A 56,859-nucleotide genomic window follows, 5' to 3' on the forward strand; every position below is an offset into this window, starting at 1 on the left:
AGGCCATTGGCGCTGCTGGAAGGCTTTGGTCCAAAGGAAACCAAGGCCTACCACTACCAACTGGATCACTTGGGTACGCCGCAGGAACTCACCGATGCCAACGGCGAAATCGTCTGGTCCGCGCACTATCGCGCCTACGGCGAAATCAGCCGTCTCGACATAGGAAAAGTCGACAACCCGCTGCGTTTCCAGGGCCAATATTTCGACCCAGAAAGCGGGCTGCACTACAACCGCCACCGCTACTACAATCCGGATGTCGGTCGTTACCTGACGCCGGATCCGGTAAAATTGGCGGGTGGGATTAATGCGTACCAATACGTACCCAATCCAACAGGATGGGTGGATCCGTTAGGGTTGAGCTCATGCCCTGGTGGAGACGGCTGCAAACAAGGCGCTACCCCTCAACGCTCTTCGCCAAGCGTCAACGTCGGAGAGCCCACTTTACCGCAACTGACGCGCGCTAAGCGTCAGGAAAGAATTGATGAGCTTGCTGAGGCGAACGCATATAGGCGCCTAGACGAATTGGAGAAGGCAACGCCAGGAGCACACTTTCTAGAGAAACACGGAGCACAGACTACACTCGCGTCTCAACTCGAACGTTTGAACACCGCAAGAAACCCGACGACAGGAACTATTGAGCGTTACACATCTGGGCCGAACGTAGGGGAGCCTAAATATCCGCCCGCCGCAACGCATTATCTCAGTCACAGGGATCAGTTAAACTCGATATATCGAGCCCAGCTTATTTTTAGAAGAAATGGACTCGCAGCATCGCTACAACCTATGGACATGGGCAAAACAGTTGGTGAGGGATATTCCAAAACCAATATGGAATATAGTCAGCAGCGTAAAGCAAGAGTGATATTAAATAATCAAGGCAAACCGAAAACCGCATACACGGAGAAATGACTAGAAAATGACAAACAAGCCGAGCATGTCAATAATCCGTGGACTACTTTTCACCTACGACATTGAAAATACGGATGACTTTGAGCGAGAAAAACTCATCGCTTCAAAGGACGTAAATAACGAAAAAGAACTCATCGAGCTATTTGATGAATTGACCAAGCCAGAATTTTTAGATTACAGCAGGGCCGAGCAAGAGTGGTTCATTACCTCGATCACACACTACCTAGCTATAAATGATGACTTTGATGAGGTTTTTAAAAATATGGCAACCTACTTCAGCGCGCCTGTAACTGATCAGAGAAAATTCATACAAATTCTTTTGACTTGTTTAGAGCGGTATCACAACACGACCAAGTCTAATAGTTGAACGCGAGCGCCCGAGCCCATTTACAGCAACCCCGCTCGCCAAGGCAAATGAGCCCCTGTGGCGAGCGAGCGAGCTTGCTCGCGCTGGGCCGCGCAGCGCAGCGCAGCGCAGAGCAAGCCTGCTCCGTATTCACCACCAATAGGTAGAACGCAAAGCGAATACAATGAAGCCACGCATTTTTACAAACAGGCACACAAAAAAATGAAAGTAATCTTGACCCCACTCACCTTAGAGGCCATGCGTTTATTAGACATAGACGAATGCCCAGAATCTTTACTCGAAAGCGTTACCCTCAACCATGAAGAGTACCAACAACTTCTTCAATCAGGCACGCTAGAAGCGATAAACATCACACTTGGAAAAATAATCGACGATTACGAAGACAAAGCCATTTACAACCTTGCGGATCTCACAAAAACCGTAGAGATTCTCAACGACCATTTGACGCACGAAAACTCATCTACTATGAGAAAAATAATGGATCTAAACACCCTTGCGATCAAAAACCGAACAGGCCTGTTTTTCTTCTTCTAGTTTTTTAGAAACGCTGCGTCAGTCCCCCTCACCCCCACGCCACCACCAACAACCCCACCCCCAACACCAGGCACAACGGCGAATAAAAATACGTATCCAACCGCGCAAACCGCGACCCACCGACCTTCTTGAAAAACCCCACCAACTCCGAATCCCCAATCGCCCTGGCAAACATCACCAGCGCAATCGCACTGATCCCCCACTGTAAGGCTCCGTGGGACACCGCCGAGAAATACAGCCCGGCCCGCAGACACACCATCAGTGCAATCCCCACTAACCCCATGGCAACCAGAAACGTAGCCAGCGCGGAGGGTTTGAACGCTGGTTTCGGCCCGCGAGCGAATTCGCCGGGCAATTGGGGAATGGCGGCCTGGAAGCCGAGTTTGCCTCCGGCGGCCCAGTACAAATGCACCATGCTGATGAAGGTGAAAATGCCGACAATCCATCGTGCGACAACAAAGCTCATGGCTGGCTCTCCCTTAAAAGGTGCGAAAGAGGATAGTCGCCTGGAGATTTTATGCAGGCATTTCGTCGGCGGCTGATGGTAAAGTGCCGCCCCATGAAAATCGCTCGTGCCGACCGCTCGCTCATTGCCTGGATGCTCTATTGCTGCGTCCTGTTCAATGTGTTCGCCTGCAGTATCGGTCATGGGCAGATGGTCGGGATGCAGCTCAATGGCATCGGTGGTCAGTTTTGTACGGTAGACCCGCGAACTCAGGCGCCCAAGCCGTCCAACTCCACTGAAGAGAACCTGCCAACGCTGTCCAAGGCGTTTGGTTGCCCGCTGTGCTCCACCGGTGGCATGGGCCCGGCGCTGAGTTCCAGCTTGAATGTGGCAGTACTGCCACAGCCCCATGCACCGCCGCCGGCCATTGTCCTGGCTGCCGACATTCCTGCCCGCTTCACCTGGCCTGCGGCTAATCCGCGCGCACCGCCTGCTTTCGCCTGATCCCTTCGCTTTCCAATCTGCACTGACCACCGTTTCCGCGAGGACGTACGGGCGGCTGTGCGTTGTTTTCAAGCCAAGTTTTTCAGGATTCAACCATGAAACATCTTCCCCTGTTGGCGGGCCTGTTCGGCTGCCTGCCTGTCTGCGCCTGGGCCCTTGAGTTGGCCCCGACCACCATTGATGGCGAACAAACCGCCGAGCCTGGCCTGGCCCTGGATCAATCCAGCGGCATGGCCTCGCGCTTGGGTTTGAGTGTGCGCGAAACTCCAGCATCGGTGGCTATCGCCAACCGCAATGACATCGAGCGCCATGGCGCCAAGACCTTCCGCGACGCTGCCAACACCTTGCCTGGCGTGAATGCCAGCGCCCCGCCAGGGTTTGGCGGGTTTGTCTCCTACCGTGGTTTTACCAGCAGCCAGATCACCCAGATGTTCAACGGGATCAATGTTGCCACCGGCCTGGCTCGGCCGGTGGATGCCTGGATCTATGACCGGGTGGAGTTGGTAGGCGGCCCCTCCTCCTTGATCAACGGCGCCGGCTCCGTGGGTGGTTCGCTCAACTACGTGACCAAGCTGGCCACCCGCGAGGAACAGGCCGCCGAAGGCCAGCTCACCTATGGCAGCTATGACACCGCCGGCATGGCGTTTGGCGTCAATCACGCCCTGACCGAACCCGGCGCCGAGGTGCAGCACTACGCGCGCCTGGATGTAAGCCGCAACACCAATCACAGCTACATTGACCGCGACCAGCGCGAGGCCTGGAGCCTGGCGTTTTCCCTGCTCAGCGACCTCACGCCCAACCTGTCTCACACCCTGGCGCTGGAATACCAGGATGAGCATGAAGACAGCCCTTACTGGGGTACGCCGGTGCTCAATCCCAAAGTGGGTGAGCTTAAGATCGACAAGCACAACCGCTTCAACAACTACAACGTTGCTGACGGCCGCTATGAACAGCGCACGATCTGGGCGCGCTCGATCATCGACTACCGCCTCAACGACAACACCACCCTGAAAAACACCCTCTATCACCTGGACAGCCAGCGTGATTATCGCAACCTGGAAACCTACCAATACAACGCCGATAACAGCGCGGTGAACCGCTCGACGGCCTATCAGGTACGCCACCAGGGCGAACAGAACGGCAACCAGTTGGAGCTGCGCCACGATGACAGTATTTTCGGTTTGTCGACCACTTGGTCCGGAGGCTTCGAATACAAGGTCAACAGCACCACCAACACCCCACTGAATGTGCCGGGCAACAGCAGCGTGGATCCGAACAACTACAACCCTGGACACTTCTACGACATCCCGCGAACCCGTGAAAAGTTCGGCAAGGACAAGACCAACGAGGTCACCACCAAGGCGCTGTTCGTGGAGAACCGCCTGGGGCTCACCGATAAACTTTCGCTGCTCACCGGCCTGCGTTACGACGCCATCGACCTGGACGTCACCAACCATCGCGCGATCACCGCCACCAATCCACGCCACTTCAAGCGCAGCTGGGAACCGGTGACCGGTCGCGTCGGCCTGACTTACCAGTTCATTCCGTCGGCCAACGTGTATGTGCAATACAGCACCGCCGCCGAGCAGCCGAACACCACCACGCAAGTGTTTGATGTTTCGACGGGCAAACAGTGGGAAGTGGGCAGCAAGTTCGATTACCTGGACGGCCGTGGCTCGGCCACCGTGGCCGCGTACAAGATCGAGCGCAAGGATTTTGCCGTGACCGACCCGCAGGACCCGACCAACAGCATTCCGGTCGGCGCGCAGTCATCCAAAGGCATCGAGTTGGCCAGTTCGTTGCGCATCACGCCAAGGCTGCTGGCGGAGGGTAACTTCGCCTGGGTCGACGCCGAGTACGACGACTTCAACGAGAAAATCGCCAGTGGCGCAGTGGTCTCTCGCAAAGGCAATACACCAACCAACGTGCCCAAGCGCGTGGGAAACCTGTGGCTGACCTATGATTTTGCCGAGGATTGGCAAGGGGGGGTGGATGCTCGTTATGTGGCCGAGGTATACGCCGATAACGCCAACACCCAGACGGTGCCGGCCTACACGCTGTTCGGCACGTTCCTGCGCTATAAAGTGGACTCGCACACCTCGGTGACGGGCCGGGTACGCAACTTGACGAATGAGGTGTATGCCGAGTTTGCGCATGTGTCGCCGGCGTATTACCTGGGCTCGCCGAGGACATTTGAGCTGGCGGTGCAAACCAAGTTCTAACACTTGAATGTAAGAGCCCGGTTTGCCGGGCTCTTACAATGTATGCGCATTCTTACTTCAGACTCGCCTCAACTTTCTGCGCCACCTCTTCAGTCAACCAGGCTTTCCAAACTTCTGGGTGTTCCTTTAAAAACGCCTGGGCCACGTCCCGTGGCGCCGTATGATTCTCACTCATGGTCGCCAAGGCTTTGTTCAGCGGCTCAATCGGAAACTCGACCTTCTCGAAGAATTGCGCAATCTGCGGATGCTCTTTCTGGAACGGCGTCGACACCCCGATACTCAACTTGGAGGCCAACGAGCGTGTTGGTTTTGGATCAGGATTATCCGCATCTGTCAGCGTCTTCCACGCCTCGGCATCAAACGGCGGCTCTTCCAGCTGGATCAACTTGTAGCGCCCCATCAACGGCGTTGGCGACCAGTAGTAGAACAGCACCGGCTTGCCCCGGCGGATCGATGAGGCAATCTCGGCATCCAGTGCCGCGCCCGAGCCACTGCGGAAATTCACATAGCTGTCGTCCAACCCATAGGCCTTGAGCTTCTGTTTATTGACCACTTCCGAGGTCCAGCCGATGGGACTGTTGAGAAAGCGCCCCTTGCCGGGGGATTCCGGGTCCTTGAACACGTCCTTGTAGCGCGCCAGGTCCTTCACGCTCTTGAGCTCCGGCGCCAGGGGCTTAATGCCTTTGGCGGGGTCGCCCTTGACCACGTATTCCGGCACCCACCAGCCTTCGGTCGCGCCTTTGACCGTGTCGCCCAACCCAACCACTTTGCCTTCGGCTTCGGCCTTGACCCACACCGGGCTGCGGCCCGCCCATTCTTCGCCAATCACCTGGATGTCATTCTTCGCCAGGGCGGTTTCCAGGGTGATGGTGGTGCCAGGCAAGGTGTCGGTGGGCAAGTCATAGCCCTTCTCGACGATCACTCGCAGCACTTCGGTAATCAGGCTGCCGCTTTCCCAGTTCAAATCGGCAAAGTGCACTGGCTTCTCGGCGGCCGAAACCGGCAGTGCGGTCATTGACAAACTCAAGGTCGCCACGGACGCCGCCAACAGTGTTCTCAATCCTTTCATGCCCTTGCACCTCGCGATATCGCAGCAGACAGCGGACGGCTTTGCTACATAAGCGCGAAGCCTCTGAATAGTTAAGTCAACTCAACTGTAGTAGAGGTTCCGGGAGATAACGTGTGTTCGAGGAATTTGATGCTTATTCGCTGGCCTTGAACGTGACCAGTTCACCCTTGCGCCATTTGGCGGCCTTGCCGGTCACGGCCTTCAGGGTCTTGGTCAGGCCTTCCTGCAGTTGCTCGTTGGCGGCAAACACCAGCATCACACTGTGGCCTTCCTTGAACACGATGCCCTGGCCTTCGGCCGAGGACACAAAGGCGTAGTCGCCCAGGCCATAAACCGTCAACTTGATGTCGCGGAATTTCAATTCGAACTTGCCACCTTCACGACTGGGCAATACCGCCGCACGAAAATGATCGCCGACTTTGAGCTCCAGGCGTGGCTTGTCATCCACCACCATCGCCGCCTCGGTGTCGATCTCGGCGATGTAGATGCCTTCCGGCGTCTGCTCGGTGATGTAAACAAAACGGGATTGAAACTGCTTGACCAACTTTGCGCGCAAATCACCCAGCACGAACAACGCATGCATATCCAGATTACTGACTGCCAAGGAAACGCCCCCACATCGAAAAGAGCGCCGTCCGCGAGAGCGGGCAGCACAAAAAAACGGCCATAACGGCTCGGTTACATCACTCATTCTGTGAAAAAAACTGAAGAAGATCCCACTGTCGCGCCATAAGACTAGTACAGACGTACGCGATGGACCTTGTGCAAGGTCATCAGGCATCACAGGAGATCACAGGTTCAACAGCCCGAGAATACGGGCCGACCAACTTCAGAAAATAACCTAATTAAAAATGCGGTTTTCCGACATGCAAACACAAATAAACACGCTGTCATGGAACCGGGCGCTGGCCGCCGACGACAATACTAAAACAGCAGCACCGATCAAAACCACCCAAAACGTTGCAATCAAGTCAACCGGATCGATCGAAAGGAGCAGGCCATGCAACGATCAACCTACAATGCAATGTCTTCGCACACCCGTTCATCATGCCAGGGCGAGGCTCAATACTACCGCTTGGGCGGCTTCGACGGGTACCCGGATTCGGTTCTTTACCAAGTCGTACCTGCCGGCAAAAACTTTTTCCATATCCGTGAAGTGCTCAGCGGCCGAATCAAAGGCTTTCGCAGCGGCCATGTCAAGGCGTGTGAACTGGCCGAGACACTTGAAGCCCAGTTGCAGGCACCTCACGGAGCGGTCGTTTCATCCGCCCGATAACTTAACTGCGCCGCCGACCTGCAACAACTGCCATACTGGCCCGTCCACCGAAGTATGCGCCCTGCGGGCCAGGCTTCACCAGTGCAGTTATCTCCAAGGGAAGGCTCTACGTGACGGAATTTGATATCGGCGAATTTTTCATCCATGGCGACGCAAGGGAAGTAGACGGTGAGTTTCAAGCAGTGATCATCATGCGGGCCAAGCCACCGCTGACCACTGTCACCACCCATCAAGTGGAAAAGGACCGCTGGTTCAAAACCGTCGACGCTGCTGCCCTCGCAGCCAAGGAATCCGCCAAGGCCCTGAAAGCTGCTGTGGATGCCGGAGCCTTGAATTCCTGACAATCCGATAGAACTCTGCTGCTCCGTAACCCTCCCATGTACAACGACCACCCTGCATGGAGAACGATATGGACGCGCCAATTCCTACCCTTGAAACCCTGTTCGAACAATTGGGCCTGGATTCAACCCCGGACGCCATCGACGCCTTTATCGTCGCGCATCCCTTGCCTGAAGATGTAAAGCTGATCGATGCGCCGTTCTGGTCTAAACAGCAAGCAGCCTTTCTGAAAGAAGAGCTGCGCGAGGACGCTGAATGGGCGATTCCCGTGGATGAGCTGAATCAACGCCTGCATCAATCGCAATAAACCCGTCTCAATGCAGGCTGTCCGACTGTTCCAGGCGCAACAGCGCCTGCCAGGCAGCCCTGCACTCCTCCGCTTCATCGCGACTGGCGAACGCCGTACCGCGTTGCTCACCGTTGAGCAACACCACCCAGCAGGCCCTCTGGCCCAGCGCACGCAGGGTTTGGGGTACGCCACTGCCAATCATCACGGCGACATCGACTTTGTTTTGCATGGAGCTTCTCCGCAGCATTAGTTAGCTGGCTAACAATGTTGGCCATGCTACGGTTTTCTTCCAGTTGGAAAAAGCTATCCCCGGAATAGCTCCATTGCATAAACAGCAATAATCCCTAGCGTCCGCCCTTCACCGCTTCGGGTTTATAGCCCAGGCGCAAGCCGCCCCAATGCCGGCCCTTGATCATGATCGGCACCGACAAGTCGTGCATCAGCTCTCCGGTGTCGCGGGTATAGGTTTGCAGCAAGACGGCCTGCTGGTGGCTGCCACATCGGATTCCGGTGCGGTCTTCGAATTTGCGTTTGGTGCGGTTCTGCACCGCATCCACCTGCGCATCGCCGGTCAGCGCGTGGGAAAACGCCTTGTTATGCGTCGGCACATAGCCCTGCGGCGTGCAGGCAATGGCAAAGACCAAGCCTTCATGGCGTGGCAGCAGCGCTTCTTGGATCGCCGGCAACACCTGGTCGGTGTAGCCGTCAAAGCGTGTGTGGTATTTGCTCGGGCGGGTGTTGGCGATCGGCGTGTAACTGCGGTCGAACAGGTCATCCAGGCTGATCCGGTTCTGCTGCACGTCGGCTTCGAATTGCGCAGCAATCCGGCTCGCCCCCTCGCGCGCCAGGTCGTAGATGCGCTGGTGATAGTCATCCAGCCCGACTTCCGCCAGGCGCTCGCTGATGGTTTCAGCCTGCCCTTCCATCTGCACGGCAGCGTCGGCCAACTGGCGGGTTTGCTGGTCGCTGACGGCCAGGTCGCTGCGCATCTGTTCCACGGCATGGAACAGGCTGTCGAGCTGGGTGCGGTTGGTGTCGGTGCCCTGGGCGATCTCATTGACCTGGCCTTCCACATCCGCCGCCAGGCTGGCGATGCTTTGCAGCTGCTCACCGGCGTGCTCCACCTGCTCGACGCCGGTATGCAGGTCCGCCGAGAGCTGGCGAATCTGCTCCACCACTTGGGCCGTGCGTTGCTGGATATCCGCGACCATCACCCCGACTTCATCGGTGGCCGTGGCCGTACGCCCCGCCAACCCGCGTACTTCATCCGCCACCACCGCAAACCCACGCCCATGCTCACCGGCCCGCGCCGCTTCAATGGCCGCGTTGAGTGCCAGCAGATTGGTCTGGCTGGCAATGGATTGGATCACCAGGGTCACCCGCTGGATTTCCTCGCTGCGCAGGCTCAAGGCTTCGATCAGTTCACGGCTGGCATTCGCACGCTGGCTGAGCTGGTGCATGCGGGTGATCGACTGGGCCAGCACTTCGCGGCCTTCGGTGCTGCGTTGATGGGCCTGGCTGGCGGCACCAAGCGCTTCGCGGCTAAGTTGGGAGGTGACCTTTTCAGTGCCGATCATCACCTCGGCACTGCTGACAATCTGCTTGGCCGCGCCCAGCTGCGACTGCACGCGCGCGGCCAGTTGCTTGACCGAATAGGCCACACCGGCGGCGGACAACGCGTTATGACTGGTGGTGTAGGACAGGTCGCGCGTCAATTCGCCGATGGCATCGACGGCATCGGAAGATGCGATAACAGGTGTGCGACTTTTCAATCGAGGCAGCCAGATCACCAGCAGAGCCAGTGGCAGGCAAAGGTAGAGCGGCAGGCTGGCGAGCGCCAACCCAAGCAGGACCAACACCAGGACGGTGCTCTGCAACAGTGGCGTCAGCCAGCCGGGCAGCCCGCGCGCCACCGTTTGCGGTGACACTGCTGCGCCCATCAGAGATCCGTCTCCAGCCATCTTCGTTACCCCACTGCTTGTCATTATTGTCGCTGCATTAAACGCCACTATCGGGCCATTATCCATGGGCCTTTAGTGGGGTAGCTTGCAACAGATCAATAGACAGGGTGTAACGGGTCTTTCCCTGGGAAACCGCAGGACGGTCCCCCAGCTTCACCGCATCAGGCTTGGCGCTGATGCTTGTCGATCTGCTCGTGGCGCTCTTGCGCTTCGATGCAGTACTTGGTGGTCGGGCTGATCAGCAGGCGCTTGAGGCCGATAGGCTCGCCGCTGTCATCGCACCAGCCGAAGGAATCTTCCTTGATGCGCTCCAGTGCACGCTCCAGCTGCGGCAGCATACGCTGGTCGCGGTCAATGGCGTTGACCAGCCAGGTGCGCTCTTCTTCAACGGAAGCAGCGTCAGCCGGGTCAGCCGGGGTGTCCAGGCTTTCAATGGCGATACGGTTCTGTTCAATGCGCTCGTGGTGTTCCACTTTCATGTCTTGCAGCAACTGCTCGAAAAAAGCGTGCTGTTCGGCATTCATGTAGTCATCCGCCGGCATGGCCAGCAACTTTTCCTTTGTCATTGATTTCTCTATAAAAAATACGTGCATTAAGGCGAATAAGGGAGCGTTCCGGCCGACCTCTGCAGGTCTCGGAAGGGCGCCATCCATTTCAAGCGCCACCCGGCACTCAATTTACGAGGGGCGGCAGTCTAAGGCCGACTTGAGGGCGCAGCAACTGAAAAGACAGGCAATTTTTCCGAGATAACCCCCAAAAGCACCAGGACGGGCTCGGCGAATGGTCATCGGAGTGCGTTTATAGCAAGAAATTCAGTGTTGTGGAGCTATATAGAAGACAAACGGTTGAAACTGATCGGCGATGAGCCCCTGTGGGAGCGGGCTTGCTCGCGAATGCGGTCTCCCAGTCAACACACCTGTGACTGATTCACCGCTTTCGCGAGCAAGCCCGCTCCCACATTTTTAGATTGAGTCAGCGTTTGAGCTTGCGCTTGTTACGATACTGGTCGATCACCACCGCCACCACAATGATCAAGCCTTTGATGATGTCCTGGATATACGCGTCCACTCCGACAAAAGTAAACCCGCTGGCCATCACCCCAAGGATCAGCGCGCCAATCACGGTGCCGGTGATACGCCCAACCCCGCCTGCCAGGCTGGTACCGCCGATCACTGCCGCCGCAATCGCATCCAGCTCATAAGACATGCCCATGCCGGCCTGGCCGGTGGCGGCACGTGCCGAGGCCACCACACCCGCCAGGCCAGCCAAGAGTCCGGCGATGCTGTACACGATGATCAAGTGGCGTTTGACGTTGATGCCCGACGTTCGCGCCGCCTGCATGTTGCCGCCAATCGCGTAGGTGTACTTGCCGTACTTGGTGTAGCGCAGGGCGATATGGAAGATCACCGCCACCACCAGGAAGATGATCACGGGCATCGCGCCATGGCCGATGGCCGTGTAGGAGTCCGAGAGCATGCTCACCGGCTGGCCTTCGGTGTAGTAACGCGCCAGGCCACGGGCCGAGACCATCATACCCAGGGTCGCAATGAACGGCGGGATGCCGGTGACGGCGATGATGCTGCCGTTGATCGCCCCCGCCAGCAGCCCCACGCCCAACCCCATCGCCACCGGGATCCATACGGGCAAGTCGGTCAGGCTCGGGAACACCGCACGGGAAAAATCGGAAGTCTGGGCCAAACTCGCGGCGATCATCGCCGACAGCGCCAGCACCGAGCCGGAGGACAGATCAATCCCCGTGGTGATGATCACCTGGGTCACGCCGATCGCCAGCAGGCCGATGATCGACACTTGCAGGATCATCAGCACCAGGCGCTGGGAGTTCATCAGGAAACTCTGGTCCCGCACGATCCAGCCAAACAGCTCGAAGACCAGGCCGATGCCGATCAGCACCAGGAAGATGCTCAGCTCGGTGGGCATGCGTCGACGACTTTTAGTCGGCACCGTCGCAGGTTTGTTGTCCGTTATTGCGTTCATAGCCAATCACCTTCTTATTCTGTACGTCAGTGGACTGCCGTCATCCCGGAGGCCAACTGCATGACTTTTTCCTGGGTCGCTTCGCTACGGTCCAGGGTGCCCATCAATTCGCCTTCGTGCATCACCATGACCCGGTCGCTCATGCCCAGCACTTCGGGCAATTCGGAGGAAATCATGATCACCGCCATGCCTTCGCTGGCGAGGAATGAAATCAATCGGTAGATCTCTGCCTTGGCGCCTACGTCGATGCCACGGGTGGGTTCATCGAGGATCAGCAGCCGCGGGTTGGTCATCAGCCAGCGCGCCAGCAAGGCCTTCTGCTGATTACCGCCGGACAAGGTGTCGATGCACTGCTCAAGGGACGGGGTTTTCACCCGCAGCTTCTTGCACATGTCTTCGCACAGTGCGCGCAGGGCTTTCTGTTGGATAAAGCCGTTGCCGGTGTAGTGCGGCAACACCGCCATTTCCATGTTTTCCAGGACCGACAGGCACGGGAAGAGGCCACTGAGCTTGCGATCCTCGGTCAACAGCGCGAAGCCTTTTTCGATGGCCATGTGCGGGTCGGTGATGCGCACCGCCTTGCCATCCAGGGTGATCTGGCCGCTGCTGCTGGGGGTGATGCCAAAAATGGTTTCTGCCACGTTGGTACGGCCCGAGCCCATCAGGCCGGCGATACCGAGGATTTCGCCGGCGTGCAGGTCGAACGACACGTCCTTGAACACGCCGTCCAGCGTCAGGTCGCGCACCGTCAGCAACAGGTCGCCGATGGGCGTCTCGCGCACCGGGAACAACTGGCTCAGTTCACGGCCGACCATCATCGAGATCAGGCTGTCGCTGTTCATGCTGTCGGCGCGCTGCAGGCCGATGTAGTGGCCGTCTCGGAACACCGCCACTTCATCGGCGATGGCAAACACTTCGTTCATTTTGTGGGTGATGTAGACGATGCCTTTGCCCTGGGACTTGAGGTCGGCAATGATCGAAAACAGGTGGGCCACTTCCTTCTCGGTAATGGCCGATGTCGGCTCATCCATGATCAGGATGTCGGAGTCGTAGGACACCGCCTTGGCAATCTCGACCATCTGCCGCTCGGCGATGCTCAGGTTGCCCACGTGTTCCTCGGGGTCCAGGTTGATGCGCAGGCGCGCCAGCAATTCGGCAGTGCAGCGGTGCATTTCGCGGTGGTTGACCATGTGCAGGCTGTTGAGCTGCTCGCGGCCGATCCAGATGTTCTCGGCGATGCTCATGTGCGGCATCAGGTTGAGTTCCTGGTGGATCATCGCGATCCCGGCCTTCTGGGCCGCCAGGGGTGTTTCAAACACGATCGGCTTGCCACGCAGGCGGATTTCCCCAGCGTCGGGCTGGTAGATGCCGGCGATGATTTTCATCAGCGTCGACTTGCCCGCACCGTTCTCGCCCATCAGCGCCAGCACCGAACCGGGGCGCACCCGCAGTTGCACATCCGCCAGGGCTACAACGCCGGGAAAGCCTTTGCTGATATTGGTGATTTCCAACAGGTAGGGTTCTTCCAACCCGACGGGCTGGATACCGGGAGGCTGCGAGACAGTCGCTTGAGCGAGCATAGGAACGTACTCCATCTGCAGGGCGGCCAAGACCGCCCTGCCGGCTTATTGTTGTTATTTGAAGTCTTTGACGTTTTCCGGCGTGATCAGCTGGAACGGAATGATCTGGTTCTGCTCGACAGGCTCTTTCTTGGCCATCTTGCGCGCCGCTTCCACTGAACCCACCGCTTGGCCATTGGCGTCCTGGAACGCCGACGCCGCCAAGTCACCCTTGGTGATCGCATTCAAACCATCCGGCGTACCATCCACACCGGCGATCAATACCGTGCCAGGCTTGGTGCCTGCCGACTTCAAGGCCATGGACGCGCCGATGGCCATTTCATCGTTATTGGCCAGTACCGCATTGAACTCACGGCCCTGGGTCAGCCAGTCGTTAACCAGGGTCATGCCCTTGTCACGCAGCCAGATACCGGTCTGTTCCTGCTCAATCTTGATGTCCGGGTACTTGGCCAGCACTTCCTTCACCCCCTTGGTGCGGTTGGTGGTGGAGTTGTTCGCCAGGTCACCCAGCAGAATCACGATCTTGCCCTTGCCACCGAGCTTTTCGGCGATGTACTGCATTTGCAGCTTGCCGGCCTCGACGTCGTCGGATGTCACTGCTACTACGTCCTTGGGCAGGTCCTTCTGGTCAGGACGACGGTTGACGAACACCAGCGGAATGCCGGCCTTGGTGGCGGCATTGATGATGTTCTTGGTCGACGCGGTATCCACCGGGTTGACGATGATCGCGTCGACTTTCTGACTGATAAAGTTCTCGACCTGGCTCAGTTGCTTGACCACGTCGGCACGGGCGTCTTCGAACTGCAATTGCACGCCATCGCCCTTGGGATAGGACTTGGCCTGCTTGTCCATGTCTTCGCGCAGGTAGGTCAGGAAGGTGTCATCGAAGGCGGACATGCTCACGCCTATCTTCAGATCAGCAGCCGAGGCAACACCGCTGGCGAGCAGCATGGACAAGGCCAGGGCGGTAAAACGGATCGGGGTCTTCATGAACGGTCTGTCTCCACTTTCTTGTTGGTTTTTTGGACGTTGCGTTTATCAGAGCTCGGCAGGCAGCCGGACGACGGGTGCACCGGGAATGCAGCACACCAGCGCGCCTTTGTTTTCGACGCACAGCACATTAAGGAAGGAGAAGTAGAACGGCCGGGCGCGGGGCAGACCGCGGGGCGCTTTGGCAGGGCGTAAAACTCGCAGTACAGCGTTGAAGATTTTCATCTGACGGTACCTGGTTGTTTTTGATCTTGTTTTTGTTGAGTCGCCCGGATCGAGTCCAAACGTACTTTATGCAACCTGGAAAAGACTTTATTGGAAAATAATTTCCATATCAACCTGTTTTAGAATTTTATTCTATTTTTGTTGAAACCACCTGCTGGCGCTCGGCGCTGAGGCGTGCGGCGTCCAATATACGGGTGGTTTCCAGGGCGTCGTAGGCGTCCACCGGCAAGGGTCCCTGCCCTTGTACCGCCAATTGCAACTGCCGATAGAACTGCGTCCAGCAGCCTTTCTCCGAGGGGACTCGCTCACGCTCCGCACCTTGCTCGAACCAGCCCCAACGTCGATGCTCTTCGGCGCCCCAGTGCTCACCTTCGGTTTTAGGCGATTTGCCAGCCATCAATGCTTCTTCCTGGCCGTCCAGGCCTTCGACGGTGTAACAGCCTGCGCTGCCACTGACGCGAAAACGCGGTGCCTGGCTGTTTTGCAAGGCGTTGCCCCACAGGTGAGAGATCACACCATTGGCATGGGTCAGTGAGACAAAGAAACCGTGATCCACCGTGGGGTGTTCGGCGGTGTAATGCAGCTGGGCAAACACCCGATCCACCGGGCCGAACAGTTGCAACGCCTGGTCGACCAAATGGCTGCCCAGGTCGCGCAGCCAGCCACCACCGCTGGCGTTGCCCACGGCGTGCGGGCTGTAGCGTTCCACGCGGGACTCAAAGCGGGTGATCTTGCCCAAGGCGCCAGCGTCGAGGAGCTTGCGCAGGGTCAGGTAGTCCGAATCCCAACGCCGGTTCTGATACACGCTAAGCAGCGTGCCCTGGCGCTCGGCGGCGGTGATCAGCGCCTGGGCCTGTTCGGCGTTGGCGGCGAAGGGTTTATCGCTGACCACGGTGACACCGTGTTCGATGGCCTCCAGCACCAAGGCCGGGCGGCCTTTGAGGGTGGTGGAGATGACTAGGGCGTCGACACCGGCCTCGACGATCTGGCCGATGGAGTCGAAGGCCTTTACACCGGGAAGGTCCGTGTTCAATTGCTGTCGTCGCTCCGACGAGCGTGTCACCACGCCAACAAACGTAGCGCCGGGCAGTGTTGCAATCAGCGGCGCATGAAAGAAGCGCCCTCCGTGGCCGTAGCCGACCAATCCAATTCGCATACATACACTCCTCAATTGAAGTGGAAACCCAATTCAACTGTGGGAGCGGGCTTGCTCGCGAAAGCGGTGTGTCAGATGAAGATTTTTTGTCTGACATGCCGCTTTCGCGAGCAAGCCCGCTCCCACACTGATTGCACTCCACCTGTGCGATGGTGATCAGCCGTAGAAGTGCGGACGATCCGGCAGGCTCACCTTCACAATCTGCTCACTGTTCTGCGCCTCGATGCATGCATCCGCCGCCACTGCCGCCGCAAAGCCATCCCACGCCGACGGCCCGCCGATTTGGCCGGCGCGCACGCTGTCGACGAACGCCTGCAACTCCACGTCATAGGCCCCGATAAACCGGTCCTTCCAATCCATCAGGATCGCGTTGGACAGCTTCGCTTCACTGCGCAGTTGCACCTGGGACGGCTCCGGCAGCTTGGCGATGCCGGTCTCCCCCACCACTTCGCACTGGATGTCATAGCCGTACTGGCAGTTCACGAACACTTCCACATCAATGCGCGTGCCCTTGGCGGTTTCCAGCAGCACGATCTGCGGGTCGCGCAGATGGGCCAGCGCCTTGCTGGATTTGCGCGGGAATACCACCTGCACCGACACGTAGTCGTCGTTGAGCAGCCAGCGCAACACATCCAGTTCGTGGATCAGGGTGTCGGTGATCGCCATGTCGGTCTTGTAGTTCTCGCCCACCGTCGGGTTGCGGTGCGCGCAGTGCAGCATCAGCGGCTCGCCGATCTGGCCGCTGTCGATCACGGCTTTGAGGGCGCGATAGCCTTCGTCGTACGGGCGCATGAAGCCGACTTGCACCAGGCGCTTGCCGAACGCCACCTCAGCATCGACGATCTTGCGGCAGCCTTCGGCGGTGACCGCCAGGGGCTTTTCGCAGAACACCGGTTTACCGGCGGCGATGGCGGCCAGCACGAACTCTTCGTGGCTCGGGCCCCAAGAGGTGACAAGTACCGCTTCAACTTCCGGGGAATTGATCAGCGCATGGCCGTCGGCGTACACCTCGGCACTGATATTCAAGTCAGCCACCACCTTGGCGGCCTGCTCCAGGTTGATGTCGGTCACCGCTACTACCTGGCTGTTGAGCAAGGTCTGGCTGCAACGACGGATATGGTCCCGGCCGATAGCGCCTGTACCGATGACACCGAGCTTCAAAGACATACAAACACTCCTCTTTTTATTAGTACTGCCGGGCCTTCGCCAGGTGTTCATTGAGTTTTTTTGCGGCGGCATTTGTGCGCTCGCTGGTGGAAACCTGCGCCACGCCCACCCGCCACCACGACAGGTAGCCGTGGATCATGGTCTTGGGCAGCACCTTGATATCGATCAACGTGGATACCGTTTGCGTACGCGCATCGGCCAGCGCGGCTTGCAGCTGTTCCACGCTGCTGACCTTGTAGGTCTTGCAGCCATAGGCCGCTGCGCTCATGGCGAAGTCCACCGGCACCAGGCCACCGTCGAGCTTGCCGCTCTCGGGGTTGCGGTAGCGGAACTCGGTGCCAAAGCTGTCCATGCCGTTGCCGATCTGCAGGTTGTTGATGCAGCCGAACGCCATGTTGTCCAGCAGCACCACGTTGATCTTGCGCCGCTCCTGGATCGAGGTAGCCAGCTCCGAGTGCAGCATCATGTAGGAGCCATCACCGACCAGGGCATAGACCTCTTTGCTCGGTTCGGCGAGTTTCACGCCCAGGGCGGCGTTGATCTCGTAGCCCATGCACGAATAGCCGTACTCGACGTGGTAGGTGTTCACGCCCTTGCTGCGCCAGGCGCGTTGCAAATCACCGGGCAGGCTGCCGGCGGCGGCGACGATGATGGCGTCGTCGGCCAGGGTTTCATTCAGCACGCCCAGCACGCGGCTTTGGGTCAGGCACGACCCGGTCAGCTCGATAAATTCACGCAGCACCGCGCGGTCCAGGAGGTCGTCGACCTCAGGCACAAAACCGTCGCCGGCATATTCGACCTGATGCACACGGTCCACTTCGGCGTCCAACTGCGCCTTGGCCTCGCTGATCTGCCCGCCCCAGCCGGAACGGTAATCGCCCAGGGCATCCGCCAGTGCTTCCAGGGCGACTTGGGCGTCGGCCAACACCTGCACGCCATCCAGCTTCAGGGCATCACACGGGCTGATGTTGAGGTTGAGAAACTTGACGTCGGCATGCTTGAACAGCGATTTGGACGAGGTGGTGAAGTCGGTATAGCGCGTGCCGATGCCAATGATCAGGTCAGCCTCGGGCGCCAGCAGGTTTGCCGCCAGGCAGCCGGTTTCACCAATCCCGCCGACATTCAGCGGATGGCTGGACACCACGGCGCTCTTGCCCGCCTGGGTTTCCGCGAAGGGAATCTCAAAGCGTTCGGCAAAGGCTTGCAGCGCGGCATTGGCGCCGGAGTACTTCACCCCGCCACCGCAGATGATCAGCGGCTTGCGCTTGCCGCGGAACGCCGCCAGTGCATCACTGATCATCGCAGCCGTGGCCGGGCGACGGTCGATGCGGTGCACGCGTTTCTGCAGGAAGTAATCCGGATAATCCCAGGCTTCGGCCTGCACGTCCTGGGGCAACGCCAGGGTCACCGCGCCGGTCTCGGCCGGGTCGGTGAGCACGCGCATGGCGTGGATGGCGGCGGTCATCAACTGCTCGGGGCGGTTGATGCGGTCCCAGTACTTGCTCACCGAGCGGAAGGCATCGTTGGTGCTGATGCTCAAGTCGTGGAACTGCTCGATCTGTTGCAGCACCGGGTCAGGCTGGCGGCTGGCGTACACATCACCGGGCAACAGCAACAACGGGATGCGGTTGGCCGTGGCGGTCGCGGCGGCGGTGAGCATATTGGCAGCACCAGGGCCTACTGAAGCCGTGCACGCGTAGATCTTGCGGCGCAGGTGCTGCTTGGCGAAACCGATGGCAGCGTGGGCCATGCCCTGCTCGTTGCGGCCCTGGTGCACCACCAGGTCGCCGGCATCCTGCTCCAGGGCCTGCCCCAGCCCCAGCACGTTGCCGTGGCCGAAAATCGTGAACACCCCGGCGACGAACTTGCTCTGCACGCCGTCGACTTCGATGTATTGGTTATCCAGGAACTTCACCAGGGCCTGGGCCATGGTCAATCGTGTGGTGGTCATCTCGCGCCCCTTATCGTTTCTGCAGGTGGGCGATGCTTGCCCCCAACGCCTGCTGGATATCCGCCAATGCATGCACGCTCTCGGCAAACGGTTCGAACGACAGGTAGCCGCTGTAGCCGGTGCTGAGCAAGGTGTCGATCTGCGCGGCGTTACCCAGGATGTCGCCCTCGCCCACCAGCACGCGGTGGCCGTCGCGAATCGAATTCAGCGGCGCCTCGCTATCGTCCACGCCGGAGATATGCACCAGCCCGGTCAGTTCCGGGAAGAACTCGTGTTCGCTGGCCAGGTGATGATGGAAGGTGTCGTGCACCAGGCGGAACACATCCAGGCCGCCGATGGATTTGATCGCCTCCACCGCCACGCGCTTGCGCCGCAGGGCACATTCCTCAAAACCCAGAGGCTCGATAAAGCCGAGAATCCCGTAGTCGCGCAGGATCGGCGCCAGCTCGCTCAAGGCCGTGCGCAAACCGGCGGCACGCTGGGCTTCATTGCGCGTATCGCCCGGTTCATTGAGCGGGCACATCACCAGGCCCTGGGCCCCGCATTCACGGGCGTAGGTCGCCAGTTTGATCGCCTGGGCCCGGCGTTCGTCGTTCCACACATCAAAGGGGTACAGCGCGTTGATCGACAGCACGGTGATGCCCTGCACCGCGCACAATTCACGCACGCGGCTGGCCGGGGTGCCGAACTCGATCTGCTTGTCGGCCAGGTCATTGCGGATCTCGATGGCATCGCACTTGAGCGTTGCAGCCAACTGGATGAAATCCGGCAGGGACAGATGCGGAGCAACCATGCGGTTAAGGGCGAAACGTAGAGGCGACTTCATTTATTGTTGTTCTCCGTCCAAACCGCTGATTAGAGGTCTAGCAGCCAGCTGTGCTGCGGGTCGTTGTGGAAATGCCAGGCACGCTTGGGGCCGGCCATCACGTTCAGGTAATAGGACTCGTAGCCATAGGGCACGCTGACCGGGTGGTAACCCTTGGGCACCACCACCAGGTCGCTGTTTTCCACGGCCATGGCCTGGTCGATGCTGCGGTCGTCGGTGTAGACGCGCTGGAACACGAAGCCCTGGGGCGGGTTGATCTGGTGGTAGTAGGTTTCTTCCAGGAAGCTCTGGTGCGGCAGGTCGTCGGTGTCGTGCTTGTGCGGCGGGTAGCTCGACGAATGCCCGGACGGCGTACGCACTTCCACCACTAGCAGCGAATGGGCCGGCTCGCTGTCGGGCAGGATGTCGCACACGTAGCGGGTGTTGGCGCCCTTGCCGCGAACGCTGCGCTTGCAGTTTTCGGGGCGGATCAGGCGAGGTTCGTAGCCCTCTGCGCCCGGTGCGGCGCACACGGCAATCTGTACGTCGCTCAACGCGGTGACCTGGGCATCGGTGCCCGGTGGCAGGTAGGCGGCGAACGGCGATTTGTCTTCAAACACCGATTGGCGATCCCCCAGATTCTGCCAGTTGAAGCCTTCGCCTTCGATGCTAACCCGGCCGCTGAGCAGCACCAGACACAGTTCTTTATCACCGGCGCTGACCGGCAGGGTTTCCCCCAGGCTCAGGCGGTAGGCGCAAAAGCCCACGTACTCCAGGCGTCCGGCTCCCAGGGCGACCATGGTCTGGCCGCGTTTACTGCTTTTGACCAACAAGCTCATCACTCAAGTCCTCTCGTTGAGAAGCGCACGCAGGGTGTCGTAGCCTTTTTTCGCATAGATATAGCTGGGTGCCACCGCCGGATCCTGCTCGGCTTCCACCACCAGCCAGCCCTCGTAATGCGCGGCCAGTAGCACATCAAGCAATTGCGCGAAGTCGATATCGCCATCGCCGGGCACGGTGAAGGTGCCGTTGACGATGCAGTCGGGAAAACTCCACATCTGGTTGCGCGCCAACTGCACCACAGGTTTGCGCACGTCCTTGAAATGCACATGGCAGATGCGGTCGATGTGTTTGCGCAGCACCTCGATAGGCTCACCGCCGCCCATGTAGCAGTGGCCCGAATCGAACAGAAGGCCGACTTCAGGACCGGTGCGGCGCATCAATTGGTCGATGTCTTCCGGGGATTCAACATAAGCGCCCATGTGGTGGTGGTACGCCAGGCGCACGCCCTGGGACAGGGTGAAGCGCGCCAGTTCAGTGAGCTTGTCGGCGTAGTCCTGCCAGGCCTGTTCGCTGTGAAAACGTGGGCGTTCGATCAGGCGGATGCGCGAGCCCTGGATCGAATCGGCCACCTCGCCGTAAACCAATACCTTGGCACCGTTTTGCTTGAGCAACTCGACATGCCCGGCGATGGCCTCGATTTCTTCGGCCACCGAGCGCCGGGCCAGGCGGCTGGAGTACCAGCCAGAAACCAGCGCCAGGTCATAAGGGCGCAACACATCGCCGACGCCCTTGGCGTCCTTGGGGAATTTGCCGTTGAGTTCAAAACCTTCGTAGCCGATTTCCTTGCCTTCGCTCAGGGCGGTGCTCAAGGGCGTTTCACCGCCCAGGGCCGGCAGGTCGTCGTTGCTCCAGGAGATCGGGTTGATGCCAATTCGGATTGCGGGCATGGCTGCACCTTTTATTGTTTTTCAAAGTTGCCGGAAAGCGGTTCAGCGACGCGCACTGCGCCAGGCGTTAATGAGTTGTTCGAAGGTGGCTTGCACCTGCTGGATCAAAGTCTCGTCATCGATCTCGCCCGCCATCCACGCGCGGCTCGGTTCCTGGAAGATCGTGCGGCCCACGGCAAAGCCACGGCAGGTGGTGCTCTGGCTGGCCTGCTGGAAGCCGTCGGCGAGAAATTCGGCCGACGCATTCAGGCCCAACAACACCACGCCACGGCAGTACGGGTCGCGTTCCTGGATCAGTTCGTCGAGCTTTTTCCAGTCTTCGGCCGTTTGCGCCTCGATCTTCCACCACGCCGGGTAGATACCCAGGTTGTACAGGCGTTTGAGGCTGCGGTAGAGCACGTCAGGGTAAGTGGACGGGTGATCCTTGGGCGGAATGACTTCCAGCAGCAGTTCATGGCCGCTGACAATTGACGCTTCGTACACCGCCTTGAGTTGCGCTTCCTGTTCCAGGCGCAGCATCGGCTCGTCGTCCGGGTGGAATTGCACCAGGCACTTGATGATCTGCTCTTGAGGCCAGGCGATCAGGTTGCTGCCCACTGAACGGCCATGTTCGAACGCCAGGGGGCGCGAGTTCTGCACTTCCACCGGGCGCGCGATCCACCAGCCACGGCCACTGGCGGCGTTGAGCGCGTCCTGGCCGAAGCGTTGGTCGGCGAGCAAGCCGACGTCGGCTGCCACCCCTTGTTCGGCGAGTTTTTTCTCGACGCGTTCGATGGCCTGGATAAACAGTTGCTTGGCATCACTGATGCGCGCCGGGTCCTGGCCGCCCTTTTGCGCCAGGTCCACCAGTTGCCAGCGGTGATCGAAGGCAAATACGAACAGCTGTTTCCAGGCCTTGCGCGGCACCGTCACGCGGTGCAGGCGTTGCAGGGTCACGTCCTGGTCCGGGCGGGTAATCGGCACGGGGCTGTTGAACAGGTATTCCAGCTCCGCCGGCGTCGGCATGGCCGGCGCGCAGGCGTGGCGGGAGACGACCAGGCCGCCGCAGGCATTGGCCAACTGGCTGCAACGCTCGTCACTCGCGTCGTTGATCCAGCCGCTGAGGAAACCCGACATGAACGCATCGCCGGCGCCCAATACGTTGAGCACTTCAACCCGCACGCCGGGGTAGATGGCGCCGTCTTCCAGACGCGCGGGAATAGCGCCGTGGATCACCGTACAACCCTGCGGGCCGAGCTTGACCACCAAGGTCGCCGGGGTCAGTTCACGCACTCTGCGCAACGCGGTGAGTAAATCTTCACTGCCGCCCGCGATGAGGAATTCTTCTTCGGTGCCGACGATCAAATCAAAACGCGGCAGGATGGTCTGCACGTGCTGGCTGACATTCTGGTCAGCGACAAACCGGGTTTCACCATCGGCCTTGCCCGCCAGGCCCCACAGCACCGGGCGGTAGTCGATATCCAGCACACGCTTGACGTTGTGCTTGGCCGCGTAGTCCAGGGCCTGGATGCTGGCCTTGTACACGCCGTCGGTGGAGAAATGCGTGCCGGTGATCAGTAACGCCTTGCTGGAGGCGATAAAGGCTTCGCTGATGTCTTCGGCGCGCAGGGCCATGTCGGCGCAGTTTTCGCGGTAGAACACCAGGGGGAAGGTTTCGCGGTCCTTGAGGCCGAGCAACACCAGGGCGGTGAGGCGTTCCGGGTCGACCTTGATGCCGCTGACGTCACAGCCTTCACGGGCCAGGGACTCCACCAGGAAGCGCCCCATATGGTCGTCACCGACCCGGCTCAACATCGCCGACTTGAGCCCCAGCCTGGCGGTGCCGAAGGCAATGTTGGCGGAAGAACCGCCGAGATACTTGGCGAAGCTGGACACGTCCTCAAGCCGCGCACCCACTTGCTGCGCATAGAGGTCGACGCCCAGGCGCCCGAGGCAAATCAGATCCAATTGACGCCCACTGGCAAAACGAGTCTGGCCCATGCTGGCTCCTGTTATTTTTATCAGCCTGCGTTGCACCGACGTGGCGACGGCAAACGCTCTTGGTGGGAGCAGACTAGAACGTCCGGCGACACCAATCAATATTTATTCCAGATATTTTTTCATTGGAATATTTTTTCCATTAAGCTTGTACAGGGGCCATCCCACGACAGTGCATCGTTTCAGCAGGCCACGCCGGCCGTGATGCCGGGGTATTTTTTTGCGCCTACCCTGTAGACTTGCGCCACCCATCAGCGCAACAGACAACAACGCCAGAAGGATTGCCCATGTCCCGCACCGATCCCGAGACCACCCTGGAAGACACTCTCGCCAGCCCTCCGATCAATGCCGAGCGCCTGTTGCAGCTGATCACCGACGAATACGAGAGCCTGCCACGCCAGCTCAAGCGCATCGCCAGCTACATGAGCCAGCAGAGCGACCGGATCATGGTCGACCGCATCAGCGACATCGCCCGCGAGTGCGAGGTGCACCCGTCGGCCATCGTGCGCTTCTCGCAACGCTTCGGGTTCAGTGGCTTCAGTGAGATGCAGGCGTTGTTCCGCGAGGCCTATACCCACAAGACCACGCCGGTGCAGAACTACCAGCAGCGCATCCGCAGCATGATCGCCAACAAGTCGCAGAAGGCCAGCGGCGGCGACCTGGCGCGTGAGTGCGTCAACGCGACTTTGTCCGGCATCGAGCGCCTGGGGTTGGAGTTGGATGATGTCGCGTTCGACAAAGCCGTGGACCTGGTGGTCAACGCCGACAATATCTACGTGGTCGGCGTGCGCCGCTCTTTTGCGGTGGCCGATTACCTGGTCTACAACCTGCAACACACCAACAAGCGCATCCACCTGATCTCAGGCCTGGGCGGCAGTTATCGCGAACAGATGCGCAGCGTGCGCGCCAACGACTTGGTGATTGCCATCAGCTTCACGCCCTACGGCAAAGAGACCCAGCACTGTTTGCGGATTGCCCAGCATCATCAGGCCAAGACGTTGATCATCACCGACAGCAACCTGTCGCCCCTGGCCAAGCGGGCGAACGCGGTGCTGTTGGTGAATGAAGGTTCGTCGTTTGCCTTCCGCTCGTTGAGCGCCACCCTGTGCCTGTGCCAAGCGTTGTTTATTGCGGTGGCGTACCGGTTGGAGTTGAAGGTGGATGAGATTCATGAGCAGGTCGGCTTCGACGACTGAGCATCAGCCGATAGGCCGCTGGGATCACAAACAGCGACAACAACGGTGCGGTAAGCATCCCGCCGATCATCGGCGCGGCGATGCGGCTCATCACCTCGCTGCCGGTGCCGCCGTCCAGCAGGATCGGCAACAAGCCCGCGATGATCACCGCCACCGTCATCGCCTTGGGCCGTACCCGTAGCACCGCGCCTTCGGTGATGGCGGCCAGCAGGTTCCCATCCTTGCGTTCGGCCCAGGCGTTTTTCAGATAGAGCAGCATGATCACGCCGAACTCCGCCGACACACCGGCCAGCGCGATAAACCCTACGCCCGTGGCCACTGACAGGTTGAAACCCAGCCCGTAAAGCAACCACACCCCGCCCGTCAGTGCGAACGGCAAAGTCGCCAGGATCAGCAATGCTTCGTCCGCCCGGCGAAAGGTCAGGTACAGCAGCACGAAGATGATCAGCAAGGTCGCCGGCACCACCAATTTCAGGCGTTGATTGGCCCGCTCCAGGAATTCGAACTGCCCCGAATAGCTGAGGCTCATGCCCGGTTGCAGTTGTACCTGCTGGTTGATCGCTGCGCGCAGGTCCTTCACCACCGACGCCAGGTCGCGATCACGCACGTCGATGTAGACCCAGCCGGAAGGCCGTGCGTTTTCGCTCTTGAGCATCGGTGGGCCGTCGCTCACCTTGACCTTGGCCACCGTGCCCAGGGTGATCTGGCTGCCGGACGGCGTGTAGATCGGCAAGTTTGCCAAGGCCGTCACCGAGTCGCGCCATTCCTTTGGATAGCGCAGGCTGATCGGGAAGCGCGCCAGGCCTTCCACGGTTTCGCCGATGGTTTCCCCGCCGATGGCACCGGACACAATCGACTGCACATCGGCGATGTTCAGTCCGTATTGCGCGGCCGCTGCCCGGTCGATATCCACGTCGATGTAGCGCCCACCGGTCAAGCGTTCGGCCAAGGCTGAACTGACGCCCGGTACGCCCTTGGCGACCTTTTCCACCGCCTGGGTCACTGCGTCGATCTGCATCAGGCTGGTACCGGCGACCTTCACGCCGACCGGGCTTTTAACGCCAGTGGCAAGCATGTCGATGCGGTTGCGAATCGGTGGAATCCAGATGTTGGTCAAGCCCGGCACCTGCACCACGCGGTCGAGTTCCTTCACCAGTTTGTCCGGGGTCATACCCGGGCGCCATTGGTCACGGGGTTTGAACTCGATGGTGGTCTCGAACATTTCCAACGGGGCCGGGTCGGTCGCGGTTTCGGCGCGACCGGCCTTGCCAAACACATGGGCGACTTCCGGCACGGTCTTGATCAGCCGGTCGGTGCGTTGCAGCAACTCACCCGCGGTTTGCGTCGACAGCCCCGGCAGTGCCGAGGGCATGTACAGCAAGTCCCCTTCGTCCAGCGGCGGCAAAAATTCCCCACCCAGTTTCGAGATCGGCCACAGCGCACTGGCGACCACCAGCAACGCCACCACCAGGGTCAGGCGCGGCCGACGCAGCACCGCCTCCAGCGCAGGCTGGTAGAGCTTGATCAGGCCGCGATTGAGTGGGTTACGCTGCTCATCCGGGATACGCCCGCGAATCCAGTAGCCCATCAGCACCGGGATCAAGGTCACCGACAAACCGGCGGCCGCCGCCATGGCGTAGGTCTTGGTGTAGGCCAGCGGGCCGAACAGCCGACCTTCCTGGGCCTGCAAGGTGAACACCGGAATGAAGGACAACGTGATGATCAACAGGCAGAAAAACAGCGCCGGGCCGACCTCCACCGCCGCGTCGGTCATGACCTTCCAGTGGTCTTCGCCCTTGAGTTCACGACCCGGATTGGCGTGGTGCCAGGCTTCGATTTTCTTGTGGGCGTTTTCGATCATCACCACCGCCGCGTCGACCATCGCGCCGATGGCAATCGCGATGCCGCCCAGGGACATGATGTTGGCGTTGATGCCCTGGAAACGCATGACGATAAACGCAATCAACACCCCCACCGGCAGCGAGATGATCGCCACCAGGGACGAACGCAGGTGCCACAGGAATATCCCGCAGACCAGCGCCACCACCACGAACTCTTCCAGCAGCTTGTGGCTGAGGTTTTCCACGGCGCGGTCGATGAGTTTGCTGCGGTCGTAAGTGGTGACGATCTCCACGCCGGGCGGCAGGCTGCTCTTCAGTTGCTCAAGCTTGGTCTTGACGGCGGCGATGGCCTCCCGCGCGTTCTTGCCACTGCGCAGGATCACCACCCCGCCCACGGCTTCGCCCTCACCGTCCAGCTCGCTCACGCCCCGGCGCAGGTCCGGGCCCAGCTGAATGCTTGCCACGTCGCCAAGCGTCACGGGCACATTATTCGCGTCCAGGCGCAAAGGAATCCCGCGAAAATCCTGCAGCGACTTGAGGTAGCCGGACGCGCGCACCATGTACTCGGATTCGCCCATGTTCAGCACCGAGCCGCCAGTTTCCTGGTTGGCTTTGCCGATGGCCTCCACCACCTGTGCCTGGGTGATGCCGCGATTGGCCAGGGCTAGCGGATCGAGCTGCACCTGATACTGCTTGACCTGGCCTCCGATGGTCGCGACTTCGGCCACATTGGGCAGGGTCTTGAGTTCGAACTTGAGGAACCAGTCCTGCAAGGCGCGCAACTGCGCCAGGTCATGCTGGCCGCTGCGGTCAACCAATGCGTACTGGTAGATCCAGCCAACGCCAGTGGCGTCCGGCCCCAACGCCGGTTTAGCCGATGCGGGCAAGCGCGCCTGCAACTGGCTGAGGTATTCCAGCACCCGCGAGCGCGCCCAATACAAGTCGGTGCCTTCGTCGAACAGCACATAGACGTAGCTGTCGCCGAAAAAGGAAAACCCCCGCACGGTCTTGGCGCCCGGCACCGAAAGCATGGTGGTGGTCATCGGGTAGGTGACCTGGTTTTCCACAATCTGCGGCGCCTGGCCGGGATACGGCGTGCGGATGATCACCTGCACATCGGAGAGGTCCGGCAATGCGTCGACCGGCGTGTTTTGCACCGCCCAGACGCCCCAGGCCGTGACAAACAACGTTGCGAGCAATACCAGAAAACGGTTGGCGACTGACCAACGAATCAATAAGGCGATCATGGTTGGATAATCCCGCGCAAACTGGCTTCAGAATCCAGCAGGAATTGACCGGACGCGACCACCTGCTGGCCTTCCTGCAAACCGCTGCGGATCACCGTCATCTCCTGGCTTTGCGCGCCGACCTCGACGTCCACCGGACGGTAATGCCCGCCCTCCTCGGCCAGCATCACCAGCGTACGTTTACCGGTACGGATCAACGCTTCACTGGGCACTTGCAGTACGGATTGCGGGGAGGATTGCGCCAGACGCACTTGGGCCGTCATGCCGGGGCGCAAGGTGCCGTCTGTATTGGGCAGTTCAACGCGAACCTGCACGGTACGGCTGTCGCCGGCAATCGCCGGCAGAATGGCACTGACGGTGCCCTTGACGACTTGCCCCGGCAGCCCGACAAAGCGGCTCTCCACCGCCTGCCCCACAGCCAGGGCCGCACCTTGAGATTGCGGCACGGCGACCTGCAACCACAGGCGATCCAGGCCATTGATGCGCGCCAGGGTCTGCCCCGCCGCCATCGTCATGCCTTCGCGCACGTCCAGGGTTTGCACGACACCACCGATGGGGCTGGCAACGGTCAATACCGATTGCGCACGGCCGCTGCGCTCCATTTGCGCGATCAACCCGGCGGGCATGCCGCTAAGGCGCAAACGCTGACGCGCTGCCGCCAACAAGCTCGCATCCGCGCTGCGGCGCAAGGCCAGAAATTCTTCCTGAGCCGCCGCCCATTCGGGTATCAACAGGTCAGCCAGAGGCGCACCGGCCTTGAGTAAATCCCCTGGCGCGCGGTCATACACGCGCTCGACAAAACCACTGGCCCGCGCCTGTACCACGGCGACGTCGCGCTCATTGAAGGCGAGGATGCCGGAGAGGTCCAGTGTGGACGCCAACACGCCACGGGTGACCGTTGCCAGGCGCACACCGAGGTTCTGCGCCACACGGGGGTCGATCTGCACGGCGGCGCTGTCTGCGGCGCCTTCGGCGTAACGCGGCACCAATTGCATGTCCATGAAAGGCGATTTGCCGGGCTTGTCGAATTTCTGCTGTGGGTACATCGGGTCATACCAGTACAGCGCCGGTTTGTTGTCGGCCATGGCCGCGACCGGAGCCGGTGCCTGCGCCAGCCAGTAACCAGCGCCCAGGCCGCCGCCCAACAACGCCACTGCGAGGAGTCGATTAATCATGGGAAGCTTCTCCGTAGGCGAAATACAGCTGCGCGCCAACCAAGGCACGTTGCTCAAGGGCATCGATCTGTTTGAAACGGGCTTCGACCAGCTCACGGCGGGCACTGACCAGGTTGAGCAAGTCACCCTTGCCAGCGCGATAACCGGCCAGGCTCAGTGCGACCTTCTCTTCGGCCAGGGGCACCAGGCTGTCCTGACTGCGCTGCACGGCGCGGTCCAGGCGTTGGTATTGCGCCAGGTCATCATCCAGTTGCTGGGTGTGTTCGCGGGTGACCGCTTCGCGCTCGGCGTCCAGTTGATCCAGTTCGGCTTGCTTGGCGGCGATCCCGGGGTTTTGCCGGCGACCGGGGAAGATCGGCAGGTCGAAACTCAATTGCAGGCTGACCATATCGCCGTATTCACGGCCACGGTGCTGGTAGTCCACTTCCCAACTCCAGTCCGACGTCTTTTGCGCCTTAGCTTCGCGCAACCGCGCTTCGGCTTCGCGGGTGCGCGGTGCAAAGGCTTGTAGCTCGGGGTGTTGATGCAGGTTATAACGCCCGTCGATGGGCCAGTTGGGCAACTGGCCGCTGGGCGCTTCATTGGCGGCCGGGCCGATCCAGCGCTTGAGCGCCGCTCGGGCCTGGGCGCGTTGCTGGGTCAGCTCGTCTTCACGCCCGGCCAGTTCGGCGGCTTCCTGTCGCGGTATCACCGCATCCGAAGGCTGACCGCGACCACCGGCCAGCTGCGCACGCACGCTGTCCTGCAGCAGGCGGTTCTGCTGGTAGAAATCCTTGAACAAGGCCTCTTTGCGTTCCACCGCATAGGCACGGATCCAGGCCTGAGCCGTGGCCTGGCGCACGTTCAGGCGTTCGATCCGACCTTCGGCCGCGGTGCGTTCCACCGTGGCATCGGCCAGTTCGATACGCGCCTTGCGCTTGTCGCGGCTGGGCACCTGCTGTTGGATACCGATCATTTGTTCGGTCATGTCATCGCCATACAACGTGCCGCGATTGGGCCCGCCGATGGGGAAGTTCTGCAGGCCAACCACCAGCTTCGGGTCGGGCAATTCACCCGCCGGGATCGCCGCCTGGGTCGCGGCCTGCAATTTGGCCGACTCAGCAGCGAGCGACGGTGCATTGTTCTGCGCCAGGCGCAGGGCGTCGTCCAGGGTCAGCGCGCTCGCCCACGCCGGCCACGCCAGCACGCCCACCACCAGAGCGCGCATGTAGAGGGGATTCATGTTGAAGATTCCTGTTCCGTTGCGCTGCGCGCCGCATTACGCGGCCCACAGCAAAGCCATCCCGATCAGGGGATGCGTCTTGAGGTGCAACAGGAATCAGGAACGGGGTGGGCGCCAGACGCCGGACGGCGTACGGTCGGGGATGAAATCCGAAGAGGCGCTGACGAGCAGCGGATGGGCCAGGGTCAACGGCGCCTTGAGCACCGGCAGGGACAGTTGCAACAGGCCGCCGGTCTTGCATTCCTGGCCGGGTTTGCAGGCCTTGCCATGATCAACACCGTCCTGACAGCAGTCCGGGTTCATGTCGGTCATCACTTGCATATCCGACATCTTCATCGGGCAAGGTTCGGTGCTCGAAGGCACACCCGCCATCCCGGTCAGGGGAAGCGTGAGGCTCAACAGCAGGACCAGGACTAAACGCAAAAGGCGGCTCATGGGGCGCGAGTCTAGCCAAGCGCGGGTTAAGCCGCTATTAACAATTGCGTGAGAACCCGGCCGTGATAGCGGATCTGGGCCAGGGTCAACGCGGTGTAGCCGATGATCACCGCCGGCGGCAAGCTCACGCCGTGACAGAACTTGCCTAGAGGCTGCAGCGTCAACCCGGCTTCGGCGGCATGGTTGCAGAAATCGCCCTCTTCGACACCGGCCGGCAACCACAACACAAAATGCAACCCTGCCTGCTGGCCACTGACCGCGCAGCGCCCGCCCAGGTATTCCAGCAACGCATCGCGACGGGCTTGGTATGCCTGGCGCGAGGCACGCAAGTGACGCACGAAGGCGCCACTGCGCAAGAACTCGACCAACCCCAATTGATCAGTGGCCCCCACCGAATGCCCGGTGAGTTGCAAGGTGCGCAACAGCCCGCGACGCAACACCTTGGGCACCACCATGAAGCCCACGCGCAAACCGGGGAACAGGTTCTTGTTGAAGCTGCCGCAGTAGATCACGCGGTCGGCCGAATCCAGTGACTTGAGCGCGGCGAGTGGCGCGGCGTTGTAGTTGTACTCGCTGTCGTAATCGTCTTCGACCACCCAGGCGTCGGCGCGGGCTGCCCAGTCCAGCAGCGCCAGGCGACGGGACACCGACAGCGTCATGCCCAGGGGCGCCTGGTGCGCCGGGGTGACGTAGGCCAAACGGGCTGTCTCGGGAAGTTGCGCAGTATCGAGGCCCTCGGCCGTGACGGGGATGCCCTGCACATTGGCGCCTGCCAGCGTGAATAGGCGCCGTGCCGGCAGGTAGCCGGGATCCTCGACACAGGCCCTATCGCCAGCCTTGAGCACGCTGCGCGCGATCAGGTCCAGGGCGTGGCGGATGCCGGTGGTGACAATCACCTCATCGGCTTCGCAATGCAGACCGCGATAGCTGCGCAGGTAGTCGGCAATCTGTGCGCGCAACTCGGGCAGGCCGGCCGGATGGGACGCTTCCAGCACGCCCGGCCCGACTGACAACAGCCCACGGGTGATACAGCGGGCCCAGCTCTTCAGATCGAACAGGCTGGCATCCGGGCGCCGTGCGACAAAGGGTACATGACTCTGCACACCACTGTCCGGCAGATCAGACTCCACAGGCCGACGGGGTATGTCCTTGGCCAACGGCGCTGCGATGAACTGCTCGGGGATCACCGCGCACACCCGCGTGCCGGACCCGGCGACCCGCTGCACGTAGCCTTCGCTGTGCAGGCGGTCGAACACGGCTTCCAGCGTGCCACGGGAGACCCGCCAGCGTTCGGCCAGGCTCCGCGTGGAGGGCAAACGGCTGCCCGCCGGCAGTTGGCGGTTCAGGATCGCACCGCGCAAGGCTTCGTAGGCGCCCTGCTGCTTGCCCGCCTCCAGCGTGTCGGGGCGCGGCAAATCGAGGGCGGATGCGGTTTTTCCTTGGCTCATAGTGGTCCTATCAAACAAGGAACAAGTGGTCCTAATGATTAAACCACAATGCGACTAGAGTCCGGGCTCTACTCTTTGCATCGAGACGTCCCATGACTCAACGCGCCCTCTCCACCGGGTTCTGGCTGGTGCTGCTGACCGTGCTCATCGCCTTGCCACGCATCACCTTGGACATGCACCTGCCGGCCCTGCCCGCCATGGCCGATTACTTCCAGACCAGCGACAGCCAGTTGCAACTGACCCTGACGCTGTACGCCCTCGGCTCGGCGATTTCGCTGCTGGTCAGTGGTCCGCTCACCGACCGCTTTGGTCGTCGTCCGGTGTTGCTGGCCGGGTTGTTTCTGTATGTCCTCGCCACGGCAGCTTGTGCCCTGGCTGACAACATCGCCGTGCTGATCATCGCCCGACTGTGCATAGCCGTGAACGTGCTGGGCAGTGGGATTCTGGCGCTGGCAACCGTCGCACTGCCAGGGGAATGGCTGGCGATCGTGCTGCCGATGGTACTGATCATGGTGTCGGTGGGGATGGTGATTCCGGCCTGTCAGCTGTCGGTGCTGCAGCCCTATGGTGCAATCGCGGGAACGGCATCCGGGTTGTTCTTTTTCACCCAGATGTTCCTGACGGCTGTGAGCAGTTGGGCGACCGGACTGTTGTCCGATGGCACGTCGGCACCGTTGGTGATGATGACGGCACTGGCAAGTGTGTTGCTGGTGGCAAGCTGGCTGGCCTTGCAGCAAAAAGCCGCGCCTGTTGCTCAGGCGCGGCTTGGGTAACGCAACAATCAGTGCATGAAGATCGCGATCAGGATGATCACCGGAATAGGCACACCGAGGAACCAAAGCAGTAATGAGCGCATGATGTTCTCCTTGAATTAACGTACGAAGTGTTCGGTTTCGACATACACCACGGCATCGCGACGACGACCGCCAAAGGTGGCTGCGAAGCTGGCGAAGAAGGCGCCGATCAACAGGGCCACAAAGGTCCACAGTGAGGTGTAGGCAGCGACCTTGGCGGCGGTATCAGCGGCCTGCTTGGCTTTGAGCTTGGCGTCTTCCACCGCTTTGCGGGCATCGCCGTAGACTTTGTCGATACGCGCTTCGGCATCTGCCTGGCTGAGGTTGGTGCGCTGGCTGATCAACTGGGCCAGGTAGGCACGGTCTTCAGGGGCCAGTTGGCCGTCATTGCTCAGGGTGCGGGTGAAGATGCGGGCAACCACACCGTGGGCGGCGTCATCACTGACGGCGACTGGGCGGTCGTCGCGGAACAGGCTGTCGACGTAGTAGTCGAAGTCGCCACCGTTGACGCCCTTGGCAGCACTGCCGGCGGCTTGGGTGATGCCGCTGGCCGCACCGGCTGCAACGCTGGCACCGGCTTTCACGCCGCCGCTGACGACACTGCTGACCGAACCGACCACCAGTACCGCAGTGATCAATGTAGCGACAGCCCAGGCCAGGAAACCATGGGCGGTATCGCGGAAGTACACCTCATCGCCGTGCATATTCGCCCACTTCACCCGCAACCGGCCGGCGATGTAACCGCCCAGCCCGGACGCGACAATCTGGGTGAATGCCAGCCAGACAATCGTGGAAATGCCAAGCCCCTTGGCACTGATACCGCTGTCAGCCCACGGCGACACCGCCGAAAAGCCCAGGCCGAAGCCCAGCAATACCAGGATCAGTGACAATGCGGCCGCAGCGGCCGCCCCGGCAAAAATCGCCCCCCAGGATACCCCGGAGAGCGTGCTCGACTCTTGCAGCGTGGATGAGGATGTGATCATTGTTGTTGTGCTCCAAGGCAGAAAAATAGTGTTACAAGTCTCAAAAGGGACAGTGCAGGCACCATGCCAGTCCGCACTAAAATTAAATACGTTATAAATCAGCAGCTTAAGTAAATTGAACTTACTTGAACCATGCAACTTGCAAGAAAGGGCCATTACGAGCGGGCGTTATGCATTCCGTTGCCGCCGGTCATGAAACATGTGTCAGTTTTGCCAACATGAAGTTTTATTTAGGAAGCGTTCAGCCATTTCTTGGCAAAATGCCCGTACTTCTAGTGTGAATCGCTCACCAGGTAATCCTATGACCCGTATTTTGACCATCGAGGATGACGCCGTAACCGCCCGCGAGATCGTCGCCGAGCTGAGTAGCCATGGACTGGATGTAGATTGGGTAGACAACGGCCGCGAAGGCCTGGTCCGCGCCGTGAGTGGCGATTACGACCTGATCACCCTCGACCGCATGCTGCCGGAGCTCGATGGGTTGGCCATCGTCACCACGCTGCGCACGATTGGTGTGTCGACGCCGATCCTGATGATCAGCGCCCTCTCCGACGTAGATGAGCGTGTACGCGGCCTGCGTGCCGGCGGTGATGATTACCTCACCAAGCCGTTCGCCTCGGATGAAATGGCCGCCCGCGTCGAAGTGCTGCTGCGGCGCAAAAGCACGGTCCAGGAATTCGAAACCGCCCTGCGCGTGGCCGACCTGGAGCTGAACCTGATCAGCCGCGAAGCCAGCCGCGCCGAACAGCCCCTGAGCCTGCTGCCCACTGAATACAAGTTGCTGGAGTTCCTGATGCGCAACACCGGGCAGATCCTGTCGCGGATGATGATCTTCGAGGAAGTCTGGGGCTATCACTTCGACCCCGGCACCAACCTGATCGACGTGCACATCGGCCGTCTGCGCAAGAAGATCGACCCACCGGGCCTCACGCCGCTGATCCGCACGGTACGAGGTTCCGGTTATGTCATTGCTGAACCCCTCTAAGGGCTGGCGCTCTTCCAGCAGCCGTTTGCTGGCGCTGTACAGTTCGTTGTTCGTGGCGTGGAGCTGCATCCTCATGGGGGTGCTGTATTACGAGGTGTCGGGTTACCTGGGCGACCTGTCGCGCCATTCCCTGATGCAGCGCCAGCACTTGTTCCAGCGCTTTGACGGTGAGGAGCTGGTGGAAGCCCTGACCACCAGCATGACCTTCGACATGAAGGGCGTGGACGCCTACGGCTTGTTCGACGAGCAATTCCGCCCGTTGAGCGGGCCGATCCGCGCGGTGCCGCCCGACCTGCCGCTGGACGGCAAGATCCACGCCCTGGCCAATTGCGTCGACTCCGACGACCCCAAGTTGCCCAAGGACAGCTGCGACGCCGTCGCCACCCACACCGAAGACGGCCGCTGGCTGGTGCTGGTGCGCGCCAACGGTTCGCTGTTTGGCGTGACCCGGATCATCTGGCATGCCCTGCTGTGGGCGCTTTCGTTGACGATTATCCCCGGCGTTGCCGGCTGGCATTTATTGCGCCGTCGCCCGTTGCGACGCATTCGCGGAATCCAGGCCAGCGCCGAAGCCATCGTCGCCGGCGACCTGACCCACCGCCTGCCGCTGTCGAACCGACGCGACGAACTGGACATGCTCGCGGCCATCGTCAACGCCATGCTGGATCGCATCGAGAAGTTGATGAATGAGGTCAAGGGCGTGTGCGACAACATCGCCCACGACCTGCGCACCCCGCTGACGCGCCTGCGTGCGCAGCTGTACCGGATCAAGCAGGAGGCCGAGGCGGAATCGGACTACGCGGTGAAACTGGATGACGCGATTGCCGAAACCGACACCCTGATGGCGCGCTTTCGCGGGCTGTTGCGTATCTCCGAGCTGGAAGACCACCAGCGTCGCTCCGGCTTTTTGGTCATGGACCCGTTGCCGCTGTTGCGCGAGCTGCACGACTTCTACCTGCCCCTGGCTGAAGAAGGCGAACTGCAATTGCGCCTCGAAACCCCGGAATCCCTGCCGTGGATCACCGGCGACCGCGCCCTGCTGTTCGAGGCCCTGGCCAACCTGTTGAGTAACTCGATCAAGTTCTCCCCGCCGGGCGGCGAAGTGATCTTGCGCGGGGTCAATGATGCCGGCAGCACGCGCATTGAAGTGCACGACTCCGGCCCCGGCATCCCCGCGGCGGAACGTGACGCAGTGTTCCAGCGTTTCTATCGTGTGGATGAAAGCGACCAGCAAGGCGGGTTCGGGTTGGGTTTGTCGATTGTGGCGGCGATCATCAACTTGCATGGGTTCAAGTTGGAAGTGGGTACCAGCGAGCAAGGCGGTGCCAGATTAGTCCTGGAATGCCGCCAGCAGCTTATGCCCAAAGCCTGAGGTTCACACCGATCAAAAAAGTGGGAGCGGGCTTGCTCGCGAATGCGGTCGGTCAGTCACCGAAACATCGGCTGACCCACTGCATTCGCGAGCAAGCCCGCTCCCACATTCAATTGCAGTGCGTGGCGATCAGGCCGGGAAGTTAGCCCGCAACGCCTCCAACCCACCGCTGTAGACGCCGGCAAACAACTCCTCCACCGCCGCATCCGAAGTCCCCGCCGCCGGTGTGAACACACCCGACCAGGTCACTTTCGCCGACGACTCGGTCAAGGCTTCAACCTGCAACGTCGCCAGGTACGCACTCACCGGAAACGGTGACTGCTCAATGGTGTAGCTGTAGGTACGCCCGACGTTGTCAAAACTCTGCAACCGCTCCACCACCACACCACCGTCGGCGGTTTGCAGGTGACGCACGCGGCCGCCGTCGCTTGGCTCGCTTTTGACAATGAACGGCAGCCAGTCCGGCAGGCTGTTGAAGCCGCCGACCAATTGCCAGACCTGATCGGCCGAAACCGGGATTTCAATCACAGAAGACGCTGTTGCCACGTTAATTACTCCAGAAAATGAAAAACAATTCAGATGGCCATGCTGTCGACCACACCACCGTCGACCCGCAACGCGGCACCGGTGGTGGCAGATGACAGGGGTGAAGCAATGTACGCCACCAGGTTGGCGACTTCATCCACATTTGCCGCGCGCTGGATGATCGAGGTCGGCCGTGCGTTACGCACAAACACATCCGCCTCGTCCCGCGCACTGCGCCCGGATTGTGCGGTAGCGTCCTTGAGCATCTGCTCCAGGCCGTCGGTAAAGGTCGGCCCAGGCAACACCGCGTTTACCGTCACGCCGGTGCCCGCCAAGCGCTTGGCCAAACCATGGGACACCGCCAGGTTGGCGCTCTTGGTCACGCCGTAGTTGATCATGTCCGCCGGGGTCGCCACGCCGGACTCCGACGACAGGAAAATCACCCGCCCCCAGCCCTGCTCGACCATGCCCGGTGTGTAATGCCGCGCCAGGCGTACGCCGGAGATCACATTGACCTCATAAAAGCGTGTCCATTCGCTGTCCGGGGCCTCAAAGAAATCCACATCGTTGAAGATGCCCAGGTTGTTGACCAGGATGTCGGCACGCGGTTCGGCAGCGAAGAGTTTTTCTGCGCCTTCGGCCGTCCCGAGGTCCGCCACCAAACCACGCAGGTCCGCGCCGGGAACGGCCTGGCGGATACTCGCCAAGGCGTCATCCACCTTGCCCGCGTCGCGCCCGATCACCACCACCGTGGCGCCGGACTGCGCCAGCGCCTGGCTGATGCCCAGGCCAATACCGGCGGTGCTGCCGCTGACAATCGCTACTTTGCCGCTTACATCAATTTTCATGGTTGAAACTCCTGAAGTTAAAGCGGCAGTGGTGCACGATCCGAGATCAATCGGGCGTCGCGCAAGGCCTGCCAGAAGGCTGCCGGGATCTTTTCTGACAACGCTGCAACGTCTTCGGCAATCCTGCCTGGACGGCTGGCACCCGGAATTACCGCCGCCACGGCCGGATGGGCTAGCGAGAATTGCAGCGCGGCGGCTTTCACACTCACGCCGAATGCCTGGGCAATCGCCTTGACCTGCTCGACCTTGCTGATGATCGCCGGGCTGGCTTTCTGGTATTCGAAGTGCGCGCCACCGGCAAGGATGCCGGAGCTGTAGGGCCCACCGACGACGATTTCGACGTTCTGCGCCAAAGCCGAGTCCATCAGGCGTTGCAGGGCGCGATCGTGGTCCAGCAGAGTGTAGCGGCCGGCCAGCAAAAAGCCGTCGGGTTGCGCTTCGGTCAGGTCCAGGGTCAATTCGCACGGCTCGACGCGGTTCACACCCAGGCCCCAGGCCTTGATCACGCCCTCTTCGCGCAGGCGGGTCAGCACTTTGAAAGCGCCGGTGCGGGCCTGGTTGAAGTACTCCAGCCACTGGTCGCCGTAGAAGTCCTGGGCGATGTCGTGGATCCATACGATGTCCAGGCGATCGGTGTTCAGGCGGGTCAGGCTGTCTTCGATGGAGCGCAAGGTGGCGTCGGCGCTGTAGTCGTTGAGCATCTTGTTCGGGCGGCCGTGTTCGAACACGCCGCTTTTTTCGCCGAGGTCACGGGCGCTGTCTTCGACTTCGTCGAGGATCACCCGGCCAACCTTGGTGCTGAGCACGAAATCATCGCGGTTGTACTGCGACAGGGCCTGGCCCAGACGAATTTCCGAGAGGCCCGAGCCGTAGAACGGCGCGGTGTCGAAGTAACGCACGCCGGCGTTCCAGGCGGCCTCCACGGTGGCCAGAGCCTCGTCTTCAGGAATGGCGCGGAACATGTTGCCCAGCGGTGCGGTGCCAAAGCCGAGCTGGCCTGGGAGTTTGTCTTTCAAGCTCATGGTGGATCCTCAATGGGTTCAGGGGTCGCTGTGACCGTTGAGCAGATCCTAGATTGCAGAGATCGGACCGTCCAAGACATACTGCGACCAACTTGAGTCCTAGTAGGTCTAACATGATCGATCTCCGCCAACTGCGCTACTTCGAAGTGGTCGCCGAAGAAGAACACGTCGGCCGTGCTGCCGAACGCCTGCACATCTCCCAGTCGCCGCTGAGCCGACAGATAGCCCAGCTGGAAGAGCGCCTGGGCCTGACCCTGTTCGAACGCAGCCAGCAACGTATCCGCCTGACCCGTGACGGCCAGACCTTCCTGGCTGAAACCAAAGCGCTGCTGACCCATGCCAATCGCCTGGAGTCCCTGGGCAAGCGCCTGGGCCGTGGCGAAGAAGGTGGGCTGTGCATCGGCTACATCGAAAACGCCATGCATGCCGGTGTGTTGCCCAATGCCCTGCGCATCCTGCGCGACGATCGCCCCACCGTGCATATCAAGCTGTACAACCTGCCCTCTCTCGAACAACTGGAAGGCCTGCGTCAGCGCAGCCTGGATATCGCGCTGGTGAACGAGCCGCCGGCCGACGATGATCCCGACCTGATCGCGCTTCAAGTGCTGGATGACCCGATGCTGCTGGCCTTGCCGGAACACCACCCATTGGCACGCCAAAGCGAGCTGCTGCCCGAACACCTGGCCGATCAGGAATGGATCGGCGTGCAGCGCAAACCCGGCGCGCATCCAACTGACGACTTTATCGCCGCCTGCATCCGCGCCGGTTTCACCCCGCAGATCCCCATGGAAGCCGGTGAACCGTTTACCGCCTTGGGCCTGGTTGCTTCAGGCCTGGGCGTGGCGATGGTGCAAAAGGGCCTGAGCCGCAATGCCCCGCCCGGCGTGGTGTTGCGGGAGTTGCCGTGGCTTAGCTACACCACGCCGCTGTGGGCGGCGTGGCATCGGATCAACCTGCGGCCTCTGGTGGAAACCTTCAGGAAAGTACTGACCGAACCCGTCGGTTGATCAACCCATCAGCTCCTTTAACCGATACCACAACATCCCCAACGCCAACAGCGGCGAGCGCAACGCCTTGCCACCCGGAAACGTCATGTGTGGCACTTGGCTGAAAATATCCAGGCCCGTGCTGTGGCCGGCGTGGATACCTTCGGCCAGCAGCCTGGCGCACCAGTGGGTGACGTTCAGCCCATGCCCGGAATAGCCCTGGGCATAAAACACATTCGGGTACTGCCTCAACCGGCCCACCTGCGGAAAGCGGTTGGCGGTAATGCCGATCTTGCCGCCCCACTGAAACTCAATGGCGGTATGGGCGAGTTGCGGAAACACCTTGAGCATTTTCGGTTGCATATAGGCGGCGATGTCCACCGGATCACGGCCGGAGTAATGGCAGGCGCCGCCAAACAGCAGGCGGCGGTCAGCGGACAATCGATAGTAATCCAGGCCGACTTTCTGGTCGCACAGCGCGAGGTTCTGTGGAATTAACTGGCTGGCCATCGCCTCAGATAAAGGCTCGGTGGCGATGATATAACTGCCCGCCGGGAGCACCTTGCCGCTCAAGCGCGGCTCCAGTTCCTCCAGATGGGCATTGCACGCCAGCACCAGGTGGTCGGCACGCACGCTGCCGCCAGCGCAGCGCACCTGCACCCTGTCGCCGTGGATCAGTTCGAGGACTTCGGTATGTTCGAAAATCCGCACCCCAAGGGATTCGGCCAACTGCGCCTCACCCAGCACCAGATTCAACGGGTGCAGGTGCCCGGAGCCCATGTCCACCAGGCCGCCGGCATACACCGACGAGCCCACCACTTGCGGCATATCCTGCGGCCCCACCAGGCGGGTTTGGTGGGTATAGCCCAGCGCCGCCAGGTGAGCCTGCTCGCCCTTGAACGCTGCAAATTGCGCCGAGGTATTGGCCAACTCGCAAAAGCCCCAGCGCAAGTCGCAGTCGATGTTGTGCTCGCGAATACGCTCGCCCACCAAGGCCACCGAGTCGATGCCGGCACGCTCCAGGTAACGCACGCCCTCCTCGCCCACGTACTTGGCGAAACCCGATACGTCATGGCCGATACCGCGAATCAACTGGCCGCCATTGCGCCCGCTGGCGCCCCAGCCGATGCGCCGGGCTTCCAGCAGGATCACCGAGAGCCCACGCTGGGCCAGCTCGATGGCGGTATTCACACCGGTGAAGCCGCCGCCGATCACACACACATCGGCGGTCAGGTCGGCGCCCAATGCGGGGCGCTCCGCCAGGGCGTTGGCCGTGGCCCGGTAGTAAGACCGGGCGTGGTCAGTCGACGGCATCATTTGTTGGTCTTCACTTTGCTCCAGGCGCGGGTCATCAGGCGCATGGTCGCCGGGGTCGGCGTGGTGGAAATGTAAAGTTTGTCGAGCACCTCCTGAGACGGGTACACCTCAGGGTTGTTCACCAGTTCCGGGTCCATGAACGCCTTGGCCGCCGGGTTAGCATTGGCATACCCCACTGAGGCGCTGACCTTGGCGATCACTTCAGGGTCGAGCAGGTAATTGATGAACGCGTGGGCTTCTTTCGGATTGCTCGCGTCGGCGGGAATCGCCAGCAGGTCGAACCACAGGTTGGAGCCTTCCTTGGGAATCGAATAGGCGATGTTCACCCCATTCTTGGCTTCCTTGGCGCGGTTGGCGGCCTGGAACACGTCGCCGGAATAACCGAAGGCCACGCAGATATCACCGTTGGCCAAATCCGAGATGTACTTGGAAGAATGGAAGTAGGTGATGTACGGCCGCAACGTCAGCAACTTGGCCTCGGCCTGCTTATAGTCCTCGGGGTTCTCGCTGCGCGGGTCCTTGCCCATGTAGTTGAGGATCGCCGGGAATAGCTCGTCCGCCGAGTCGAGGAAGGCCACGCCGCATTGGTTGAGTTTCTTGATGTTCTCGGGCTCGAACAGCACCGCCCACGAATCGATATGGTCGATGCCCAGCACCTGCTTGACCTTGTCGACGTTATAGCCGATGCCATTGGTGCCCCACAGGTACGGCACCGAGTGCGCGTTGCCCGGGTCATTTTTTTCCAGCAGCTTGAGCAGCTTGGGGTCAAGGTTCTTGAAGTTGGGCAGTTGCGCGCGGTCGAGCTTGAGGAACGCACCAGCCTTCACCTGGCGTGCCAGGAAGTGGTTGGACGGCACCACCACGTCATAGCCGGTGCGCCCGGCGAGCAACTTGCCCTCCAGGGTTTCGTTGGAGTCGAACACGTCGTAGATCGGCTTGATCCCGGTCTTGGCCTGGAAGTCGGCCAGGGTGGTCTCGCCGATATAGTCGGTCCAGTTGTAGACGCTGACCGTCGGCGCCGCCTGGCTGGCACTGCTGAACGCGGCCACCAGGGCCAGCGGGAGAAGCTGTTTCACAAGACGCATATCGACACCCCTTTTTTGGTTTTTTTAGACGCTCAACAGCAGGAACTCACGCTCCCAGGAACTGATCACCCGCTTGAAATTCTCGTGCTCGGCGCGCTTGACCGCGACGTAGCCACGCACGAATTTGTCGCCCAGGTACCGCTTGACCGTGTCGCAATCCTCCATACGTGCCAGCGCATCTTCGAGGGTGAACGGCAGGCGCAGGTTGCGGCGCTCATAGGCACGCCCTTCCACTGGCGCGCTGGGTTCGATCTGCTCGATCATCCCGAGGTAGCCACACAGCAGACTAGCCGCAATCGCCAGGTAGGGATTGGCGTCGGCGCCGGGCAAACGGTTCTCCACGCGCATGGCGTCGGGGCTGGAGGTGGGCACGCGCAGGCCAACGGTGCGGTTCTCTTCGCCCCACTCGACGTTGACCGGTGCCGAAGTGTCCGGCAGGAAGCGACGGAACGAGTTCACGTTGGGCGCAAACATCGGCAGCAGCTTGGGGATGTATTTCTGCAAGCCGCCGATGTGGTGCAGGAACAGCGGACTCTTGTTGCCGTCAGCGTCGACGAACACCGGCTTGCCGGTGGCGATGTCGACCACGCTCTGATGCAGGTGCATGGCGCTGCCCGGCTCGTCGGCCACCGGCTTGGCCATGAACGTGGCGGCGACGTTGTGCTTGAGCGCTGCCTCGCGCAGGGTGCGCTTGAACACAGTGATCTGGTCAGCGAGGTCGAGGGCATCGCCGTGGCGGAAGTTGATTTCCATCTGCGCCGGGCCGTCTTCGTGGATCAACGTGTCGAGGTCCAGCCCCTGGGCTTCGCACCAGTCGTAGACGTCTTCGAAGAGTGGGTCGAATTCGTTGGCCGCATCAATGGAAAACGACTGGCGACCGGTTTCGGCGCGGCCCGAGCGGCCTACTGGGGTTTTCAGCGGCAGGTCCGGGTCTTCGCAGCGCTGGGTCAGGTAGAACTCCATTTCCGGCGCGACGATCGGCTGCCAGCCCTGGTCGGTGTACAACTGCAGGACCTTCTTCAGCACGTTGCGCGGCGACAGTTCGATGGGGTTGCCCTGCTTGTCGAAGGTGTCGTGGATCACAATCGCGGTGGGTTCGATGGCCCAAGGCACCACATAGGTGGCGTTGGACACTGGGCGGCAGACCATGTCGATATCGGCCGGGTCGAGCAGGTCGTAGTAGATGTCGTCGTCGACAAAGTCCCCGGTTACCGTTTGCAGCAGCACACTTTCCGGCAGGCGCATGCCTCGCTCATGCAGGAACTTGTTGGTGGGTGCAATCTTGCCGCGTGCGATGCCAGTCAAATCACTGATCACGCATTCGACTTCGGTAATCTTGTGTTCTTTCAGCCAGGCGGACAGCTGATCGAAGGGGGCGTTCATAAGGACCTCGGCATGGGTTGGGTGCATGCGCCGGCTTGTACTCCTGGCGCATTGAGGTCTATCTTGATGCCGCCGCCCCTGCGGCATCTATCCACTTTGCACGAACCACAACGCACCAATAGAGTGCGCCCAGGTTACCCATGACACAGGCAACAGCTTTGCGCGTACAGGCCTTCACCACCGGTGATGTGGCCGCTCAATGCAATGCGACACCCGGTTGGGTGCAGCAGTACCAGCAGATGTCCCCAGGGCATTTCGCCGGGCGAATCCGCTACCTGGATTTGCAGGGTGTGGAGGTGTACGAAGAGTGCATGAACACCCGCGTAGAGCAGCATTTCAACGCACCGCCAGGCTCATTGGCGTTCTGTTTCGACGGCAGCGATAACGCGCTGTACATGCTCAATGGAGAAAGCCACAACACCTGGATCACCCCGGAAAACTACCGTGAAGTGGCGGTGGTGTTCGGGCCGCAATTCGTGCAGCGCCATGGGCTGGATGTGGCCAAGCTGGAAGGCCTGTTCATGGCGCCGCTGACCTGCCAACAGAATGGGCTGTTCAGTCGCTGGCTGAGTGGCACGCTGACACGGCTGTCTACAGAAATCGACCCCGTCGCCCTCACCCAGCAACTGCTCGATGACTGCCTGTTTATCCTCGACAACGCCTGCGTGGGTCTGGATCGCAGCTCATTGCAGCGACGCAGCGAAGAACGCCGGCTGATGGCACGCATCGGCGAATGGGCGGCGGATGCGCCGGATGAATCCGTGAACCTGCTGGAACTGGCACAGATTGCCGGTGTGCCGTTGCGCCAGTTGCAGCAGGGGTTCAAAACCTACACCGGCATGAGCCCGGCGCAGTGGTTGCGGTTGCGCCGGTTGAACGGCGCACGGCGGGAGTTGTTGAGTGGCGCCAACACCACCGTGGCCGAGGTCGCGATGAACTGGTCGTTCTGGCATTTGGGGCGGTTTTCCAGCAGTTATCGAGCGCTGTTCAAAGAGCTTCCCAGCGAAACCCTGAAACACCACCCGAATCACCGTTCACTCGCTGTAGCGTCAGTGTGCAGTTATTCAAACCGTGCACGTTTAGGCAACTGAAACATAGGGTGGCCTTGCCTCAAGGCATCGTAATTCAATATGCCCTGCTCAAGGCTTTCCAACAGCACTCTTGGGTTTTCCGTTTGCGCCAAATCCTGATTGATCCCGCGCAGGCGTATTCGAAGTGGCTCATCCGCAAAAGCGACTCGCTTGAGAAATACCCACAGTCGGTTCCGCAAACCTTCATACCCCACTCGGTAATCGAGGGTCATGGACATTCTGGCAAAGCGCGACAGGTAGCCTGGGATGCGAGGATCGGCCCCTCGCTCCTGCGCCGCCACTTTTTGCCATAGCGCCGTTCTGGCGACCGCATCAGGCTCAAGCAAGCCCCTGACCCAGTCATCGGGTTGGTTCAGCGGCGCAGCGCTGGTGTCGATCCATAGTTCGAAACCGGTTTCCTGGCGAAACGCGAATAGACGCTGGAGGGTGTTCAGATCGTCAAAGGGATTTGCGCTCAGGTCCAGCCCCCACCTCAAATCAAGCGTCCGAGGAATAGAGGTAAACCGATTACCCGCCAGCCCCAGAAACTCCAGCGATCTACGGTTAACCAATGCTCGGGGAATATCCACTAGCCCTGTTCGATCAAGCCTGAGGCTGCGTAATTTAGGCAGCGTATCAATCGATGGCGCCGTCCCCAAGGGGTTACCGCTCAGGTCAAGTGACTCCAGCGTTGTCAGTTTGCCGAGCAGCGCATTATTATCCGGCACCATCTGCAGCGCCCCGTCGGTCAACTTCAGATCTCTCAAACGGCTCATTTTTGCTACATCGGCCGGGATCAAGGCATCGGGAATGCCTTGAAGCTCGAGCGTGTCAAGACGTGGAAAACAGCCTAAATAAAGGTGAAGCTCCAATCTATGTATTGCCGCGGGTTTACTCAGCTCGACCACTGAGTTGAACTCGACGAATCTTTCAACGAAAGGTGCGTTGGGTAATCTGCCAGGGTTCAGACGTGGAAAACCGCCCTCAGGTGTAGCGTCAAACATAAACTTGAAGCCAACCATCCGACCATCCCGATAGACCTTGAGAGAGTCCGGACCACGCCATGTGTATAGCTGACGGAGCTTCTCGTTCATGTCATTTCGGGATACGCGCTCGCGGTCCATCCACGCTTGCTTGTCTTGCTCATCAATTTCGGCCTCAGAATCATCCAGGCTTGCGTAATAATCATCCTCAAGAACGTCCTCCCGCAGCCAATCTTGAAGACACACTTCCAGGTCCGCCTCAGAATCCTTGATACGCTGCAATTCGGCTTGCGCGTCACCAGGCCAATCGAAACAGCCCATAAACTCACTGACCTGTTGATCCGTGAAACCCGGAATGTAACTGTCAACCAGCATTCTATCGGTCTGCAGGACCTCCCTTGGCACGCCCCCTGCGCCGCCGCGCAACCCGCCCTCTTCAGGCTCAAAAAACGGAGTTCGCAATTGCTGGCGACGCAGTACCGTTTCCAAATCGCGCCTACCCAGGATATTGCGCCGTAGCATGAACTTGAAGTGTTCGAGGCTATCGGCCCGCACACCCATTTGGGTTAACTCTGCGTTCGACAGGTTGTGTAAAATCGCGTCGGCAAAATCGTCTGTGGTATAGCCTGGTTGCAGCACTGAATCAGGGCATTTGTAGAGATTTCCCTCCTGAATGATCGTGTGTTGTTCTGCAAGGGACGGCGCGCCGATCCGATCCAGCACTGCCCCATTGGCCGCCCCTTCGCGGACCGTAATCGACAGCCTAGAACTCCAGCCCTGCATACGCTGGGCGCTGTGCAGCAGCAGCGTGTCGCTGTCTGCATTGCGTACTGTATTCAGATAGACCCCTTCATAAGCACGCGCCAGGCGTAACTCCTGCTCACTGGCTGCCACTTGCGGTTCCAGGCGCTGTAGCAACGCCTTGATCTGGCCCAGGGTCAGCGTGCTGTCAGGGCTCAATTGCTGTGAGGCTAAGAGTTGATCGAGTATCGATGAAGCCAGCGATGGGTATTCATGCCCGAGGGCTTTCTGCAGATCACTCTGCGGGCTTGTGACGTTTTGGTAATAGCGCTCAAACATGGATACGCGCTGTTCACGAACGATCGCCTGGGCCTTGAGGCGCAGCAGTCGGGCCCTTACGTAAATAGAGGGGTAAGGGGCTTCTGGCCTCAGGAGTTCACCCAGTAAACGCCGGGTGTCCTGCTCGCTCAGACGACGCGCCAAAGACTGGAAAAACGGGCTTTTTGTTTCAATGGTCAACACATCGCCCCTGGCCACGGTTGTCCCCGTTTCCCAGATGATGCGATCCCCCTCCTTCAGTCTCAAGCCGACGTCGGCCGGCCACGCTTTATCCGTCGTCAACCAGCGTAATCTGTGCATATCACCCAGTGGCAGCTCACTGCTACCGAGTTGCACGATATAGGCTTCCACTCGTTGGGTGATATTGAAACGCAGCAATGTATCGGCCAGCAGCCCCTGGGGTCGGGCACCCGTGGTGAGTTGCAGGCGCAATTGTTCATCGGTCACGCCGCTGACCTGACGGATTAGCTCAAGCCTTTCGTCCAAAAGGCCTTCCACTGCTCGCCCAAAGCCACGCATCAATTGTGGACGGGTCCACTGCGAGATCGGCACCCCTTCCGCCCCGGGTGGGATGAACACATCATGGGGCTCGGGTTGAGGCGTTGACGACTGACCACCTGGTTTTTCCTGAGCTTCAGGCTCTGCCGGCGTCTTGTCAGATACTGCGGGCTCCCGCGGCGGCTCGCTCACAGAGTCTGCCAGCCCCGTACCGCCCTTGATCAGCAGCGGCAGTGCATTGAGCAAGCCAAAGACTGTGCGTGTTACGCCTTCGTTAACCTGATCGCGACCTTCGGCATCCAGGATTTCAGACACACCTTGCGCGGCTTGGATCAGCCCGGCCAAGCCCAATAACCCTTCACCACCAGGGAAGAAAATTGCCAGAGCGCCCCAGCGGTTGAGCCAGCCGACGACAGGGTTGACCACCGCTGCCAAGTTTTCGCGATTGACATCGGCATCATCGCGTATCGCTTCCTGGGCAGTGGTCAGGCTTGTCTGCTTGAACACCTTGACCAGTTCGGCAAACGGATCGACTGAGTTGGGGACGATGTCCAGCGTGATGTAATCGTCGGGGTTCCAATAACCGTCATTGTTGAAAAAACCGGAGTCTCGGGTCAGGTGATGTTGACGCGGGTACTCGGCCATGGCCTCCAGTGCCGTCAGTACACCGGCATGAAAAGTGCCGTCAATGCGGTCGTCCTTGGCGAAGTGCTCCGCCAGAGCGGTTCTTTTTTCTCGCACCTTGCCCTGCTCTACAATCCATGCGCGCAACGCCTTGATATCTGCGAACTGATGGAGCGGCGACGAATTGCCGGGCACATACAGCAACACCATCGCGCTGACACGGTGACGTAATACCCAAATATCACACGCCGTGTAGCGGTAGATCATCAGCCGGGACACCTCGACATGCGCCGCCGGGTGCGTACGTTGCTCCAATTGGGTTTTGTCGATGGCAGAAAACTCAACCTCGTTATCTCCCAGCCCTGCCGCCGACAATGCCAACTGCAAGCCCCCCAGGGTCAAACTGGACTCAAGCCGTTGCAGAAAGGCAACCATGACAAAAGCCGTCTTCATCGAGGTGCGCAAAGGGTACGGTGCGCTCCCCATCATCACGGCGTCCGATGGCAACGTACGATCCAGGTAGTCCTGATACAGCTCTTTGTATTCGAGGAGCCACACCCATTTCTTGTAGTCCGCCGCAGTGATCGCAAGCTGCGTCGAAGGCCCGTAAGTCTGCGGATCGCTGCGACGGTAAATGCCCTCGTAGTCCCTGTGATTACCACTGCCCACGTAGGCGAACTCATCGACATTCTTGACGATTTTTATCTCTGGCCCCACCGCTGGCGGTGTGTAAAAGCCAAAGGCGGTTTCTCCAAAACGATCATCAGCCACGGCTTGATAATCGCTGAGCAAGGCCTGTACCAGTGACTGTCGGAAGCGAATCTGGCCCTGATGCACACCGTTGATGAGTGGGTGGCCGTGGTAGTCGTAGTCCAGAGTCACCAATTGAGTGGTGACGGGGTCAACGTCGTCCCCCCATTTTTGGCGTATCAATGTTGCGCCATGCTCAGCCGGGGTCAGTACCAGGCTGTCTTGCAGCGCACGGTTCAGTGGCGCCAGCGCATTGTCTTGTGAGGCGGAGAGAGTCATGTCATCAGTTCCATCTGCAATTTAAGGCTGCGACTTTAGCGCCGCCTGACTGAGCGGCAGATCAGCAAAGCGCACTCTAAAGCGCTCCTGAAGACGATACATTCTGTAGTTCGCACCTCGTACGTGACGCCTCGCCCTGCACTCGGCCTTGTAATAAACAGCCGATATGCCTAGCTTATGCGCCCTCCCGCCCTGCGCTTTAAGGCCCTGCCCCCATGGTTTTGCGTTTTCGTCCCGTTGTCACCTCTCGTTTCGCCCTCGGCCTGCTGCTCAGCGGCGGCATTGGTAACAGCCTCGCGGCTGAAATCGAACTGCCGGCGGTGAACGTCCAGGGCCAGGATGAATCCGGCTACCGCAGTGAAACCGCCTCGGTGGGCGGCTTCGATAACGCGCCGCTGCTCGACACTCCCGCTTCGACCACGGTGATCAACGCCGCACTGATCAAGGACCAGCAGGCGCGCCTGCTCAGTGAAGTACTGCGCAACGATGCATCCGTGGGCGACAGCTACGCGCCCATCGGCTACTACGAGAATTTTGTGGTACGCGGCTTCTCGCTGAACGCGGCGAGCAGCTACAAGATCAACGGGCGCACCATCACGGGCGAGCAGAACGTCGCCCTGGAAAACAAACAACAGGTGGAAGTGCTCAAGGGCCTGGCGGGCCTGCAAAGCGGGATTTCCGAGCCCAGTGGTGTGATCAACTACGTGACCAAGCGCGCGGAGGATGTGCGCTCGGTAACCGTCTCCACTGACGACCGTGGCAGCGGCTACATTGCCACCGACGTCGGCGGCTGGTTTGGCAGCGAGCAGCAATTCGGCCTACGCGCCAACGTGGCCCATGAAGACCTCAACTCCTATGTGGAGCACGCCAACGGCCAGCGTGACTTTGTGTCCCTGGCGTTCGACTGGAACATCAGCCCTGACGCGGTGTTGCAACTAGATGCCGAGTACCAGAACAAACAGCAGCGCTCGGTGCCGGGCTACCAGTTGTTGGGCGGCACCGAAGTGCCCCACGGCGCCTCGCCAAAAAAACTGCTGGGGCACCAGAGCGGTTCGAAGCAAGTGGGCATTGACTCACTGAACCTCAACGGCAAGTTCGAGTACCGCTTCAGCGATCAGTGGAAAGGCAGTGTCAGCGCGGCGCGCAGCAAGGTAGTGATCGATGACTACAGTTCGTTTGCCTATGGTTGCTTCTACGTGACCGATTGCGGCACCGCCTTTTTCAGCCCTACCGGCGACTACGACATCTACGACTACCGCAGCCCCGACGACACCCGCCGTGACGACGAAGTGCAGGCGGCCATGACCGGGCTGTTCGACACCGGCAGCCTCGGCCATGAACTGACCTTTGGCACCAGCGCGTTCCGCCGGGTGGTCGACAAGCGCAAATCGGTCAACGAATACATCGGCAGCAGCAACATCAATGTTGACGCCCCGACCTTCACCCCCACCGACGTGCCGCTCAACGACAAGCACAAGCGCCTCGACAGCCGCCAGTACGGCCTGTTCGTCACCGACCGCATCCGCTTCAACGAGCAATGGCAAACCATCCTCGGGGGCCGTGAAGTGCGTCTGGATGAAAAAGCCTTCGACGAAAACGGCAATCAACAACGCCACACCCAGCGATACGAGTTTCTGCCCCAGGCATCGTTGATCTACAAACCGGTGGAAAACGTGTCGTTGTACACCAGCTACAGCAAAGGCCTGTCCCTGGGCGGTGAGGCACCTTGGACGACCCGCAACGACGGCGAAACCCTGGCCCCCACCACCTCACGTCAAATCGAAGCCGGCGTTAAATACGACTGGCGCCGCATGAGCTTTACCGCCGCTGTATTCCAGACCCGCCAGGCCTACCAGTACGCCAAGCCGGACGGCACTGGCCAATTCGACTATGTGCAACAGGGCGAGCAAAAAAACACCGGACTGGAACTGTCGGCCAACGGCTGGGCCACCGAGCGCCTGCAGATTGCAACCAGCGTGGCGGCGATTCGCGCGCGGGTGAGCGGCAGCGGTACTGCCGACTATGAGGGCCACCAAGCGATCAACGTGCCCAAGCTGCGCGCCAGTGTGTATGCCGATTACGCGTTGCCTTGGGTGAACGGCCTGGCGGTGCTGGGCGGCGTGCAATACAGCGCCAAGAAGTACGCCAACCGTAGCGGCAATGTGGAGGTGGGGGATTACGCAGTGGTGAACGTAGGCAGCCGCTACACCACCAAGGTGAGCGGCTATGAAACGGTGTTCCGCCTGAGCGTCGACAACCTGTTCGACAAGCGCTACTGGCGCGACGCGGGCGAGTACATGGGCGATGACTATCTGTTCCAGGGCGCGCCGTTGACGGCGCGCCTGAGTGCTTCGGTCAACTTCTGACGCTTACTTCGGCATCTTGCGGAAACCCACGGCCAGGCGATTCCAGCTGTTGATGGTGGCGATGGCCACGCTCAGGTCGATCTGCTCCTGAGGGCTGAACTCGGCGGCCAGGGCGTTGAAGTCTTCGTCCGGGGCGTGGGTGTGACTGATCAGGGTCAAGCTTTCGGCCCAGGCCAGTGCGGCGCGTTCACGCGGGGTAAAGAACGGCGTTTCGCGCCAGGCGGAGACGGTGTACAAGCGGCGCTCGGTTTCGCCGCCTTTACGGGCGTCGGCGGTGTGCATGTCGAGGCAGAAGGCGCAGCCGTTGATCTGCGAGACGCGCAGGCGGACCAGCTCCAGCAGGGGCAGCTCGATGGACAGTTTGCCGACGGCGGCTTCCAGGGCGAGCATGGCTTTCATGGCGTCTGGGGAGGCGGTGTAGAAATCGGTACGGGTTTGCATGAGGGTGCTCCAAGGCAGTGGGGATTGGTGGCTAGGTTAGTCATCGGGCCTTGGGGGAGGAATATCCAATTTTGGGGAAGAATGGGTGACCAATTTTTCTGGGGGCTTTGACTGAGTACATATCCGTTGCTGCGCTGATGGCTGATATGGGTTCCGCCCTTACGGCCAGTCCTTTCAAGGTATTTAGGTAGAACTGGCGATAAGTACCCTGTGGCGAGCGGACTTGTCGAATCGTCGCACCGCCCGCGTTGGGTTGCGAAGCGACTCTAGAAGGAGGAATGCGGTGAGTCAGGCACTCTTCGGCCGCTGGTTCTGGGGCTGCTTCGCCGCCCAACGCGGGAAAAGCCCGCTCGCCACAGTTGCAGTGTTCGCCCTTAATGGGAGGGTATCAGCCAGATATCGCTGGGTTTTCAAAGACCTTCAAAGGGCTGGCCGTAAGGGCGGATACAATACCCGCCATCACCGCAGCAACGGATATGTACTCAGTCAAAACCCCGAGCCATATGCTCCCCAATCCTCCCCCTCAACCACCGCTCCGCCGGATCATTGTCATGCACCCCGCTCCACACCATCGACAACTCCGCGGCATCAATCGCAAACGGCGGATCCTCCGCCCGTAACGACGTCCCCTCGGTCAACGCACACGCCGCATAATCCGGCACCGTCGCAATAATCTGCGTGCCCGCCAACAACGCCCGTAACCCACTGAACTGCGGCACCGCCAACACCACCCGCCGCGCCCGGCCGATCCTCGCCAAATCCAGATCGATATTGCCGCTCAAATCCCCCGAAAACGACACCATCGCATGAGGCCGTTCACAGTAGTCATCCAGGGTCAGCGGCTCAGTCCCCCCATCCCCACGCAAGACCTTGCACGGAATATCCCGCAGCTTCTTGCGCTTGGCATTCGCCGGCAAGTCAGTGGTGTAGCTCACTCCCACCGAAATCTCACCACTGGCCAGCAGCGACGACATCAACAGGTAATTGGCCCGGCGCACCACCACGATGATCCCCGGCGCCTCCTCGCGCAGTTGACTGAGCAACGGCGGAAACAGGCCAAACTCAGCGTCGTCCGAAAGGCCAATGCGAAACACCGCACAGCTGCTGGAAGGATCGAAATCCTTGGCACGGCTGACCGCGCCGGAGATGGTGTCCATGGCCGGTTGCAACTCCTTGAGTATCGCCACGGCGCGTGGCGTGGGCTCCATGCCCCGCCCGTTGCGCAGCAGCAACGGGTCGTCGAACAGGTCGCGCAGACGCCCCAGCGCCGCACTCACTGCCGGTTGGCCTATAAAGAGTTTTTCGGCGACACGGGTCAGGTTCTTCTCGAACATCAGTGCTTCGAAAATCACCAGCAGGTTCATGTCGACGCGGCGCAGGTCGTTGCGGTTCATGGGGCTATCCAAACGGTTGGCAAGCCCACAGATAAGCACGCAAAACCCGACTTGCATTGCATGCCTGTGCTGTCTTTTCCACCTGCGCACCTGGCGAAATTAACAACGATTAACTCGTCAGCCGGACGGTCCGGCAACAAGATTGGTGGCGTCTACACTGCATCCATTCACCGGGAACGCTCCCATCGACTGCGGATATTTGTCATGGCCCGACTCGAGCAATATGCCCCTCGTTTGTCCGCAACCGGAGGCCTGTGCCCTCGGCGCGAGCGCATCGCCAAACAACTGATCCTGGCCAACCTCGGCGAAAGCCTGGCCATTGCCGACCTGGCCCAGGCCTGCGCGTTGTCGCGCAGCCATTTTTCCCGGGCGTTCAAGTGCACCACCGGGTTGTCGCCACAGGAGTGGATCCGTCAACAACGTATCCAGCGCGCCAAGGAGCTGATCACCGGCTCGTCCCTGAGCCTGACGCAAATCAGCCTGGAATGCGGTTTTTGCGACCAGGCGCACTTCTGCCATATGTTCACCCGCAGCGAAGGTGTCAACCCGATGACCTGGCGAAATCACCACTCGCGCCACAAGCCTCAAGTGATCGCAGCCTAGTGGTCGGTGCGTACCTGGAATATGCTGGCCGCTCCCCATTTCCCAAGCATGGCCCCCCCATGAGCGACCCCGGCGACCAGGCCGTGCATTTCGGCCCCTATCGCATCCACCCGCGCCAACGCCTGGTACTGGAGGCGGGTCGCCCGCTGCGCTTGGGACGGCGCGCGGTGGATATCCTGCTGATCCTGCTGGAGCAGGCCGGCAATGTGGTGAGCAAGCAAGAATTGATCGCCCGCGTCTGGCCCAAAAGCGTGGTGGAAGACGGCAACCTGCGGGTGCATATGGCGGCGTTGCGCAAGGCCCTGGGCGATGGCCAGGCCGGGCAGCGCTATATCTTGACCGTGGCCCAGCGTGGCTACAGTTTTGTTGCGCCACTGAGCATCGAACCGATGACGCCACCTTCCGAAGGTGCCCCACAACGTCCCTGCCATAACCTGCCGTTGCGGCGTACCCGGATGATCGGCCGTCAGGCCTTGATCGACAGCCTGGTGCAGCAACTGCCGGAACAACGCTTTATCACCCTGACCGGCGCCGGTGGCATCGGCAAGACCACCGTCGCGCTGCGTGTGGCGGAATTGCTGATCGGCCATTACCGCGACGGCATTCGCCTGCTCGACCTGGCGCCTTTGAGCGCGCCATCGATGATCCTGCCCAACCTGGCAGCCCTGCTCGATCTCCCCCACGCCGAGCATGAACCCTTGACCACCTTTGCGCGCAACGTGCAGGAGCGCCAACTGCTGCTGGTGATCGACAACTGCGAGCACCTGCTTGACGACATCGCCCTGATCAGCGAGACCCTGCTACGCCATGCGCCCAGGCTGCACATCCTGGCCACCAGCCGGGAGGCATTGCGCGCCGAGGGCGAGTCCGTGCAGCGCCTGGAACCGCTGGCCTGCCCGCCCGTCACCGGCAACCGCGCGCAGGCACTGGGCTACCCCGCCCTGCAATTGTTGATCGAGCGGGCCATGTCCCATCAGGACAGCTTTGAACTGAGCGAAGCCGAGCTGCCGCTGGCAATCGATATCTGCCAGCGCCTGGATGGCATTCCGTTGGCGATCGAGTTGGTGGCGGCGCAGATCGAGCGCTTTGGCTTGCCAGGGCTATTGGTGCAGATGGAGGACAATTTCCGCCTGCTGACCCGTGGCCGGCGCAACGCCCTGCCCCGCCATCAAACCTTGCGCGCCACGTTGGACTGGAGCTTTGAGCTGCTGACCGCCTGCGAACAGATCTGCCTGCGGCGCCTGGCGGTGTTTCGCGGCGGTTTCAGCCTGGCCAGCGCGGCAGCGGTGATTGCCGGGGAAAAGATTGCACCGACCGAAGTGTTGGGCTCCATCACTCAATTGGTCGCCAAATCCCTGCTCAATGTCGAAGCCGGCGATGACGAGATGGTCTATCGCCTGCTGGACATCACCCGCACCTACGCCCTGGAGAAACTCAGCGTCGCCGATGAACTCGACACCACCCGCGAGCGCCACGCCGAACGCTGCCTGGCGCTGATGCACCAGGCCCAGGACGATTGGGAACTGACCGCGACCCAACCCTGGATCGACCGCTACGCGCCCCTGCGCGAAGACATCCGGGCCGCCCTCGACTGGAGCCTGAGTGACCAGGGTGTGCACGTGCTGGGCATGCGCCTCACGGTGAGTGCGATGCCGTTGTGGCAGGAGCTGTCGTTGCTGCGTGACCAGGGTTTGTACGTGGGCAAGGCCCTGGCACGGCTGGGCGAGTCAAGGACACCGAGCCAGCGCTTGAACATGGCGTTGCAGCTGGCGCTGGGCAGTTTTTCCTATCACACCCAGGGCGGCACGCCGCAGACCATCGAAGCCTTCCGTTGTGCCCGGCGCCTGGCGGAAGCCGGCAAGGACCTGGCCGGCCAACTGCGTGCGGTGTCGGGGCACATGGCCGTGAACCTGTGCTGCGGCAACTACCGTGAGGCCTTGGCGCAAAGCCTGCACTTCGACCGCCTGGGTCCCGACGCCGAGCCCCTGTTGGCCCTCAGCGCCCAACGCCTACGGGTATTAGCGCAACACTTCGCCGGCAACCAGGCGCTGGCGCAGCACAATGCCGAACAGGTGATCCAGCGCATGGCCCACAGCGGTCACCTCAACCGTTTTACCCACGGTTTTGGCGTGCAGTACGACCAGAGCGTCGCCTCGTTGACCATCCTGGCGCGCATCCTGTGGCTGCGGGGTTACCCGGAGCGCGCGTGGCGCACCGCCAGCCAGGCGTTGGCGCTGGCCTTGAACATCAACCATGGCACGTCGATCTGCTATACCTTGGCCCTGGCCGGGGTGGTCATCGCCTACTACAACGGCGACAACAAGGTGGCACGCGAGCAGTTGGACCAACTGTTGCAACAATCGCAAAAGCACTCGGTGCAGCTGTTCCAGACTTGGGCGCGCTGCTACGAAGGCACGTTGCCGATGGCCGATGTGCAGGGGCTGGGCCTGGTCGAGGACATCCTGGTGACGTTCAACGCCATCGAGGTCAGTGACGGGCTATTTGAACGCGCCAGAAATGGCCTCGCAGGTTGGTGCACCCCAGAGATTCTGCGGGTGCGTGCAGACAGCCTGACAGATCGCCGTGCGGCCGAAACGCTGCTGCTGGAAGCCTTGGGCCTGGCACACCAGCAAGGCGCGCTTGCCTGGGAGTTGCGCTGTGCCACCTCACTGGCAAGGCTGTGGCAGGCGCAAGGCCGCGTGCAGCCGGCGCGGGATCTGCTGAGTTCGATTTACGCGCGGTTCACTGAAGGCTTTGCCACCCAGGACCTAGTCCGCGTACGCCGCCTGCTCGACGAGTTGCAGGACAAACGGCCGGCCTGAAAACGGCCCCAGGTAATGCCCATAACCCTGCTGCAGACGCGCGACCTGCATCGGGTCGCGCAATTGCGTCAGGGCATAGCTGCGCACGCAGTTGAGCAGGCGGTAACGGGCATTGCCAGGGCCCGGTTCGAGGCTCAGCAACGAAGTACTGACCAGACGCTCCAGCAGGTAGGCCAGGTCGGCATGTTCCAACTCGGTGCCGGTGACCAATTCGCTCAAGGTGGGCAAGGTGACGGCCATCTTGAACAGGCTCAATTGGAGGAACAGCCAGCGCTCCGGCAGGCTCAAGCGCTGGTAAGTCCAGTCCAGGGCGGCGCTCAGGGATTGATGACGTTCCACCGCCGTACGCCGGCCCCGGCTCAGTACCTGTACGCCTTTGCACAATTGCTGCTGCAATCCCCGCACACCCAGGGCATCCACTTGAGCGGCCGCCAGCTCCAGGGCCAGGGGAATACCATCCAGGCGCCGGCAGATGTCACGCAGCGGGGCCAGGTCCTGAGGCCGCAGCACAAAGCCTTGCTGAGCCGCACGTACTCGGGCGACGAACACTTGCACCGCAGGGTTTACCATCGCCTCCTCGACACTGCCCAGCAT

The 56,859-nt window shown here is 60.6% G+C and carries 50 protein-coding genes (1 of these 50 only partly in view); 17 read left to right on the forward strand and 33 right to left on the reverse strand.

The window, feature by feature from the left end:
- The 3 genes from ACP7EW_RS28055 to ACP7EW_RS28065 all read left to right on the forward strand — a co-directional run.
- The coding region (locus ACP7EW_RS28055; protein WP_426221343.1) for an RHS repeat domain-containing protein at window positions 1–909 on the forward strand (909 nt) is incomplete at its 5' end.
- A gap of 7 nt (window positions 910–916) precedes the next feature.
- A complete protein-coding gene (locus ACP7EW_RS28060) occupies window positions 917–1,276 on the forward strand; it encodes a hypothetical protein (protein WP_426221345.1) in 360 nt (119 codons plus the stop codon).
- A gap of 57 nt (window positions 1,277–1,333) precedes the next feature.
- Window positions 1,334–1,810, forward strand: coding sequence for a hypothetical protein (locus tag ACP7EW_RS28065; protein ID WP_426221347.1), 477 nt, complete (start codon window positions 1,334–1,336; stop codon window positions 1,808–1,810).
- A gap of 28 nt (window positions 1,811–1,838) precedes the next feature.
- Here ACP7EW_RS28065 and ACP7EW_RS28070 read toward each other — a convergent pair whose 3' ends face one another.
- Window positions 1,839–2,276 carry a DUF3995 domain-containing protein gene (locus tag ACP7EW_RS28070; RefSeq protein WP_426221349.1) on the reverse strand — a complete coding sequence of 146 codons (438 nt, stop codon included), beginning with the start codon at window positions 2,274–2,276 and terminating at the stop codon, window positions 1,839–1,841.
- A gap of 93 nt (window positions 2,277–2,369) precedes the next feature.
- Between ACP7EW_RS28070 and ACP7EW_RS28075 the strand changes: the two genes are divergently transcribed.
- Window positions 2,370–2,759, forward strand: a complete 390-nt coding sequence (locus tag ACP7EW_RS28075) for a DUF2946 domain-containing protein (protein WP_016975551.1) — start codon at window positions 2,370–2,372, stop codon at window positions 2,757–2,759.
- Window positions 2,760–2,854: 95 nt separating this feature from the next.
- On the forward strand, window positions 2,855–4,981 hold the full coding sequence (locus ACP7EW_RS28080; protein WP_426221351.1) for a TonB-dependent receptor: 2,127 nt from the start codon (window positions 2,855–2,857) through the stop codon (window positions 4,979–4,981).
- A 52-nt stretch (window positions 4,982–5,033) separates the two neighbouring features.
- Here ACP7EW_RS28080 and ACP7EW_RS28085 read toward each other — a convergent pair whose 3' ends face one another.
- The gene (locus tag ACP7EW_RS28085) at window positions 5,034–6,050 is read right to left on the reverse strand and encodes an ABC transporter substrate-binding protein (RefSeq protein WP_033898229.1); all 1,017 of its coding nucleotides are present in this window, start codon (window positions 6,048–6,050) and stop codon (window positions 5,034–5,036) included.
- Between the two features lie 133 nt (window positions 6,051–6,183).
- Window positions 6,184–6,633 (reverse strand): hypothetical protein, encoded by a 450-nt coding sequence (locus ACP7EW_RS28090; RefSeq protein ID WP_050554011.1) that lies wholly within the window; start codon window positions 6,631–6,633, stop codon window positions 6,184–6,186.
- Window positions 6,634–7,050: 417 nt separating this feature from the next.
- Between ACP7EW_RS28090 and ACP7EW_RS28095 the strand changes: the two genes are divergently transcribed.
- The 3 genes from ACP7EW_RS28095 (at window position 7,051) to ACP7EW_RS28105 (ending at window position 7,972) form a co-directional block, all read left to right on the forward strand.
- A complete protein-coding gene (locus tag ACP7EW_RS28095; protein ID WP_426221353.1) occupies window positions 7,051–7,326 on the forward strand; it encodes a hypothetical protein in 276 nt (91 codons plus the stop codon).
- A gap of 110 nt (window positions 7,327–7,436) precedes the next feature.
- Window positions 7,437–7,667 (forward strand): hypothetical protein, encoded by a 231-nt coding sequence (locus ACP7EW_RS28100; RefSeq protein WP_033898227.1) that lies wholly within the window; start codon window positions 7,437–7,439, stop codon window positions 7,665–7,667.
- A 68-nt stretch (window positions 7,668–7,735) separates the two neighbouring features.
- On the forward strand, window positions 7,736–7,972 hold the full coding sequence (locus tag ACP7EW_RS28105) for a DUF2789 domain-containing protein (RefSeq protein ID WP_033898226.1): 237 nt from the start codon (window positions 7,736–7,738) through the stop codon (window positions 7,970–7,972).
- A gap of 7 nt (window positions 7,973–7,979) precedes the next feature.
- Here the strand turns inward: ACP7EW_RS28105 and ACP7EW_RS28110 are convergent, their stop codons facing one another.
- The 14 genes from ACP7EW_RS28110 to ACP7EW_RS28175 all read right to left on the reverse strand — a co-directional run bounded on the left by ACP7EW_RS28110 (window position 7,980) and on the right by ACP7EW_RS28175 (window position 23,494).
- Complete coding sequence (locus tag ACP7EW_RS28110) at window positions 7,980–8,183, reverse strand: hypothetical protein (RefSeq protein ID WP_033898225.1); 204 nt, start codon at window positions 8,181–8,183, stop codon at window positions 7,980–7,982.
- Window positions 8,184–8,298: 115 nt separating this feature from the next.
- Complete coding sequence (locus ACP7EW_RS28115; protein ID WP_426221355.1) at window positions 8,299–9,981, reverse strand: methyl-accepting chemotaxis protein; 1,683 nt, start codon at window positions 9,979–9,981, stop codon at window positions 8,299–8,301.
- Between the two features lie 95 nt (window positions 9,982–10,076).
- Window positions 10,077–10,481 (reverse strand): TraR/DksA family transcriptional regulator, encoded by a 405-nt coding sequence (locus ACP7EW_RS28120; RefSeq protein ID WP_010564800.1) that lies wholly within the window; start codon window positions 10,479–10,481, stop codon window positions 10,077–10,079.
- A gap of 406 nt (window positions 10,482–10,887) precedes the next feature.
- Window positions 10,888–11,910: an ABC transporter permease gene (locus ACP7EW_RS28125; protein WP_016975559.1), complete on the reverse strand. Its 1,023-nt coding sequence runs from the start codon at window positions 11,908–11,910 to the stop codon at window positions 10,888–10,890.
- Window positions 11,911–11,936: 26 nt separating this feature from the next.
- Window positions 11,937–13,490 carry a sugar ABC transporter ATP-binding protein gene (locus ACP7EW_RS28130; RefSeq protein ID WP_426221358.1) on the reverse strand — a complete coding sequence of 518 codons (1,554 nt, stop codon included), beginning with the start codon at window positions 13,488–13,490 and terminating at the stop codon, window positions 11,937–11,939.
- Between the two features lie 54 nt (window positions 13,491–13,544).
- Window positions 13,545–14,480, reverse strand: a complete 936-nt coding sequence (locus tag ACP7EW_RS28135) for a sugar ABC transporter substrate-binding protein (RefSeq protein WP_426221360.1) — start codon at window positions 14,478–14,480, stop codon at window positions 13,545–13,547.
- Window positions 14,481–14,528: 48 nt separating this feature from the next.
- Window positions 14,529–14,705 carry a hypothetical protein gene (locus ACP7EW_RS28140; protein ID WP_177004141.1) on the reverse strand — a complete coding sequence of 59 codons (177 nt, stop codon included), beginning with the start codon at window positions 14,703–14,705 and terminating at the stop codon, window positions 14,529–14,531.
- 127 nt (window positions 14,706–14,832) lie between these two features.
- Window positions 14,833–15,861 carry a Gfo/Idh/MocA family protein gene (locus ACP7EW_RS28145; RefSeq protein WP_426221362.1) on the reverse strand — a complete coding sequence of 343 codons (1,029 nt, stop codon included), beginning with the start codon at window positions 15,859–15,861 and terminating at the stop codon, window positions 14,833–14,835.
- A 156-nt stretch (window positions 15,862–16,017) separates the two neighbouring features.
- Window positions 16,018–17,028 (reverse strand): Gfo/Idh/MocA family protein, encoded by a 1,011-nt coding sequence (locus ACP7EW_RS28150; protein ID WP_426221364.1) that lies wholly within the window; start codon window positions 17,026–17,028, stop codon window positions 16,018–16,020.
- 19 nt (window positions 17,029–17,047) lie between these two features.
- Window positions 17,048–18,979, reverse strand: a complete 1,932-nt coding sequence (iolD, locus tag ACP7EW_RS28155; RefSeq protein ID WP_426221366.1) for a 3D-(3,5/4)-trihydroxycyclohexane-1,2-dione acylhydrolase (decyclizing) — start codon at window positions 18,977–18,979, stop codon at window positions 17,048–17,050.
- 10 nt (window positions 18,980–18,989) lie between these two features.
- The gene (locus tag ACP7EW_RS28160; protein WP_177078189.1) at window positions 18,990–19,805 is read right to left on the reverse strand and encodes a TIM barrel protein; all 816 of its coding nucleotides are present in this window, start codon (window positions 19,803–19,805) and stop codon (window positions 18,990–18,992) included.
- A 29-nt stretch (window positions 19,806–19,834) separates the two neighbouring features.
- Entirely contained in the window at window positions 19,835–20,623 is a 789-nt protein-coding gene (gene iolB, locus ACP7EW_RS28165) for a 5-deoxy-glucuronate isomerase (protein ID WP_426221368.1), read from the reverse strand.
- Window positions 20,624–20,626: 3 nt separating this feature from the next.
- Window positions 20,627–21,514 carry a myo-inosose-2 dehydratase gene (gene iolE, locus ACP7EW_RS28170; RefSeq protein ID WP_016975567.1) on the reverse strand — a complete coding sequence of 296 codons (888 nt, stop codon included), beginning with the start codon at window positions 21,512–21,514 and terminating at the stop codon, window positions 20,627–20,629.
- 42 nt (window positions 21,515–21,556) lie between these two features.
- A complete protein-coding gene (locus ACP7EW_RS28175; protein WP_426221370.1) occupies window positions 21,557–23,494 on the reverse strand; it encodes a bifunctional 5-dehydro-2-deoxygluconokinase/5-dehydro-2-deoxyphosphogluconate aldolase in 1,938 nt (645 codons plus the stop codon).
- Window positions 23,495–23,778: 284 nt separating this feature from the next.
- Here ACP7EW_RS28175 and ACP7EW_RS28180 point away from each other — a divergent pair, with 284 nt between their 5' ends.
- On the forward strand, window positions 23,779–24,687 hold the full coding sequence (locus tag ACP7EW_RS28180; protein ID WP_028615857.1) for a MurR/RpiR family transcriptional regulator: 909 nt from the start codon (window positions 23,779–23,781) through the stop codon (window positions 24,685–24,687).
- Here the strand turns inward: ACP7EW_RS28180 and ACP7EW_RS28185 are convergent.
- The 5 genes from ACP7EW_RS28185 to ACP7EW_RS28205 all read right to left on the reverse strand — a co-directional run bounded on the left by ACP7EW_RS28185 (window position 24,617) and on the right by ACP7EW_RS28205 (window position 32,055).
- Complete coding sequence (locus tag ACP7EW_RS28185; protein ID WP_426221372.1) at window positions 24,617–27,775, reverse strand: efflux RND transporter permease subunit; 3,159 nt, start codon at window positions 27,773–27,775, stop codon at window positions 24,617–24,619. The genes ACP7EW_RS28180 and ACP7EW_RS28185 overlap by 71 nt on opposite strands.
- Window positions 27,772–28,950: an efflux RND transporter periplasmic adaptor subunit gene (locus tag ACP7EW_RS28190; protein WP_426221374.1), complete on the reverse strand. Its 1,179-nt coding sequence runs from the start codon at window positions 28,948–28,950 to the stop codon at window positions 27,772–27,774. Before ACP7EW_RS28190 ends, ACP7EW_RS28185 begins: the two co-directional genes overlap by 4 nt.
- On the reverse strand, window positions 28,943–30,172 hold the full coding sequence (locus tag ACP7EW_RS28195; protein WP_038848472.1) for a TolC family protein: 1,230 nt from the start codon (window positions 30,170–30,172) through the stop codon (window positions 28,943–28,945). Before ACP7EW_RS28195 ends, ACP7EW_RS28190 begins: the two co-directional genes overlap by 8 nt.
- Window positions 30,173–30,268: 96 nt before the next feature.
- Complete coding sequence (locus ACP7EW_RS28200) at window positions 30,269–30,607, reverse strand: hypothetical protein (RefSeq protein WP_016975572.1); 339 nt, start codon at window positions 30,605–30,607, stop codon at window positions 30,269–30,271.
- A gap of 26 nt (window positions 30,608–30,633) precedes the next feature.
- Window positions 30,634–32,055, reverse strand: coding sequence for a PLP-dependent aminotransferase family protein (locus ACP7EW_RS28205; RefSeq protein WP_426221376.1), 1,422 nt, complete (start codon window positions 32,053–32,055; stop codon window positions 30,634–30,636).
- A 92-nt stretch (window positions 32,056–32,147) separates the two neighbouring features.
- Between ACP7EW_RS28205 and ACP7EW_RS28210 the strand changes: the two genes are divergently transcribed.
- Window positions 32,148–32,828 (forward strand): MFS transporter, encoded by a 681-nt coding sequence (locus ACP7EW_RS28210; protein ID WP_426221378.1) that lies wholly within the window; start codon window positions 32,148–32,150, stop codon window positions 32,826–32,828.
- 98 nt (window positions 32,829–32,926) lie between these two features.
- Here the strand turns inward: ACP7EW_RS28210 and ACP7EW_RS28215 are convergent, their stop codons facing one another.
- Complete coding sequence (locus ACP7EW_RS28215; protein WP_177077642.1) at window positions 32,927–33,832, reverse strand: hypothetical protein; 906 nt, start codon at window positions 33,830–33,832, stop codon at window positions 32,927–32,929.
- A 301-nt stretch (window positions 33,833–34,133) separates the two neighbouring features.
- Between ACP7EW_RS28215 and ACP7EW_RS28220 the strand changes: the two genes are divergently transcribed.
- Together ACP7EW_RS28220 and ACP7EW_RS28225 are read left to right on the forward strand one after the other, a co-directional pair.
- Window positions 34,134–34,817, forward strand: coding sequence for a response regulator transcription factor (locus tag ACP7EW_RS28220; protein ID WP_088423198.1), 684 nt, complete (start codon window positions 34,134–34,136; stop codon window positions 34,815–34,817).
- Window positions 34,795–36,189 carry a sensor histidine kinase gene (locus ACP7EW_RS28225; RefSeq protein ID WP_426221381.1) on the forward strand — a complete coding sequence of 465 codons (1,395 nt, stop codon included), beginning with the start codon at window positions 34,795–34,797 and terminating at the stop codon, window positions 36,187–36,189. The genes ACP7EW_RS28220 and ACP7EW_RS28225 overlap by 23 nt, the downstream gene beginning before the upstream one ends.
- A gap of 129 nt (window positions 36,190–36,318) precedes the next feature.
- On the opposite strand, the gene ACP7EW_RS28230 is transcribed toward ACP7EW_RS28225, so the two are convergent.
- The 3 genes from ACP7EW_RS28230 to ACP7EW_RS28240 are packed head-to-tail and all read right to left on the reverse strand — an operon-like array spanning window position 36,319 to window position 38,584.
- Entirely contained in the window at window positions 36,319–36,735 is a 417-nt protein-coding gene (locus ACP7EW_RS28230) for an SRPBCC family protein (RefSeq protein WP_426221383.1), read from the reverse strand.
- A gap of 29 nt (window positions 36,736–36,764) precedes the next feature.
- Window positions 36,765–37,562 carry an SDR family NAD(P)-dependent oxidoreductase gene (locus ACP7EW_RS28235; protein ID WP_016975578.1) on the reverse strand — a complete coding sequence of 266 codons (798 nt, stop codon included), beginning with the start codon at window positions 37,560–37,562 and terminating at the stop codon, window positions 36,765–36,767.
- 17 nt (window positions 37,563–37,579) lie between these two features.
- Window positions 37,580–38,584 carry an aldo/keto reductase gene (locus tag ACP7EW_RS28240; protein ID WP_426221385.1) on the reverse strand — a complete coding sequence of 335 codons (1,005 nt, stop codon included), beginning with the start codon at window positions 38,582–38,584 and terminating at the stop codon, window positions 37,580–37,582.
- Window positions 38,585–38,697: 113 nt separating this feature from the next.
- Here ACP7EW_RS28240 and ACP7EW_RS28245 point away from each other — a divergent pair, with 113 nt between their 5' ends.
- The gene (locus tag ACP7EW_RS28245) at window positions 38,698–39,591 is read left to right on the forward strand and encodes a LysR substrate-binding domain-containing protein (RefSeq protein ID WP_033898193.1); all 894 of its coding nucleotides are present in this window, start codon (window positions 38,698–38,700) and stop codon (window positions 39,589–39,591) included.
- Here ACP7EW_RS28245 and ACP7EW_RS28250 read toward each other — a convergent pair whose 3' ends face one another.
- From ACP7EW_RS28250 to ACP7EW_RS28260, 3 genes are read right to left on the reverse strand one after another with little or no spacing between them, the layout of a single operon-like run.
- Window positions 39,592–40,887, reverse strand: a complete 1,296-nt coding sequence (locus tag ACP7EW_RS28250; protein WP_426221387.1) for an NAD(P)/FAD-dependent oxidoreductase — start codon at window positions 40,885–40,887, stop codon at window positions 39,592–39,594.
- The gene (locus tag ACP7EW_RS28255; protein ID WP_033898190.1) at window positions 40,884–41,972 is read right to left on the reverse strand and encodes a polyamine ABC transporter substrate-binding protein; all 1,089 of its coding nucleotides are present in this window, start codon (window positions 41,970–41,972) and stop codon (window positions 40,884–40,886) included. The genes ACP7EW_RS28250 and ACP7EW_RS28255 overlap by 4 nt, the downstream gene beginning before the upstream one ends.
- Before the next feature lie 24 nt (window positions 41,973–41,996).
- Window positions 41,997–43,355, reverse strand: coding sequence for a glutamine synthetase family protein (locus ACP7EW_RS28260; protein ID WP_269133833.1), 1,359 nt, complete (start codon window positions 43,353–43,355; stop codon window positions 41,997–41,999).
- Between the two features lie 140 nt (window positions 43,356–43,495).
- On the opposite strand from ACP7EW_RS28260, the gene ACP7EW_RS28265 reads away from it, so the two are divergent.
- The gene (locus tag ACP7EW_RS28265; protein WP_426221390.1) at window positions 43,496–44,446 is read left to right on the forward strand and encodes a helix-turn-helix domain-containing protein; all 951 of its coding nucleotides are present in this window, start codon (window positions 43,496–43,498) and stop codon (window positions 44,444–44,446) included.
- Here the strand turns inward: ACP7EW_RS28265 and ACP7EW_RS28270 are convergent.
- Window positions 44,416–48,639, reverse strand: a complete 4,224-nt coding sequence (locus ACP7EW_RS28270) for a dermonecrotic toxin domain-containing protein (RefSeq protein WP_426221392.1) — start codon at window positions 48,637–48,639, stop codon at window positions 44,416–44,418. The genes ACP7EW_RS28265 and ACP7EW_RS28270 overlap by 31 nt on opposite strands.
- A gap of 215 nt (window positions 48,640–48,854) precedes the next feature.
- Between ACP7EW_RS28270 and ACP7EW_RS28275 the strand changes: the two genes are divergently transcribed.
- Entirely contained in the window at window positions 48,855–51,005 is a 2,151-nt protein-coding gene (locus tag ACP7EW_RS28275; RefSeq protein ID WP_426221394.1) for a TonB-dependent siderophore receptor, read from the forward strand.
- A gap of 3 nt (window positions 51,006–51,008) precedes the next feature.
- Here the strand turns inward: ACP7EW_RS28275 and ACP7EW_RS28280 are convergent, their stop codons facing one another.
- Together ACP7EW_RS28280 and ACP7EW_RS28285 are read right to left on the reverse strand one after the other, a co-directional pair.
- Complete coding sequence (locus ACP7EW_RS28280) at window positions 51,009–51,446, reverse strand: carboxymuconolactone decarboxylase family protein (RefSeq protein WP_033898184.1); 438 nt, start codon at window positions 51,444–51,446, stop codon at window positions 51,009–51,011.
- A 482-nt stretch (window positions 51,447–51,928) separates the two neighbouring features.
- On the reverse strand, window positions 51,929–52,840 hold the full coding sequence (locus tag ACP7EW_RS28285; RefSeq protein WP_426221396.1) for a LysR substrate-binding domain-containing protein: 912 nt from the start codon (window positions 52,838–52,840) through the stop codon (window positions 51,929–51,931).
- Between the two features lie 204 nt (window positions 52,841–53,044).
- Here ACP7EW_RS28285 and ACP7EW_RS28290 point away from each other — a divergent pair, with 204 nt between their 5' ends.
- Together ACP7EW_RS28290 and ACP7EW_RS28295 are read left to right on the forward strand one after the other, a co-directional pair.
- Window positions 53,045–53,443, forward strand: a complete 399-nt coding sequence (locus ACP7EW_RS28290) for a helix-turn-helix domain-containing protein (protein WP_016977268.1) — start codon at window positions 53,045–53,047, stop codon at window positions 53,441–53,443.
- A 59-nt stretch (window positions 53,444–53,502) separates the two neighbouring features.
- Window positions 53,503–56,265, forward strand: a complete 2,763-nt coding sequence (locus ACP7EW_RS28295) for an ATP-binding protein (protein WP_426221398.1) — start codon at window positions 53,503–53,505, stop codon at window positions 56,263–56,265.
- Here the strand turns inward: ACP7EW_RS28295 and ACP7EW_RS28300 are convergent.
- Window positions 56,212–56,859, reverse strand: the end of a protein-coding gene (locus ACP7EW_RS28300; RefSeq protein ID WP_426221400.1) for a winged helix-turn-helix domain-containing protein. It continues 822 nt past the right edge of the window; the window shows 648 of its 1,470 coding nt (coding positions 823–1,470); its start codon lies off the right edge, out of view; the stop codon is at window positions 56,212–56,214. The genes ACP7EW_RS28295 and ACP7EW_RS28300 overlap by 54 nt on opposite strands.

The sequence above is a fragment of the Pseudomonas sp. DWRC2-2 genome (assembly GCF_049897885.1).
Taxonomy (GTDB): domain Bacteria; phylum Pseudomonadota; class Gammaproteobacteria; order Pseudomonadales; family Pseudomonadaceae; genus Aquipseudomonas; species Aquipseudomonas azotoformans_A.

What these genes read in the sequence shown, in the direction of transcription:
- ACP7EW_RS28260 (WP_269133833.1), bottom strand. Translation starts at nt 43,355, where the DNA reads ATGAACGCCCCCTTCGATCAGCTGTCCGCCTGGCTGAAAGAACACAAG.
- ACP7EW_RS28205 (WP_426221376.1), bottom strand. Translation starts at nt 32,055, where the DNA reads ATGAGCCAAGGAAAAACCGCATCCGCCCTCGATTTGCCGCGCCCCGAC.
- ACP7EW_RS28275 (WP_426221394.1), top strand. Translation starts at nt 48,855, where the DNA reads ATGGTTTTGCGTTTTCGTCCCGTTGTCACCTCTCGTTTCGCCCTCGGC.
- ACP7EW_RS28135 (WP_426221360.1), bottom strand. Translation starts at nt 14,480, where the DNA reads ATGAAGACCCCGATCCGTTTTACCGCCCTGGCCTTGTCCATGCTGCTC.
- ACP7EW_RS28140 (WP_177004141.1), bottom strand. Translation starts at nt 14,705, where the DNA reads ATGAAAATCTTCAACGCTGTACTGCGAGTTTTACGCCCTGCCAAAGCG.
- ACP7EW_RS28090 (WP_050554011.1), bottom strand. Translation starts at nt 6,633, where the DNA reads ATGCATGCGTTGTTCGTGCTGGGTGATTTGCGCGCAAAGTTGGTCAAG.
- ACP7EW_RS28075 (WP_016975551.1), top strand. Translation starts at nt 2,370, where the DNA reads ATGAAAATCGCTCGTGCCGACCGCTCGCTCATTGCCTGGATGCTCTAT.
- ACP7EW_RS28290 (WP_016977268.1), top strand. Translation starts at nt 53,045, where the DNA reads ATGGCCCGACTCGAGCAATATGCCCCTCGTTTGTCCGCAACCGGAGGC.
- ACP7EW_RS28215 (WP_177077642.1), bottom strand. Translation starts at nt 33,832, where the DNA reads ATGATCACATCCTCATCCACGCTGCAAGAGTCGAGCACGCTCTCCGGG.
- ACP7EW_RS28185 (WP_426221372.1), bottom strand. Translation starts at nt 27,775, where the DNA reads ATGATCGCCTTATTGATTCGTTGGTCAGTCGCCAACCGTTTTCTGGTA.
- ACP7EW_RS28265 (WP_426221390.1), top strand. Translation starts at nt 43,496, where the DNA reads ATGACACAGGCAACAGCTTTGCGCGTACAGGCCTTCACCACCGGTGAT.
- ACP7EW_RS28175 (WP_426221370.1), bottom strand. Translation starts at nt 23,494, where the DNA reads ATGGGCCAGACTCGTTTTGCCAGTGGGCGTCAATTGGATCTGATTTGC.
- ACP7EW_RS28180 (WP_028615857.1), top strand. Translation starts at nt 23,779, where the DNA reads ATGTCCCGCACCGATCCCGAGACCACCCTGGAAGACACTCTCGCCAGC.
- ACP7EW_RS28125 (WP_016975559.1), bottom strand. Translation starts at nt 11,910, where the DNA reads ATGAACGCAATAACGGACAACAAACCTGCGACGGTGCCGACTAAAAGT.
- ACP7EW_RS28080 (WP_426221351.1), top strand. Translation starts at nt 2,855, where the DNA reads ATGAAACATCTTCCCCTGTTGGCGGGCCTGTTCGGCTGCCTGCCTGTC.
- ACP7EW_RS28195 (WP_038848472.1), bottom strand. Translation starts at nt 30,172, where the DNA reads ATGAATCCCCTCTACATGCGCGCTCTGGTGGTGGGCGTGCTGGCGTGG.
- ACP7EW_RS28200 (WP_016975572.1), bottom strand. Translation starts at nt 30,607, where the DNA reads ATGAGCCGCCTTTTGCGTTTAGTCCTGGTCCTGCTGTTGAGCCTCACG.
- ACP7EW_RS28070 (WP_426221349.1), bottom strand. Translation starts at nt 2,276, where the DNA reads ATGAGCTTTGTTGTCGCACGATGGATTGTCGGCATTTTCACCTTCATC.
- ACP7EW_RS28150 (WP_426221364.1), bottom strand. Translation starts at nt 17,028, where the DNA reads ATGTCTTTGAAGCTCGGTGTCATCGGTACAGGCGCTATCGGCCGGGAC.
- ACP7EW_RS28295 (WP_426221398.1), top strand. Translation starts at nt 53,503, where the DNA reads ATGAGCGACCCCGGCGACCAGGCCGTGCATTTCGGCCCCTATCGCATC.
- ACP7EW_RS28255 (WP_033898190.1), bottom strand. Translation starts at nt 41,972, where the DNA reads ATGCGTCTTGTGAAACAGCTTCTCCCGCTGGCCCTGGTGGCCGCGTTC.
- ACP7EW_RS28120 (WP_010564800.1), bottom strand. Translation starts at nt 10,481, where the DNA reads ATGACAAAGGAAAAGTTGCTGGCCATGCCGGCGGATGACTACATGAAT.
- ACP7EW_RS28280 (WP_033898184.1), bottom strand. Translation starts at nt 51,446, where the DNA reads ATGCAAACCCGTACCGATTTCTACACCGCCTCCCCAGACGCCATGAAA.
- ACP7EW_RS28225 (WP_426221381.1), top strand. Translation starts at nt 34,795, where the DNA reads ATGTCATTGCTGAACCCCTCTAAGGGCTGGCGCTCTTCCAGCAGCCGT.
- ACP7EW_RS28220 (WP_088423198.1), top strand. Translation starts at nt 34,134, where the DNA reads ATGACCCGTATTTTGACCATCGAGGATGACGCCGTAACCGCCCGCGAG.
- ACP7EW_RS28190 (WP_426221374.1), bottom strand. Translation starts at nt 28,950, where the DNA reads ATGATTAATCGACTCCTCGCAGTGGCGTTGTTGGGCGGCGGCCTGGGC.
- ACP7EW_RS28095 (WP_426221353.1), top strand. Translation starts at nt 7,051, where the DNA reads ATGCAACGATCAACCTACAATGCAATGTCTTCGCACACCCGTTCATCA.
- ACP7EW_RS28085 (WP_033898229.1), bottom strand. Translation starts at nt 6,050, where the DNA reads ATGAAAGGATTGAGAACACTGTTGGCGGCGTCCGTGGCGACCTTGAGT.
- ACP7EW_RS28105 (WP_033898226.1), top strand. Translation starts at nt 7,736, where the DNA reads ATGGACGCGCCAATTCCTACCCTTGAAACCCTGTTCGAACAATTGGGC.
- iolE (WP_016975567.1), bottom strand. Translation starts at nt 21,514, where the DNA reads ATGCCCGCAATCCGAATTGGCATCAACCCGATCTCCTGGAGCAACGAC.
- ACP7EW_RS28210 (WP_426221378.1), top strand. Translation starts at nt 32,148, where the DNA reads ATGACTCAACGCGCCCTCTCCACCGGGTTCTGGCTGGTGCTGCTGACC.
- ACP7EW_RS28060 (WP_426221345.1), top strand. Translation starts at nt 917, where the DNA reads ATGACAAACAAGCCGAGCATGTCAATAATCCGTGGACTACTTTTCACC.
- ACP7EW_RS28270 (WP_426221392.1), bottom strand. Translation starts at nt 48,639, where the DNA reads ATGACTCTCTCCGCCTCACAAGACAATGCGCTGGCGCCACTGAACCGT.
- ACP7EW_RS28235 (WP_016975578.1), bottom strand. Translation starts at nt 37,562, where the DNA reads ATGAAAATTGATGTAAGCGGCAAAGTAGCGATTGTCAGCGGCAGCACC.
- ACP7EW_RS28130 (WP_426221358.1), bottom strand. Translation starts at nt 13,490, where the DNA reads ATGCTCGCTCAAGCGACTGTCTCGCAGCCTCCCGGTATCCAGCCCGTC.
- ACP7EW_RS28145 (WP_426221362.1), bottom strand. Translation starts at nt 15,861, where the DNA reads ATGCGAATTGGATTGGTCGGCTACGGCCACGGAGGGCGCTTCTTTCAT.
- ACP7EW_RS28250 (WP_426221387.1), bottom strand. Translation starts at nt 40,887, where the DNA reads ATGATGCCGTCGACTGACCACGCCCGGTCTTACTACCGGGCCACGGCC.
- ACP7EW_RS28160 (WP_177078189.1), bottom strand. Translation starts at nt 19,805, where the DNA reads ATGAAGTCGCCTCTACGTTTCGCCCTTAACCGCATGGTTGCTCCGCAT.
- ACP7EW_RS28285 (WP_426221396.1), bottom strand. Translation starts at nt 52,840, where the DNA reads ATGAACCGCAACGACCTGCGCCGCGTCGACATGAACCTGCTGGTGATT.
- ACP7EW_RS28245 (WP_033898193.1), top strand. Translation starts at nt 38,698, where the DNA reads ATGATCGATCTCCGCCAACTGCGCTACTTCGAAGTGGTCGCCGAAGAA.
- ACP7EW_RS28110 (WP_033898225.1), bottom strand. Translation starts at nt 8,183, where the DNA reads ATGCAAAACAAAGTCGATGTCGCCGTGATGATTGGCAGTGGCGTACCC.
- iolD (WP_426221366.1), bottom strand. Translation starts at nt 18,979, where the DNA reads ATGACCACCACACGATTGACCATGGCCCAGGCCCTGGTGAAGTTCCTG.
- ACP7EW_RS28115 (WP_426221355.1), bottom strand. Translation starts at nt 9,981, where the DNA reads ATGGATAATGGCCCGATAGTGGCGTTTAATGCAGCGACAATAATGACA.
- ACP7EW_RS28240 (WP_426221385.1), bottom strand. Translation starts at nt 38,584, where the DNA reads ATGAGCTTGAAAGACAAACTCCCAGGCCAGCTCGGCTTTGGCACCGCA.
- iolB (WP_426221368.1), bottom strand. Translation starts at nt 20,623, where the DNA reads ATGAGCTTGTTGGTCAAAAGCAGTAAACGCGGCCAGACCATGGTCGCC.